At 51.8% G+C, this 57,671-nt stretch carries 52 protein-coding genes (2 of these 52 running past the window's edge); 27 read left to right on the top strand and 25 right to left on the bottom strand.

Annotated elements, in window-relative coordinates:
- Positions 1-1,366: the 3' portion of an EAL domain-containing protein gene (locus tag GW590_RS20560; RefSeq protein WP_235955995.1), read on the top strand. The gene continues 878 nt to the left of window position 1, outside the view; the window shows 1,366 of its 2,244 coding nt (coding positions 879-2,244); its start codon lies beyond the left edge, outside the window; the stop codon is at positions 1,364-1,366.
- Between the two features lie 50 nt (positions 1,367-1,416).
- Here GW590_RS20560 and ppx read toward each other — a convergent pair whose 3' ends face one another.
- The 5 genes from ppx to purM all read right to left on the bottom strand — a co-directional run bounded on the left by ppx (position 1,417) and on the right by purM (position 8,182).
- On the bottom strand, positions 1,417-2,964 hold the full coding sequence (ppx, locus tag GW590_RS20555) for an exopolyphosphatase (RefSeq protein WP_169404940.1): 1,548 nt from the start codon (positions 2,962-2,964) through the stop codon (positions 1,417-1,419).
- A 46-nt stretch (positions 2,965-3,010) separates the two neighbouring features.
- Positions 3,011-5,071 (bottom strand): polyphosphate kinase 1, encoded by a 2,061-nt coding sequence (ppk1, locus tag GW590_RS20550; RefSeq protein WP_169404939.1) that lies wholly within the window; start codon positions 5,069-5,071, stop codon positions 3,011-3,013.
- Between the two features lie 406 nt (positions 5,072-5,477).
- Positions 5,478-6,053: a spermidine N1-acetyltransferase gene (speG, locus tag GW590_RS20545; protein ID WP_169404938.1), complete on the bottom strand. Its 576-nt coding sequence runs from the start codon at positions 6,051-6,053 to the stop codon at positions 5,478-5,480.
- 215 nt (positions 6,054-6,268) lie between these two features.
- Complete coding sequence (gene purN, locus GW590_RS20540) at positions 6,269-6,907, bottom strand: phosphoribosylglycinamide formyltransferase (protein WP_169404937.1); 639 nt, start codon at positions 6,905-6,907, stop codon at positions 6,269-6,271.
- Positions 6,908-7,144: 237 nt separating this feature from the next.
- Positions 7,145-8,182, bottom strand: a complete 1,038-nt coding sequence (purM, locus tag GW590_RS20535) for a phosphoribosylformylglycinamidine cyclo-ligase (protein WP_169404936.1) — start codon at positions 8,180-8,182, stop codon at positions 7,145-7,147.
- Positions 8,183-8,430: 248 nt separating this feature from the next.
- On the opposite strand from purM, the gene upp reads away from it, so the two are divergent.
- From upp to hda, 3 genes are all read left to right on the top strand, one after another.
- Positions 8,431-9,057, top strand: coding sequence for a uracil phosphoribosyltransferase (gene upp / locus GW590_RS20530; protein ID WP_169404935.1), 627 nt, complete (start codon positions 8,431-8,433; stop codon positions 9,055-9,057).
- A 116-nt stretch (positions 9,058-9,173) separates the two neighbouring features.
- The gene (gene uraA, locus GW590_RS20525) at positions 9,174-10,466 is read left to right on the top strand and encodes a uracil permease (protein WP_169404934.1); all 1,293 of its coding nucleotides are present in this window, start codon (positions 9,174-9,176) and stop codon (positions 10,464-10,466) included.
- A gap of 209 nt (positions 10,467-10,675) precedes the next feature.
- On the top strand, positions 10,676-11,383 hold the full coding sequence (gene hda, locus GW590_RS20520; RefSeq protein WP_169404951.1) for a DnaA inactivator Hda: 708 nt from the start codon (positions 10,676-10,678) through the stop codon (positions 11,381-11,383).
- Positions 11,384-11,416: 33 nt separating this feature from the next.
- Here hda and arsC read toward each other — a convergent pair whose 3' ends face one another.
- The gene (gene arsC / locus GW590_RS20515) at positions 11,417-11,773 is read right to left on the bottom strand and encodes an arsenate reductase (glutaredoxin) (protein ID WP_169404933.1); all 357 of its coding nucleotides are present in this window, start codon (positions 11,771-11,773) and stop codon (positions 11,417-11,419) included.
- Positions 11,774-11,830: 57 nt separating this feature from the next.
- Positions 11,831-13,318, bottom strand: a complete 1,488-nt coding sequence (gene bepA / locus GW590_RS20510; protein ID WP_169404950.1) for a beta-barrel assembly-enhancing protease — start codon at positions 13,316-13,318, stop codon at positions 11,831-11,833.
- Positions 13,319-13,662: 344 nt separating this feature from the next.
- On the opposite strand from bepA, the gene GW590_RS20505 reads away from it, so the two are divergent.
- Positions 13,663-14,730: an AI-2E family transporter gene (locus tag GW590_RS20505; protein ID WP_169404932.1), complete on the top strand. Its 1,068-nt coding sequence runs from the start codon at positions 13,663-13,665 to the stop codon at positions 14,728-14,730.
- Positions 14,731-14,824: 94 nt separating this feature from the next.
- On the opposite strand, the gene bcp is transcribed toward GW590_RS20505, so the two are convergent.
- Both bcp and GW590_RS20495 read right to left on the bottom strand, forming a co-directional pair.
- The gene (gene bcp, locus GW590_RS20500) at positions 14,825-15,292 is read right to left on the bottom strand and encodes a thioredoxin-dependent thiol peroxidase (RefSeq protein WP_169404931.1); all 468 of its coding nucleotides are present in this window, start codon (positions 15,290-15,292) and stop codon (positions 14,825-14,827) included.
- Between the two features lie 160 nt (positions 15,293-15,452).
- Entirely contained in the window at positions 15,453-16,019 is a 567-nt protein-coding gene (locus GW590_RS20495) for a glycine cleavage system transcriptional repressor (protein ID WP_211186854.1), read from the bottom strand.
- 238 nt (positions 16,020-16,257) lie between these two features.
- Here GW590_RS20495 and dapA point away from each other — a divergent pair, with 238 nt between their 5' ends.
- From dapA to GW590_RS20470, 5 genes are all read left to right on the top strand, one after another.
- Positions 16,258-17,139 (top strand): 4-hydroxy-tetrahydrodipicolinate synthase, encoded by an 882-nt coding sequence (gene dapA, locus GW590_RS20490; RefSeq protein WP_169404929.1) that lies wholly within the window; start codon positions 16,258-16,260, stop codon positions 17,137-17,139.
- A gap of 61 nt (positions 17,140-17,200) precedes the next feature.
- Positions 17,201-18,271 carry an outer membrane protein assembly factor BamC gene (gene bamC / locus GW590_RS20485; protein ID WP_169404928.1) on the top strand — a complete coding sequence of 357 codons (1,071 nt, stop codon included), beginning with the start codon at positions 17,201-17,203 and terminating at the stop codon, positions 18,269-18,271.
- Between the two features lie 112 nt (positions 18,272-18,383).
- On the top strand, positions 18,384-19,097 hold the full coding sequence (gene purC / locus GW590_RS20480; RefSeq protein ID WP_169404927.1) for a phosphoribosylaminoimidazolesuccinocarboxamide synthase: 714 nt from the start codon (positions 18,384-18,386) through the stop codon (positions 19,095-19,097).
- Positions 19,098-19,430: 333 nt separating this feature from the next.
- Complete coding sequence (locus GW590_RS20475; RefSeq protein WP_169404926.1) at positions 19,431-19,883, top strand: DUF441 domain-containing protein; 453 nt, start codon at positions 19,431-19,433, stop codon at positions 19,881-19,883.
- Positions 19,884-19,887: 4 nt separating this feature from the next.
- Entirely contained in the window at positions 19,888-21,951 is a 2,064-nt protein-coding gene (locus GW590_RS20470; protein ID WP_235955994.1) for a tRNA(Met) cytidine acetyltransferase TmcA, read from the top strand.
- Between the two features lie 76 nt (positions 21,952-22,027).
- Here GW590_RS20470 and GW590_RS20465 read toward each other — a convergent pair whose 3' ends face one another.
- Genes GW590_RS20465 through GW590_RS20450 form a run of 4 tightly spaced genes read right to left on the bottom strand, consistent with a single transcriptional unit; the run spans position 22,028 to position 24,452 of the window.
- Positions 22,028-22,219 carry a YpfN family protein gene (locus tag GW590_RS20465; RefSeq protein ID WP_169404925.1) on the bottom strand — a complete coding sequence of 64 codons (192 nt, stop codon included), beginning with the start codon at positions 22,217-22,219 and terminating at the stop codon, positions 22,028-22,030.
- A gap of 42 nt (positions 22,220-22,261) precedes the next feature.
- Positions 22,262-22,942: a M15 family metallopeptidase gene (locus GW590_RS20460; RefSeq protein WP_169404924.1), complete on the bottom strand. Its 681-nt coding sequence runs from the start codon at positions 22,940-22,942 to the stop codon at positions 22,262-22,264.
- Entirely contained in the window at positions 22,939-24,066 is a 1,128-nt protein-coding gene (dapE, locus tag GW590_RS20455) for a succinyl-diaminopimelate desuccinylase (protein ID WP_169404923.1), read from the bottom strand. The genes GW590_RS20460 and dapE overlap by 4 nt, the downstream gene beginning before the upstream one ends.
- Positions 24,066-24,452: an ArsC family reductase gene (locus GW590_RS20450; protein WP_169404922.1), complete on the bottom strand. Its 387-nt coding sequence runs from the start codon at positions 24,450-24,452 to the stop codon at positions 24,066-24,068. Before GW590_RS20450 ends, dapE begins: the two co-directional genes overlap by 1 nt.
- 279 nt (positions 24,453-24,731) lie before the next feature.
- Between GW590_RS20450 and GW590_RS20445 the strand changes: the two genes are divergently transcribed.
- Together GW590_RS20445 and GW590_RS20440 are read left to right on the top strand one after the other, a co-directional pair.
- Complete coding sequence (locus tag GW590_RS20445) at positions 24,732-24,974, top strand: hypothetical protein (protein WP_169404921.1); 243 nt, start codon at positions 24,732-24,734, stop codon at positions 24,972-24,974.
- Positions 24,974-25,441, top strand: coding sequence for a DUF6392 family protein (locus GW590_RS20440; protein ID WP_169404920.1), 468 nt, complete (start codon positions 24,974-24,976; stop codon positions 25,439-25,441). Before GW590_RS20445 ends, GW590_RS20440 begins: the two co-directional genes overlap by 1 nt.
- Positions 25,442-26,394: 953 nt before the next feature.
- On the opposite strand, the gene GW590_RS20435 is transcribed toward GW590_RS20440, so the two are convergent.
- The 4 genes from GW590_RS20435 to acrD form a co-directional block, all read right to left on the bottom strand.
- Positions 26,395-26,847 (bottom strand): GNAT family N-acetyltransferase, encoded by a 453-nt coding sequence (locus GW590_RS20435; protein ID WP_169404919.1) that lies wholly within the window; start codon positions 26,845-26,847, stop codon positions 26,395-26,397.
- On the bottom strand, positions 26,840-27,310 hold the full coding sequence (locus GW590_RS20430) for a GNAT family N-acetyltransferase (RefSeq protein ID WP_169404918.1): 471 nt from the start codon (positions 27,308-27,310) through the stop codon (positions 26,840-26,842). The genes GW590_RS20435 and GW590_RS20430 overlap by 8 nt, the downstream gene beginning before the upstream one ends.
- A gap of 88 nt (positions 27,311-27,398) precedes the next feature.
- Complete coding sequence (locus tag GW590_RS20425; protein WP_169404917.1) at positions 27,399-27,872, bottom strand: tetratricopeptide repeat protein; 474 nt, start codon at positions 27,870-27,872, stop codon at positions 27,399-27,401.
- Between the two features lie 628 nt (positions 27,873-28,500).
- Positions 28,501-31,656, bottom strand: a complete 3,156-nt coding sequence (acrD, locus tag GW590_RS20420) for a multidrug efflux RND transporter permease AcrD (RefSeq protein WP_169404916.1) — start codon at positions 31,654-31,656, stop codon at positions 28,501-28,503.
- 323 nt (positions 31,657-31,979) lie between these two features.
- Between acrD and GW590_RS20415 the strand changes: the two genes are divergently transcribed.
- Entirely contained in the window at positions 31,980-32,264 is a 285-nt protein-coding gene (locus GW590_RS20415) for a winged helix-turn-helix domain-containing protein (protein WP_169404915.1), read from the top strand.
- A 34-nt stretch (positions 32,265-32,298) separates the two neighbouring features.
- Here the strand turns inward: GW590_RS20415 and GW590_RS20410 are convergent, their stop codons facing one another.
- Positions 32,299-32,928, bottom strand: coding sequence for a response regulator (locus tag GW590_RS20410; RefSeq protein ID WP_169404914.1), 630 nt, complete (start codon positions 32,926-32,928; stop codon positions 32,299-32,301).
- A 197-nt stretch (positions 32,929-33,125) separates the two neighbouring features.
- Here GW590_RS20410 and nudK point away from each other — a divergent pair, with 197 nt between their 5' ends.
- On the top strand, positions 33,126-33,701 hold the full coding sequence (nudK, locus tag GW590_RS20405) for a GDP-mannose pyrophosphatase NudK (protein WP_169404913.1): 576 nt from the start codon (positions 33,126-33,128) through the stop codon (positions 33,699-33,701).
- 51 nt (positions 33,702-33,752) lie between these two features.
- On the opposite strand, the gene GW590_RS20400 is transcribed toward nudK, so the two are convergent.
- Positions 33,753-34,955 carry a hypothetical protein gene (locus GW590_RS20400; RefSeq protein WP_169404912.1) on the bottom strand — a complete coding sequence of 401 codons (1,203 nt, stop codon included), beginning with the start codon at positions 34,953-34,955 and terminating at the stop codon, positions 33,753-33,755.
- Between the two features lie 353 nt (positions 34,956-35,308).
- On the opposite strand from GW590_RS20400, the gene GW590_RS20395 reads away from it, so the two are divergent.
- Positions 35,309-36,382, top strand: coding sequence for a DUF1176 domain-containing protein (locus tag GW590_RS20395; RefSeq protein WP_211186861.1), 1,074 nt, complete (start codon positions 35,309-35,311; stop codon positions 36,380-36,382).
- Positions 36,383-37,565: 1,183 nt separating this feature from the next.
- Here the strand turns inward: GW590_RS20395 and tkt are convergent.
- Both tkt and tal read right to left on the bottom strand, forming a co-directional pair.
- Positions 37,566-39,557, bottom strand: a complete 1,992-nt coding sequence (gene tkt, locus GW590_RS20390) for a transketolase (protein WP_169404911.1) — start codon at positions 39,555-39,557, stop codon at positions 37,566-37,568.
- 16 nt (positions 39,558-39,573) lie between these two features.
- Complete coding sequence (gene tal / locus GW590_RS20385) at positions 39,574-40,524, bottom strand: transaldolase (RefSeq protein ID WP_169404910.1); 951 nt, start codon at positions 40,522-40,524, stop codon at positions 39,574-39,576.
- A gap of 386 nt (positions 40,525-40,910) precedes the next feature.
- On the opposite strand from tal, the gene maeB reads away from it, so the two are divergent.
- Positions 40,911-43,190 carry an NADP-dependent oxaloacetate-decarboxylating malate dehydrogenase gene (gene maeB, locus GW590_RS20380; protein WP_169404909.1) on the top strand — a complete coding sequence of 760 codons (2,280 nt, stop codon included), beginning with the start codon at positions 40,911-40,913 and terminating at the stop codon, positions 43,188-43,190.
- On the opposite strand, the gene GW590_RS20375 is transcribed toward maeB, so the two are convergent.
- From GW590_RS20375 to amiA, 4 genes are all read right to left on the bottom strand, one after another.
- Positions 43,110-44,780: a glycosyltransferase family protein gene (locus GW590_RS20375; protein WP_169404908.1), complete on the bottom strand. Its 1,671-nt coding sequence runs from the start codon at positions 44,778-44,780 to the stop codon at positions 43,110-43,112. The genes maeB and GW590_RS20375 overlap by 81 nt on opposite strands.
- Positions 44,781-45,065: 285 nt before the next feature.
- On the bottom strand, positions 45,066-45,518 hold the full coding sequence (locus tag GW590_RS20370; protein WP_169404907.1) for a YaiI/YqxD family protein: 453 nt from the start codon (positions 45,516-45,518) through the stop codon (positions 45,066-45,068).
- Positions 45,518-46,453 carry an oxygen-dependent coproporphyrinogen oxidase gene (gene hemF / locus GW590_RS20365; protein ID WP_169404906.1) on the bottom strand — a complete coding sequence of 312 codons (936 nt, stop codon included), beginning with the start codon at positions 46,451-46,453 and terminating at the stop codon, positions 45,518-45,520. Before hemF ends, GW590_RS20370 begins: the two co-directional genes overlap by 1 nt.
- A gap of 57 nt (positions 46,454-46,510) precedes the next feature.
- Positions 46,511-47,395 carry an N-acetylmuramoyl-L-alanine amidase AmiA gene (amiA, locus tag GW590_RS20360; RefSeq protein WP_169404905.1) on the bottom strand — a complete coding sequence of 295 codons (885 nt, stop codon included), beginning with the start codon at positions 47,393-47,395 and terminating at the stop codon, positions 46,511-46,513.
- 354 nt (positions 47,396-47,749) lie between these two features.
- Between amiA and GW590_RS20355 the strand changes: the two genes are divergently transcribed.
- From GW590_RS20355 to GW590_RS20305, 11 genes are all read left to right on the top strand, one after another.
- Positions 47,750-48,175, top strand: a complete 426-nt coding sequence (locus tag GW590_RS20355) for a GNAT family acetyltransferase (protein WP_169404904.1) — start codon at positions 47,750-47,752, stop codon at positions 48,173-48,175.
- Positions 48,176-48,601: 426 nt separating this feature from the next.
- The gene (locus GW590_RS20350; RefSeq protein WP_169404903.1) at positions 48,602-49,045 is read left to right on the top strand and encodes a DUF2919 domain-containing protein; all 444 of its coding nucleotides are present in this window, start codon (positions 48,602-48,604) and stop codon (positions 49,043-49,045) included.
- A 153-nt stretch (positions 49,046-49,198) separates the two neighbouring features.
- Positions 49,199-49,798 (top strand): RpoE-regulated lipoprotein, encoded by a 600-nt coding sequence (locus tag GW590_RS20345; protein WP_169404902.1) that lies wholly within the window; start codon positions 49,199-49,201, stop codon positions 49,796-49,798.
- Between the two features lie 184 nt (positions 49,799-49,982).
- Positions 49,983-50,882 (top strand): Dyp-type peroxidase, encoded by a 900-nt coding sequence (locus GW590_RS20340; RefSeq protein WP_169404901.1) that lies wholly within the window; start codon positions 49,983-49,985, stop codon positions 50,880-50,882.
- Positions 50,883-51,136: 254 nt separating this feature from the next.
- Positions 51,137-52,165 carry a sulfate ABC transporter substrate-binding protein gene (locus GW590_RS20335; protein ID WP_169404900.1) on the top strand — a complete coding sequence of 343 codons (1,029 nt, stop codon included), beginning with the start codon at positions 51,137-51,139 and terminating at the stop codon, positions 52,163-52,165.
- Positions 52,165-52,995 carry a sulfate/thiosulfate ABC transporter permease CysT gene (cysT, locus tag GW590_RS20330; RefSeq protein WP_169404899.1) on the top strand — a complete coding sequence of 277 codons (831 nt, stop codon included), beginning with the start codon at positions 52,165-52,167 and terminating at the stop codon, positions 52,993-52,995. The genes GW590_RS20335 and cysT overlap by 1 nt, the downstream gene beginning before the upstream one ends.
- Positions 52,995-53,870, top strand: coding sequence for a sulfate/thiosulfate ABC transporter permease CysW (cysW, locus tag GW590_RS20325; RefSeq protein ID WP_169404898.1), 876 nt, complete (start codon positions 52,995-52,997; stop codon positions 53,868-53,870). The genes cysT and cysW overlap by 1 nt, the downstream gene beginning before the upstream one ends.
- Positions 53,860-54,954 (top strand): sulfate/thiosulfate ABC transporter ATP-binding protein CysA, encoded by a 1,095-nt coding sequence (cysA, locus tag GW590_RS20320; RefSeq protein ID WP_169404897.1) that lies wholly within the window; start codon positions 53,860-53,862, stop codon positions 54,952-54,954. The genes cysW and cysA overlap by 11 nt, the downstream gene beginning before the upstream one ends.
- 117 nt (positions 54,955-55,071) lie before the next feature.
- Complete coding sequence (gene cysM, locus GW590_RS20315; RefSeq protein WP_169404896.1) at positions 55,072-55,953, top strand: cysteine synthase CysM; 882 nt, start codon at positions 55,072-55,074, stop codon at positions 55,951-55,953.
- 237 nt (positions 55,954-56,190) lie between these two features.
- Complete coding sequence (locus GW590_RS20310; RefSeq protein WP_169404895.1) at positions 56,191-56,874, top strand: response regulator transcription factor; 684 nt, start codon at positions 56,191-56,193, stop codon at positions 56,872-56,874.
- Positions 56,855-57,671, top strand: the 5' portion of a protein-coding gene (locus GW590_RS20305; RefSeq protein WP_169404894.1) for a HAMP domain-containing sensor histidine kinase. It continues 551 nt past the right edge of the window; only the first 817 of its 1,368 coding nucleotides appear in the window; it begins with the start codon at positions 56,855-56,857; its stop codon lies off the right edge, out of view. Before GW590_RS20310 ends, GW590_RS20305 begins: the two co-directional genes overlap by 20 nt.

Genomic DNA, 57,671 nt, shown 5'->3' with positions numbered 1-57,671 from the left:
GAATAATTTCTTTCATAACCTTATCTTTATCTCGGCGCTGATGTTGGTATTTAGCCTCTGCCTGCTGCTGATGTCGGCGATTTCCTCGCGCGAACGTATTTTAATGCACAAAGTCAGCATTGCTTCACTGCTGGATCCGGTATTCCGACTGGCAAACTTGCGGGCATTCAATCGTGATGTCGAAAAATATCCGCGTTCGGTACTGTGCTTTGTTCGCGTTGCTGAAATGGATATTCTCAGTAAAAACTATGGCATGCGTTTGCGTATCCAGTTTAAACAGCAGTTGGTGATGGGCCTGCAACCCCATCTGCAGTCAGAAGAGGGGATTTACCATTTACCCGGTTATGATTTAGTGCTGCGGATGAATCATGAAAATATCGAGGAACGTCTCGATAAGCTGCAAGAATATGTCGATAACTTTCGTTTGATCTGGAATGGTTTACCGGTTCATCCCAATATCGGACTGGCCTGGTGCGTGGTCTATCCTCCCGTCGTCCATATGCCTATTTTATTGGGGGAGCTCAGTGGCATTGCCGAAGTTTCGCTGACCACCGGCAAGCCGGAGTCCAATAAAGTCGACCATAGCCAGGTGCAAGGGGTGATCAAGCAAAAAGTCGAGTTGTTGCATCGCGTGCAACGCTCGCTGGACGATGATCTGTTCGTTTTGCTGGCGCAACCTATCGCCGGGATCCGCGGCGATCGCTACCATGAAATCTTGCTGCGCATGCCGGATGAGCAAGGTCAGATGATTTCGCCGGACCAGTTTTTGCCGATAGTGCATGAATTTGGCCTGGCCTACCAACTGGATATGTGGGTATTAAAACATACGCTGGTGTTTATTAACCAATACCGTCAGCCGTTGCCTAGCGCCCGTTTTGCGGTGAATTTTTCGCCATCAACCCTGTGCCGACCGTCATTTAGCCAGGAGTTTCAGCAACTGATGAAGATGTACCAGGTCGAGCCTTATCAGATTGTGCTTGAGGTGACCGAGTCGCATCTGCTGCAGGACTTCGATTACGCCATGCAGACCATGCGTGAGTTGCGGCATTTTGGTTGCCGTATTGCCATTGATGATTTCGGTACTGGCTACGCCACGTACGATCGGCTGAAAAGTCTTGATGCCGATATTCTCAAAATAGACGGTAGCTTTGTGACCAATATGCTTAATGATCCGCTGGATGAGTTTATTGTCTCGTCTATTTGTCAGGTCGCCAGAATGAAGCGTCTCACTGTGGTTGCCGAGTATGTGGAAACTGAAGAGCAGCAGACGGCATTGCGGGCATTGGGCGTGGATTATATGCAGGGATATCTGATCGGCAAACCGCAACCGCTGTCATCCTTGCTGCCGGGTACGGCGGGGCAATAAAGCACTATAGGCTAGCGGGTAGGTCATTGGCTGACGTACCCGTTACCCTTTTACTCATCTTTTGTGTCGGTCTCGCTATCTTCATCCAGCATCAGTTTCCAGCCGGTAACACCACTCCAGTAGTCTTGCTCACGTTCAAAATCCAGTTGCACCAGGTTGTTTTGCGCCAGAAAACCGGCGGGAAAATACAGGGTCCAATGATTATCATCGGTATGCAGACGCAAGGACTCCGGCGGCGTAGTGGACTGTCGCTGGTTATTTAACAGCGCACCCAGACGCAGCAGTTGGATCAAGGGGAGATAATGTTTTTTCTTGAACAGATTGAGACGCGGTAATTCATCGAGACGTACGGCTTTACGGTGAAAACGCACCAGCGTGGCCAGCAGCGTTTGTTGTTCCTGGGTAAAACCGGGCAGATTGGAGTTTTGCAGAATATAAGCGGAATGACGGTGCATACCGCTATGGTTGATACTGAGCCCAACCTCATGCAGCATGGAAGCCCATTTTAACAGTGACTCCAACTGTGGCTGCACCAGGTGGTTATTTTGCGCCAGCCATTGTGCATAGAGCATTTCCGTGGTTTCCAACACCCGACGGGCCTGCTCGCGGTCAATATTATAATGTTCTGCCAGGCTTTTGGCGGTGCGGCTGCGAATATCCTGATGACGGAAACGTCCCTCCATCTCATACAGCACACCTTCCCGCAGCGCGCCGTCAGACAAACGTAGCTCTTTAATGGCCAGGGCATCAAAAACGCCGCAGAGGATCGCCAATCCGGGAACAAACACCGACTGTCGATCTTCTGACAGGCCGGGCAGACTGAGGGCGCTGAAGTTTTTGTATTTCATTACTTCATCGCTGAGTTGCTCCAGTCGTTCAGGAGTGATCAGGCCATCTTTTTCCCCCATGGCGATCAGCACCTCGTGGGCGGCTTTGATGGTGCCCGAGGCGCCAAGAGCATACTGCCAGCCCTGCAGGCGGTATTGCCAGGTGAGAGTTTCCAGCTTTTGCGCCGCGGCCAGCCGAGCGCGCTTAAAGTTATTGCGGCTAATCTCGCCACCCTGGAAAAACTGCTGGGCGAAACTGACACAGCCCATACGGCGGCTTTCGGCCAGCAGCGGTTCAAAGTCTTCGCCAATCACCAGTTCTGTGGAACCGCCGCCGATATCAATCACCAGCTTGCGGCCTTTTTCTGGCTGCGTATGTTCCACTCCCATAAAGATTAGGCGGGCTTCTTCCTGGCCAGAGATAATCTCAATCGGATAAGGGATCACCTTGGCAGCACGTTTTAAAAAGGCTTCGGCGTTAACCGCCTGGCGCAGTGAGTGCGTGCCGACAATGGTGACATTATCTTCAGAAAACCCCTGCAGACGCTCGGCAAAGAGCGCCAGGCAGTCGAGACCGCGCTGCATGGCTTCTTCGCTGAGGTTATTCTGGCTGTCTAATCCGTCGGCCAGATGTACGCGTTGCTTGAGTCGACCTAACACCTGGAGGGCACCGTTAACGACACGGGCGATCACCATATGAAAACTGTTCGATCCGAGATCGATTGCGGCAATTTCCTGTGGTTTAGCAGTCATCGGGCTATTTAACGGCATGTGTCTCTTTACTCCAAAGTGTCAGGCTGGGTCTTTTGGTGATGATCTAAGATCGCAGTTCAAGGGCTTTCAAATAGTCATAAATTGCCGCCTGTGCACGTACCTTGCGACGATTTCCGCGTGGAACATAACGGTTACTGAGATCTTTATCAATATATCTGGCTTTTACCGTGTCACTGAACTGGATGGCCAACAGATCCAATATACGCTGTTTAAGACGCGGATCGAGCAGGGCGACGGCCACTTCAATACGATAATCGATGTTGCGCGTCATCCAGTCTGCCGAGGAGAGAAATACCTTGGGATCGCCACTATTTTCAAAGACATAAACCCGATCGTGCTCAAGATAACGATCGACAATACTGGTGACCTGGATATTTTCGCTGACGCCGGGAAGGTTAGGGACCAGCGAACACATACCGCGGATCAGCAACCGTATTTTTACCCCAAAACTGGATGCGGCATACAGTCTGTCAATCAGGCCTTTATCAACCAGATTATTTATTTTCAGGGTGATCCCGGCTTTCTCTCCAGCCTGCGCGTTGGCGATCTCTTTATCAATCAGCCCATACAGCATGCTGCGTGAGTTTTGCGGAGAGACCATCAGATGCTCAAAGGTAACAGGGCGGTAAGGGTTCTCGATAAAGTTGAACACCCGTCGTACCTCATTGGTGATCCTGGCATCGGCAGTCAGTAAAGAATAGTCGGTATATAAGCGCGCGGTTTTTTCGTTGAAGTTGCCGGTACCAATATGCGCATAACGCACAATTTCATCACCTTCCTTACGTGAGATAAGGAACAGTTTGGCATGAATTTTCAGTCCCGGTGCAGAGAATATAACGTGCACACCGGCTTCTGTCAGGCGCTTGGCCCAATGGATATTGGCTTCTTCGTCAAATCGGGCCTGGAGCTCAACCACTACGGTGACTTTTTTACCGTTGTGCGCAGCGTGGATCATCGATTCAATAATCCGTGAGTCTTTGGCGACGCGGTAAATATTGATTTTTATCGATATCACGTTAGGGTCAAAGGCCGCCTGACGCAGTAATTCCAGCACATGCTCAAAGGTGTAGTAAGGATAATAAAGTAATACGTCCTGCTCGCGGATGGCCGCAAAGCCATTGCGGAACTTATCAAACCATAAATGCCGCAGACGCGGTAAGGGCTGGTAGACCATATTGGCTTTGCCAACATTGGGGAAGTTAATAAAATCTTTAAAATTATGGTAACGACCGCCGGGGATCACCGAGTCATAATTGGAAATGCCCAGTTTTTCGCGCAGCAGTTCCACCATTTCATCGGGCATATCCCGTTGGTAAACAAAGCGCACCGGCTCGGCGGTTAAACGCTGTTTCAGGCTTGATGACATCAGTTCCAGCAGGCTGGATTCCATTTCCGTGACCAGATCGTACTCGGCATCGCGGGTCATTTTCATCGAATAGGCATTGAGCGCGTCATAATCGAAAAAGCCCTTGAAGATTTCATCAAGGCAATAGCGCAAAATGTTATCGAGCAGGATCATTGGCTTGCGTCTGCGCGGCGCTTCCGGCGGCAGGTTGACAAAACGCGGGACTTTATCGGATGGAATTTCCAGCAGTGCATAGTCGATCTGTGCACCGCGAATAATCTCTACCGCCAGATAGGTGTAGTCATCTTTAAGAAACTGCACCAGATTGGTGTCATGGTTTACCAGAATCGGGGTAATAAACTGACGTAGATGTTGTTTAAAATATTGGCGCAGCCAGTTTTGCTGGTTCTCTGACACCTGGCGTTCGTTGATCAGAAAGATTTGATTGCGGGCCATTTCCAGCAGCAGGTCATTGTACAGAGTGTCAAACTCCTGATCGATGCGCATGACTTTTGCCTGAATTTTCTTCAGCAAATGCCGTGATGCCCCGATAAACCCCTGTTCTTCGCTGATCAGGATGCGACGTTTCAGGTCGGCGAAACGGACCTTATAGAACTCGTCAAGATTGTTGGAGTAAATCCCGAGAAAACGCATCCGTTCAATCAGCGGATTGGTTTTGTCTGCTGCCTCTTGCAACACGCGTTCGTTGAAGGACAACCAGCTCAGTTCTTTATCAATATACAGTTTTTCCTGACCCATTTTCACTCCGTTCATTTAGCCTGAAACCCGGCCCCCCAGGGCACAATGACCCGTCGTGGTTACGCAACAACAGCGAGCATCTGGCCGAATGACTTACTTATCCAAGTGCACCGGTTTTCTCGCTGTGGCAACGCCAATAACGGGATATTGCCCAGCCCGGAGGGTTGCGACCCATTGTCGGGTGCAGCCTAGTATCTACCTGCATTATTGCGAGAGATTGACAGTAAAGTCCAATAGATCCAATGATTTTCCCGCCAGCGACCTAGCGCCACCGCCTTGGCTTCTGTGGGGCGCTGACCAGGGGACAATAATCTCGGACTTTTAAAAATTTAATCCATCGTGGTTATGTTTTATTCGTCGGTATTGGATGGTCATTATGTTGGCAACAGCGAGCAAGGCAATGACATTACAGCACGCCTGCGCCAAGCGCTTCTATTGCCGGGTTGCGGCCTTGAGGGGATTTAAAGGCCTTAAGGTACTCAGGCTGGAAAATGCACATGCGGATGACGCTACGGTATTCCCCATTAACAAAAAACTCCTCTTTGAGCTCGGCTTCTACTGCGAACCCCAGTTTGCTGTAAATATGAATGGCTTTATCATTCTCTTTATCAACAATCAGATAGAGTTTATACAGATTGAGCACCGAAAAGGCGTAATCCATGGCCAGCTGTGCCGCTTCGCTGGCAAAGCCCTGTCCCTGATGGTGCGGATCAATGATGATCTGAAATTCTGCCCGGCGGTGAATATGGTTGATTTCAACTAACTCCACCAAACCGACATGAGTATCTTGAAACTCAGTAATGAAGCGGCGTTCGCTCTGATCGTGGATATGTTTGGCATACAAATCTTCCAGCTCGACATAGGCCTCGTAAGGCTCTTCGAACCAGTAGCGCATCACATTGGCATTGTTATTCAGGCGGTGAACAAAGGGTAAGTCGTCCTTTTCCAACGGGCGCAGTTTTATGCGGTAGGTGCTGGACATAATATTCCTTAATATCTATTCGCCGGGTGTGGCTGCCCCTGATGACGGTCTTGCGCTGATGGAAAGTCGGTTGAGACAGAGAAGTAGCCAGCCACGGACCAGGCGTTAACCGGTTATTCAGCGTTACCCTTCATTGTAGCGGGGATTAAGTAGGGGGAGTAGCCATAAAACCGGCTGCAGGCCGGCTTTCGGATAATAGGCAGCAAAGCACGTACTTAGTCGGCGGCGTAACCCTGAGCGGGCAACACTTTCCCATCGAGCACCGCGCAGTCATCACGCAAGATCAAACGTCCGTCGACAAACCAACTGACGACCAGTGGATAAATATTGTGTTCCTGGGTCTGTACGCGTTCACTGAGATCCTCAGCGCTATCCTCGTCGAAAACCGGCACCTTGGCTTGTAATATCACCGGCCCGCCGTCCAGCTCCTGGGTAACAAAATGCACCGAGGTACCGTGTTCGCTGTCCTGGTTGTCGATAGCCTTTTGATGGGTGTTCAAGCCCGGGTATTTCGGCAACAGGGAAGGGTGGATATTAAGCATGCGGCCAGCGTAACGTTTCACAAACGCCGGGCTGAGAATGCGCATATAACCGGCAAGCACCAGTAAATCCGGTTGATAGGCGTCGATATCTGCCGCCAATGCCAAATCAAAGGCCTCACGATCGGCAAAAGCGCTGGGCGATAACGACTGAGCGGGAATACCTGCGGTTTGCGCACGTTCCAGAGCATAAGCAGAGGCTTTATTACTAAAAACAGCACTGAGCCTGGCGTTGATCCGTCCCTGCTGGCAGGCATCGATGAGTGCCTGAAGGTTGCTGCCGTCGCCGGATACCAATACGACAATCCGTTTCATATTTTTCCCCTTCGCCCTTGACGCCATAGCTGCGTTGGCTGCTCGCTCTCACCCGAATCACTTACTGGTGTAAGCTCATCGGGGTTCGTTTATTTGCCGCCTTGCTACAACGCCAATGGCTTTGGGGAACCCTTCGCCCTTGACGCTATAGCTGCGTTGGCTGCTCGCTCTCACCCGAATCACTTACTGGTGCAAGTGATCCGGGATCGGTTTATTAGCCGCCGTAGCCGGTAATCTTTACTTGATAATCACGCGCTCTGCAGAATCGGACGCTTTAATGCTGCCGATCACCCAGGCTTTTTCGCCATTATCATTGAGCAGGCTAATCGCCTGATCGACCAGATTTGCCGGTAACGCAATCAACATACCCACGCCGCAGTTGAATGTGCGGTACATTTCGTGGCTGCTGACATTGCCATTTTGCTGTAACCAGTTAAACACTTCCGGCCATACCCAGCTTGCTTCATTGATAATCGCCTGCGTATTGTCAGGCAATACGCGCGGGATATTTTCCCAGAAGCCACCACCGGTCAGGTGACAAATAGCGTGAACCTCTACGGTTTCAATCAGTTTAAGGATTGATTTTACATAGATTTTAGTCGGTTCCAGCAAATGGTCGGCCAGCGTTTTACCCGCCAGATCGGTGGTCAATGGATCGGCCTTGCTGACTTCGAGAATTTTGCGAACCAGAGAGTAGCCATTGGAGTGCGGGCCACTTGAAGCCAGCGCTAGCAGAACGTCGCCGTCCTGAACTTTGCTGCCGTCAATGATTTCTGATTTCTCAACCACGCCGACGCAGAAGCCTGCGACGTCGTAATCATCGCCGTGATACATCCCCGGCATTTCGGCGGTTTCGCCACCCACCAGTGCACAGCCAGACTGCTTGCAGCCTTCGGCGATACCGGTAATGACGCTGGCTGCGGTATCCACATCCAGTTTGCCCGTGGCGTAATAGTCAAGGAAGAACAGCGGTTCTGCCCCTTGTACCACCAGGTCGTTGACACACATGGCAACCAAATCGATACCGATGGTATCGTGGCGTTTTAAATCCATTGCCAGACGCAGCTTGGTGCCAACGCCGTCGGTTCCCGAAACCAGCACGGGTTCACGATATTTTTGCGGCAGCGCGCACAGGGCACCAAAACCACCCAGTCCGCCCATGACTTCAGGACGACGAGTCTGTTTTACTACACCTTTAATGCGGTCTACCAATGCGTTACCTGCATCGATATCCACACCTGCGTCTTTATAGCTGAGAGAGGTTTTTTCGGTCACTGCGGGATCCCCACGACGTTTGCGTTTTGTGGTTGAAAAATCAAGCGCGCCAATTCTAACAGTGCAGGCAAACGTTTGCGAGTAGCTTATGCGCTGTGATGACGTTTCTCTACCTATACTCATCGAGCCGCTGATAAAGTTTTCTACAAATCCATTGATCCTTATCAGTCTATTGGCGCTGGCGTTGAAAATAAAAGGGGTTATAATCACGCGATTTTTTTGGCCAACCGCTTTAGGAGAGAGAGAAAATGAAGATCGTTGAAGTGAAACACCCGCTGGTAAAACACAAGCTGGGACTGATGCGTGAGAATGACATCAGCACGAAACGCTTTCGCGAACTGGCTTCTGAGGTGGGGAGTCTGCTGACCTATGAAGCCACCGCCGATCTGGCTACCGAGACGGTGACCATTGAAGGTTGGTGTGGTCCGGTCGAGATTGAGCAGATTAAAGGCAAGAAGATTACCGTGGTACCCATTCTGCGTGCCGGTCTGGGCATGATGGAAGGCGTGCTGGAACATATCCCCAGCGCGCGCATCAGCGTCGTCGGTGTTTACCGCGACGAAGAGACCCTGGAGCCGGTACCTTATTTCCAGAAACTGGCCTCCAACATTGACGAGCGTCTGGCGCTGGTGGTTGACCCGATGCTGGCGACCGGTGGCTCAATGATCGCCACCGTCGATTTGCTGAAAAAAGCCGGTTGTAAAAATATCAAGGTACTGGTGTTGGTTGCCGCGCCGGAAGGTATTGCCGCGCTTGAGAAAGCCCACCCGGATCTCGAACTCTATACCGCCTCTATTGACCGGGGGCTGAATGAAAAGGGATACATCATTCCTGGCCTTGGCGATGCGGGCGATAAGATATTTGGTACCAAGTAAGCATTAGCCGACTGAAAAGTCGGCTTTTTTTTGATTTTTTAGCCGTACTTTTTTACAACACAACAACACTCGCATCCGTAAGGATGACGGGAAAATAATTGACAGAGGGTGAGTTTATGACACGTCGGGTTATTGGGGTTAGCGAGCGTCCGCCATTATTGCAGACCATTCCGCTAAGCTTTCAACATCTTTTTGCCATGTTTGGTGCCACCGTTCTGGTGCCGATCCTTTTTAAAATCAACCCGGCGACAGTACTGCTGTTTAACGGTATTGGTACCTTGCTTTATCTTTTTATCTGTAAAGGAAAAATACCGGCGTATCTCGGATCGAGTTTTGCCTTTATTTCACCAGTATTGCTGCTATTGCCCCTGGGCTATGAGGTGGCGTTAGGCGGTTTTATTGCCTGTGGCCTGCTGTTTTGCCTGGTGGCGCTGATTGTTAAAAAGGCTGGTATTGGCTGGATTAACGTGATGTTTCCGCCAGCGGCGATGGGGGCGATCGTTGCCGTTATCGGCCTGGAGCTGGCGGGCGTTGCCGCCAATATGGCCGGACTGCTGCCCGCTGAAGGCGTGGCCGCCGACAGCACCACGGTAACCATTTCTGTGGTTACCCTGGCGGTGACGGTACTGGGCTCGGTGTTATTTCGCGGTTTCCTGGCCATTATCCCGATCCTGATCGGTGTGCTGGTGGGTTATGCGCTGGCCTACTTTATGGGTGTCGTCAATGTGACGCCTATTCTTGAAGCGCACTGGTTTGCCTTGCCAACCTTCTATACCCCGCGTTTTGAGTGGGTGGCAGTATTGACCATTCTGCCTGCTGCGCTGGTGGTGATTGCCGAACACGTCGGCCACCTGGTGGTAACAGCCAATATCGTCAAAAAGGATTTACTGCGCGATCCTGGGCTGCATCGTTCAATGTTGGCCAATGGCCTGTCTACCGTGCTTTCCGGTTTCTTTGGCTCCACACCAAACACCACTTACGGTGAAAATATTGGCGTGATGGCGATCACCAAGGTGTACAGCACCTGGGTAATCGGCGGAGCGGCAATCCTGGCGATCCTGCTTTCCTGCGTCGGTAAACTGGCTGCGGCAATTCAGGCCGTGCCGGTGCCGGTAATGGGCGGTGTTTCACTGCTGCTTTACGGGGTGATTGGCGCGTCCGGTATCCGTGTGCTGATCGAGTCCAAGGTTGACTACAATAAACCAAAAAATCTGATCCTGACCTCGGTGATCCTGATTATCGGCGTCAGCGGCGCCAAAGTTCACATCGGTGCAGCCGAACTGAAAGGCATGGCGCTGGCTACCGTGGTCGGTGTCTTCCTCAGCCTGCTGTTTAAAGTGATCGATATGTACCGCGGCGAAGAAGAGATTATTGACGTTGTAGACGAACGCGAACCGCCTGCTGTCTGAGATTGACCTTTTGCCTGGCGCTGGCCGTCTGACGATAGCCAGCGCCGCTTTGGCAAAATGTTCTGCGCTTGCCTGATTTTGCTTATTGGCAAGCGAAAGTACAACTCTCGTCGGATCCTATGCTAGAATTCTGCGATTAATAATTTGTGTTAATTTTTTATACGCTTTTTATATAAACAGGTCTGGTCTATGCGCCAGTTTTGGTTGAGGTGCTTCTGAATACGCCGGCACAGCTTTCCCTGCCACTCTATCTTCCCGATGACGAAACCTTTGCCAGTTTTTATCCGGGTGAGAACCCTTCGCTGCTTTCTGCCATGCAAACCGCGTTGCAGCAAGAGCATGGCACTTATATCTATTTTTGGTCGCGTGAAGGCGGCGGGCGTAGCCATTTGCTGCATGCCGCCTGCGCCGAGCTTTCTCAACGTGGCGAAGCCGTCGGTTATGTTCCGCTCGATAAACGCGCCTATTTTGTGCCTGAAGTTTTGGATGGCATGGAGCAGTTGGCGCTGGTGTGTATCGATAATATCGAGGGTATTGCCGGTGATGAAGCCTGGGAAGCCGCAGTGTTTCACCTGTATAACCGCATTTTGGAAACCGGGCGTACCCGGCTGTTTATCACCGGCGATCGTCCGCCGCGCCAGTTAAACCTTGGCTTGCCCGATTTGGCCTCGCGTCTGGACTGGGGACAAATCTACCGCCTGCAGCCGCTGTCTGACGAAGAAAAATTGCAGGCATTACAGCTGCGATCCAAACTGCGCGGTTTTGAGCTGCCGGAAGATGTCGGCCGTTTTTTACTTAAACGTCTCGATCGTGAAATGCGCACGCTGTTTATGACCCTCGATCAACTCGACAGAGCGTCAATTACTGCCCAACGCAAACTGACCATCCCCTTTGTTAAAGAGATCCTCTCACTGTAACGTTCAGGCTGACTGCAACCAAGCCTGAATCCTTTACAGGATAGTCAGCACTTGCTCTGGTGGACGGCCCAGGCGCGCTTTGCCTTGGCAAACCACAATAGGGCGCTCCAGTAGCCGCGGGTGATCGGCAATGGCCTGTAACAGCTGCTGTTCGTTTAACGCGCTATCCCCCAGTTTCAATTCCTTATAAATATCTTCTTTAGTGCGCATCATCTCTCTGGCTGAGGCAAAGCCCAGCTGCTGCTGCAATTTCTTTAGCGTATCCACCGACGGCGGCGTTTCCAGATATAAAATCACATCCGGCTTGATGCCCTTACTCTCCAGCAGTGCCAGCGTTTCGCGGCTCTTGCTGCAGCGCGGATTGTGATAAATGGCGACATCATGTTGCATAACGGTTCCCTATCTTAAATTGAACGTGGCGGACAAAAAGGCCGGATGATAACCGGACTAGCCTTTTTGATACTGCTCGAAGCGTTTTTGTAGCTGACGCAACTGATCGATACGCGCATCGTAGCGGGCCTGATCGAGACTGCCGAGCTTGGATACGGCGCTGGCATTGCTAAGCATACTGATGGCCTGATCGAGGCGACCAATTAACGCCATACTTTCTGCGCGTGCCGCCAGTTCCTGCGCTCGCAACCCCTGCTGTGCGGTGGCCTTGGTCAGCAGCTCCCAGCCGTTGGCATCCTCGGGATGAGCATAAGTATAGCGATAAAGCAGTTGGCTGGCTTTGGCGAACTGATTGCCCTCTACATAGGCATTGGCCAGATTCAGTTGCAGTACCGGGCTTTTACTGCCAGCGGCATTGACTTTCTCCAGCCGGGCAATAGCCTGCGGCGCATGGCCCTGGTCGATATCGATATCGGTCAGCAAATCGATATACCACAGGTTAGCGGGATCTTTATTGAGCATTGGCTCAAGGATATTTCTCGCCTGATTGAAATTTTTGGCTTTGTAAAACAGCAGCGCCTGACCATATTTCGCTGCCAGTTGCTCACGGCTATTCCCCTCGCTTAATTGCTTGATATAGTCGTCGGTCAGCGGATGGTCCTCGCTGCCATACATGCCAAAAATGCGCACTTTCGCAAAGAGGAAATCCTGCGAGGATTGCACGATATGTCGCGCCATCTGGTTGGCGCGGTTGCGGGCGTCGGACAGGCGGCTATCGGGCAGCGGGTGGGTAAGCAGCATTTCCGGTGGCTTGCTGGAGTAGCGGGACTGGTCGGCGAGTTTTTGCATAAAGTCCGGCATGGCTTCAGGATCAAAGCCGCTACGTTGCAATACCTGCAAGCCAATGCGGTCAGCTTCCTCTTCGTTGGAACGGGTAAAGCTGATCATATTCTGTTGCGTCCCGGCCAGCGTGCCGGTGAGCGCCGCCATGCCCACTTGCGGACTGGCAATGGCCAGCAGAATAGAACCGAGTGCTCCCACCCAGGTCAAAGGGGCTTTGCGTTGCTGATCTTCCATGGCGCGTGCCAGATGGCGCTGGGTCACGTGGGAAATTTCGTGGGCCATCACCGAAGCGAGCTGGCTTTCATTTTCGGTATAGCGAAACAGCGCAGCATGCAGCACCACGTTGCCGCCAAAAAAGGCAAAGGCGTTAAGCTCGTCATTGTTGATCAGAAAAAAATGAAACGGAAAGCGTACCGAATAGGCATTCGCCACCAGACGCTGTCCCAGTTGATTAATATAGTCATTAAGCAGCGGATCGTTAATTAACGGCGCGCTGCCGCGCAACTGGCGAACGTAAAAGTCACCAATTTGCAACTCCTGGTCGATAGTCAGCGTTCCCGCTGCCGTGGTGCCCATATCCGGCAGCAAATCGCTATTGTCTGCTCGCGCATAAAATGAGCTCGCGCCGCTGAGGGTTGATACCAGCAGGCCGGTGGTGACTGTAGACCTGACAAACTTTCTCAACTTCAGTTTTAACTGCATTGCCATCAATACCTTTACTTAACGGGGGGAGTTTGACTTGCCAAAGATCCGCACTGCTTGCCGCCATTTTGCCTGCACAGGGCATAAAGCGGGAGGATCTCAATAAGCCTGCCTAAGCCGTTTATCCATGATAAGGTTTCAGTTCACAGCATAACTTGATTCACAACAGCATGTTTTTTTCTGAGGTGTTCTATTTTATCCAAGCGATACAACATTGGAACCACCGTGACTGAGATATCTGTGACAAAAATATACCGAAAAAGAGTGCAGTATTTCGCGTTATATTGTCGTTTTACGGACAAATGCGTCAGCAGTCTGATAATGGAATACAGGAGTTTATTCTGATGCTCGACATGTTATTACAGTGGTACCGCCGTCGTTTTACCGACCCACAGGCTATTGCCTTGCTGGCGATCCTGGTCGCCGGTTTTTGTATCCTCTATTTTCTCAACGGCATTCTTGCCCCGTTGCTGGTGGCGATTGTTCTGGCCTACCTGCTGGAGTGGCCCACGGTGCGTTTGCAGCGTTTGGGTTGCACGCGTACGCTCTCGGTCTGCGTGGTGCTGACCCTGTTTACCGGCATCGTTATGCTGTTGCTGTTTGTTATTGCCCCGCTTAGCTGGCAGCAGGCACTGAATTTTATGGCCGATCTGCCGAGTATGCTCAATCGATTTTACGACCTGGCGGCCACCTTGCCAAAACGTTATCCGGCGCTGGTGGATGCCGGTATTATCGATATGATGATGGACAACCTGCGCGCCCGACTTTCCGGGGTGGGCGAGTCAGTGGTCAAATATTCGCTGGCGTCGCTGGTCGGCCTGCTGACGCTGGCAATTTACCTGATTATTGTGCCGCTGATGGTGTTTTTTCTGCTGAAAGACAAAGAGCAGATGCTCAATGCAGTACGCCGGGTGTTGCCCCGAGAACATGGCCTGGCCGGATTGGTGTGGACCGAAATGAACCAACAGATCACCAACTATATTCGCGGCAAGGTGCTAGAGATGGTGATTGTTGGAGTGGCCACCTATCTGGTGTTCTTTTTTATGGATCTGCGCTATTCACTGCTGTTGGCGGTGTTGGTCGGGCTGTCGGTGCTGATCCCCTATATCGGCGCGATGCTGGTAACCATTCCGGTGATCGTGGTGGCACTCTTCCAGTGGGGCGTGGGGGCCGATTTCTGGACGCTGATCGTCGCCTATCTGGTGGTGCAGGGACTGGATGGCAACCTGTTGGTGCCATTGCTGTTTTCCGAGGCGGTCAATCTGCATCCGTTGGTGATTATTCTGGCAGTGGTTATTTTTGGCGGACTATGGGGGTTTTGGGGGGTGTTTTTTGCCATCCCGCTGGCTACGCTGATCAAGGCGGTGATCCACGTATGGCCTGATGAGCTGCTTAACCAGGAGCCGCAATAATCTGAGGCTGGCAGCCTGAGGATGATAACTGCGAATAGTTGTTAATTAGCCCTGATTAACAGGGCTATTGGTGCTATCAGGCTGTTGCCGAGGCTTATTTGGCGTTGAGATAAGCCATCACGATATCGTGATGATTGCTGGTCTTGAAGTCATCAAACACTTTCTCGACCTTGCCAGTTCCATCAAGCAGGAAGCTGATGCGGTGTATACCGTCATAGGTTTTCCCCATAAAGGTTTTCTCGCCCCAGACGCCAAAAGCTTCGCAAACCTGGTGATCCTCATCAGACAGCAGCGTGAAGTTCAACAGCTCTTTTTCAACAAATTTAGAGAGTTTTTCCGGCTTGTCGGTGCTGATCCCCAGCACTTCTACGCCAGCTTCTTTCAGTTGGTCCATATTGTCGCGCAGGCCACAGGCTTGTACGGTACAACCTGGCGTCATGGCCTTCGGGTAGAAATAGACCAGGACTTTCTGTCCCTGGAAGTCGGCCAGATTAATTTGTTCGCCGTCCTGATCGGGCAAACTAAATTGCGGCGCAGTATCTCCGGCTTTCAGTGGGCTCATTATGTTTCTCCATCTTTATCTTAATGCTGCGGTTTATCTTTATGCTGGAATATCCCTTTATCTTTCAAGGCCGCGATCGGTTGGCGGGGACTTCCTGCCTTGGCTTACAGTGTAAGTTTTTGCCGTTCAGTTCCGTTGCCTGCTTCTCGTATCCTGAAATCTATTGGGTATAGCTGATGACGCTAATACTGCCTTGTGCATTCAATTCTGTACATAGCTGATGGAAGGCTTGCTCAATAATTGCTGCATCGGCATTGGCCGGGCTGTGCGCCGTGATCTGGATGGACAATTGTGCATCAGTGCTGTCTTCGGCGGGCGTAGTCTTGGACGCCAGTTCGGCAATGTTCATCTGGTGAGTGTCAAAAAGATCGGTAAAACGCTCAATCAGATGCGGTGAATCTTTTACTTCAACCTTTACCCACACCGTGGCGGGCATCGGTGGACGCTCATGGGCGCTGGTCCGTTTCATCACGATGAGCAACTCCAGCTCCGCGCCTTTTTGCGGCAGCGTAGACTCAATCAGCGTAATGGCATTCCAGCTTCCGGAGAGGAGCATAATAAACGTAAATTCCTCACCGAGCATGGCAAGACGGCTGTCCTCGATATTACAACCGCAGCTGCTCACCTGACGAGTGATAGTGTTGACAATCCCCGGACGATCGGCACCCAGCGCGGTGATAACCAAATAATGTTGTTGTGGTTGTAGCAAAATTGCCCTTCCTGTCATGCCCTATCGTAAGACTTACTATCGCAGACATGAAAACTATCGCAAACAGAAAAACCATTTCAACTGTAAAAACACATAACATGTTAAAAATCGCTGCCCGGCAAAAATCCGCCGGGCGACAAAAAAACGGCCTGACAGAAAAAAAAACCGGTCGGCGGACGCTTAGCACACGTTGTTTGCTTGCTTTGCCCAAGGGTCAAAAGTACCATGAGTCACCTGTTTGTGGAGGGGAAGGTCAATGTTTACGGGAAGTATTGTTGCACTGGTTACGCCGATGGACGCCAAAGGCGCTGTCGATCGCGAAAGTCTGAAAAAACTGATTGATTATCATGTGGCCAGTGGTACTGCGGCGATTGTTTCCGTAGGCACGACCGGCGAGTCTGCAACCTTGAACCATGACGAGCATGCCGATGTCGTGATGCAGACGTTGGAGCTGGCCGATGGCCGCATTCCGGTGATTGCCGGAACAGGCGCCAACGCCACCGCAGAAGCCATCGCTTTGACCGAACGCTTTGAAAATACTGGCGTTGTGGGCTGTCTGACGGTAACGCCTTACTACAATCGTCCAACGCAGGAAGGCCTTTACCAACATTTTAAAGCCATTGCTGAAAGCACCGCGCTGCCGCAAATCTTGTATAACGTACCCTCTCGTACCGGCTGCGATATGTTGCCGGCAACGGTCGCACGTTTGGCAAAAATACAAAATATTGTCGCCTGTAAAGAGGCAACAGGGAACTTAAGTCGCGTCAGTCAGATCCAAGTGCTGGTTGATGATGAAGCTTTCACTCTGCTTAGTGGCGATGACGCCAGCGGACTGGACTTTATGCAACTCGGTGGTAAAGGGGTGATCTCCGTTACTGCCAACGTCGCGGCACGTGAGATGGCTCAGCTTTGCCAACTGGCAGCGGAAGGCAAATTTGCCGAAGCGCGCCGTTTAAATCAGCGCTTGATGCCGTTGCATCAGCATTTGTTTGTAGAAGCAAACCCGATCCCTGTGAAATGGGCCTGTAAGGCGCTGGGATTGATAGCAACCGATACGCTGCGTTTACCGATGACGCCGTTGACCGATGCTGCTCGTCCAATAGTGGAACAAGCACTACTGAAAGCCGGTTTGCTCTGACCTTCGAAAATCAACGCTGCAGCGTTGAAGGCGAAGGGGATATAACTTTTAGGGATATTTGATGACCTTTTCATTAACAAAACCAAGTTTTCAAAAGTCGACGGTAGCAAAAGTTGTGGGTTTGTCCCTGATCATGCTGCTTGCGGCCTGCTCTAACGATTCACGCTACAAGCGTCAGGTCAGCGGCGATGAGGCCTATTTGCAGGCTGCCCCGCTGCAAGAGCTTAAAACGCCTGGCGGCATGATCCTGCCGTTGCAGAACGGTACTTATGATGTCCCTGCCGGTAGTGTCAAAGGTGCCGTCGGCAAGTCACTGGATATTCGTCCGCCACTGCAGCCGCTGGCGCTGCTGACCGGTTCGCGTGGGCAATACACCGGCGATACGGGTACGGTAATGCTGGAAAACAGTGCGCAAAATAGCGGCCTGTGGGCGCGCGTGGTGAGCATTGTTGAGCAGAAAGGCTTCAAAATTGCCAGCCGAGATGATGCCAACCAGACCTTGACCACCGATATGGTGCAGTGGAACCGTGCTGATGAAGACTTCCAGTATCAGGGCCGCTATCAGATCAGTGTCAAACAGCAGGGTTATCAACTTGCACTGACGGTGAAAACCTTAGAGCTTAAGCAACAAGACAAGACCATCACCACCGCTACCGAAGTCCAGCGTTATACCAGTCAGATGATGAACGCCATCACCTCGGGTCTGGACAAGGTTCAGCAGGATGAGCAAAGCCGTTTTGACAACCGCAAAGTCGGCGAAATCGACGTACAGAGTGGCGCGGATGAAACCGGTCTGCCAGTGCTGATTGTTCGCACCACCTATGGCGCGGTGTGGGAGCGTCTGCCAAATGCTCTGGCCAAAGCGGGGATGAAAGTCACCGACAGCAGCCGTCCGCAGGGTACGCTCACGGTGAAATACTCACCGTTAAGCAACGATGCCTGGGATACGCTGGGTGCAAGAGATCCGGGTCTGACCTCTGGCGAATATAAAATTCAGGTCGGCGATCTGAATAACCGCAGTAGTCTCCAGTTCCTTGATCCTAAAGGCCACGCGCTGACCCAGTCGCAGAACGACGCGATGGTCACCGTGATGCAGGCAGCCTTTAATCAAACCAGTACAGTTTCCAAGTAATATCTGAAGGGGCTACGGCCCCTTTTTGCATTTGCCGTTGTCGGCAAATGTCGACGTTTTACCAACAGTTTCTCGTACCACCAAATGAGTCCTATCACTGGAGTAAGTTAAGATGCAAAAGTTAGCTGAGTTGTATCGCGGAAAGGCGAAAACCGTCTACACCACCGAAAACCCAGACCTGCTGGTTTTGGAGTTCCGTAATGATACGTCAGCACTGGATGGCGAACGTATTGAGCAGTTCGACCGTAAAGGCATGATCAACAATAAATTCAACCATTTCATCATGACCAAGTTAGAAGAAGCCGGCATTCCAACACAGATGGAACGTTTGCTGTCAGATAACGAAGTATTGGTGAAAAAGCTGGATATGGTGCCGGTTGAGTGCGTGATCCGTAACCGTGCTGCAGGTTCACTGGTTAAGCGTTTAGGCGTAGAAGAAGGTCTGGTGTTAAATCCACCGTTGTTTGACTTGTTCCTGAAAGACGATGCCAAGCATGACCCAATGGTCAACGAATCCTACTGCAAGACTTTCGGCTGGGTTAGCGAAGAAAATCTTGCACGTATGAAAACGCTGAGCTACAAGGCAAACGACGTCCTGAGCAAGATTTTTGGTGATGCCGGTCTGATCCTGGTGGATTTCAAACTGGAATTTGGTTTGTACAAAGGCGAAGTGGTGTTGGGTGATGAGTTCTCTCCCGATGGCAGCCGTTTGTGGGATCAAAAATCACTGGAAAAAATGGATAAAGACCGTTTCCGCCAAAGCCTGGGTGGCCTGATCGAAGCCTATGAAGAAGTGGCAAAACGCATCGGCGTTAAATTAGACTAAGTTTCTTTTTTTTAGTCTGACTGCGCAATCGATTACGCGGCGGATGCCGGGGTAGTCAGGCCAGCTTATGGCTGAAGCATGCCGGTTTGCCTGCGTTTCAGGGCGACATACTCTGTCGCCCATTGTTTTCTCTCCCTTCCGCCAAGTGACCTTCCCGTAAGACCTGTTGCCCTTTGCCCCGGTTTTCTGCGCATTGCCCATAGACCTTTGCCCGTCACTAAATAAGCGGCTGGTTTGTTTGATTAATATGATAAATAATCAGAGTTCATTTGATAACCCTGTCCTGACGTGAGCAGCCTCGCCGGGGATATCCTTTCATACTCTGGGAACGTTATGGCTTTTCTCGATCCAACCCTGCTTATTTTGCTGGTTTTTGCTGGCTTAGGCATTATCAGTCACAACTCTGCCGTCACCATTGCCATGTTTTTTTTGCTGACGGTGCGTATTACGCCGCTTAACAGTTTTTTCCCGTGGATTGAAAAATACGGGCTAACGGTCGGCATTATTATCCTCACCATTGGTGTGATGGTGCCTATTGCCAATGGTCGCCTGAGCGCCGGTACCCTGCTGCACTCCTTTCTGCACTGGAAATCAGTGGTCGCTATTCTGGTTGGCGTCGGTGTTTCCTGGTTGGGTGGCCGAGGGCTGACGCTGATGGGGACGCAGCCGCAGCTGGTGGCCGGATTACTGGTGGGCACCGTACTGGGGGTGGCGTTCTTCAAGGGCGTACCTGTCGGGCCGTTGATTGCTGCCGGTATTCTTTCGCTGCTGGTCGGCAAAGGTTGACCTGATGAACGGGCAGCGCCTTACTGCGCAATTACTACCCTGTCAGCAGCAGATGCTACGTCAGGGGATGCGCCGTCTGCTGATCCTCAGCGGCGAGGCGTGTTGGTGCGAGCTGCAGGCATTGCAGATTATCGGCTATTTTAGCGGTGACTGGTGGTGGGTCAGCGATCGGCCTCAGCCAGGGTTTCGTACCGAGGCCGCGACGGCGGTCAGACAGTTGCTGGGCCAGGAGTGCCTGCACGGCGTGTTTGATGCCCGTGAAGGCCTGAATGTGGAGGCGCTGGCGGCCTTTAGCGGGCTGTTGTGTGCCGGGAGCTGGTTGATCATGCTCGTGCCGCCTTGGTCACAGTGGGCCACTCGACCCGATGTGGACAGCCTGCGCTGGAGCGAGCAGCCCACCGCCATTGCCACCCCGCGGTTTATCAACCGTTTTTGCCAGGGCATCGAGGCCGATAATCGGGTGCTACTCTGGCGTCAGCACCCACCTTGCCAGGTGAATATGTTAGCCCCTGCCGTCGATTGGTGTCTGCCCCGCGGCGAGCCCACCCCCGACCAGCAGAGGATCCTTACGCAGCTATTGCAGGCAGAGCAGGGTATTTGGGTACTGACCGCTGCGCGCGGTCGCGGTAAATCGACCTTGGCCGGTATGCTGGTACAACAGTGGCCGGGAAACTGTTGGCTCTGTGCCCCGAGCCGGGCGGCTGGCCAGCGGCTGAGCGAGCAAAGCGGGCAAGCAGCCCGTTTCTGGGCGCCTGATGCGCTGTTGGCTTACTGTGAAAGTGGTGCCCCTGTTGATGCCGACTGGCTGCTGATTGACGAGGCGGCCGCTATTCCCACGCCACTGCTGACCAGATTACTGGTTTTTTTCCCGCGAGTATTATTAACCACCACGGTGCAGGGCTACGAGGGTACCGGGCGAGGTTTTTTGCTGAAGTTCTGTGCTTCATTAGCGCAGTGGCACGATTTACGGCTTGAGGAACCGGTGCGTTGGGCCAGCGATGACCCGCTGGAGACGCTACTGGACGATATTTTATTGTTCCGCGAGCCGCCGGTTTTACCCGCGAGTTCGTCTGATCCTGCGCCGATGACATTTTCACAGTTTGATGCCTCTGCCTGGGATGAACATCCAGACCGCTTGTCGGCGTTTTACAGTTTATTGGCCAGCGCCCACTATCGCACTACCCCCCTCGACTTGCGCCGTTTGCTCGATGCGCCCGGTATGTCCTTCTCCATTGCCAGCCAGGAACAACAGCTGATCGCTGCGCTATGGCTGGTGGACGAGGGTGGGCTTGCACCGTCGCTGGCCCATGAGATCTGGGCGGGGCGTCGCCGACCGCGCGGCAATCTGGTGGCACAATCGTTGGCGGCCCATGGTGGATTTCCCGCTGCCGCCGTAATGCGTTCACGACGTATCAGCCGTATTGCGGTGGTCGCCAATTATCGCCGCCAAGGGGTTGCCCGACAACTGATCGCTGCCCAGCGCGAGTTTGCTGCCGCTCAGGGGCTGGATTATCTGTCGGTCAGCTTTGGTTTTACCGAGGCTCTGGGACAATTTTGGCAGGCCTGCGGTTTTCAACTGGTGCGCGTCGGCAGCCAGCGTGAAGCCAGCAGCGGATGCTACGCGGCAATGGCGATACTGCCGCTGAGTGCCGAGGGTAGTCGGCTTTGTCGGCTGGCAGCAGAGCAGCTTTGTCGCGATCGCGCACAGTTACCCCATGAGGTTGCCGCAATCCTCCCATCGTCAGTCGATTCGGATAATGCGAGATTAAATGAGGCCGACTGGCGTGAACTGGCCGGTTTTGCCTATGCCCATCGTTCGCTGGATAGCAGCCGCAGCGCCTTGCGGCGTTTGTTGGCGTTATCTGACCTTGCCTTGCCAACGTTGCGTGCCAGTGTCGAGTTGCAACAGAGTTTGGCCGCCACGGTAGCGCAGTTTGCGCTTGGCGGCAAAAAAGCCCTGCTTCAGCGTTGGCGTGAAGAGACACAGCAGGCGTTACAACAGCTCGATGCCGGGCTGGCAACGCAATGGCGAGACTATGCCGGTGTATACGCTGACGGTGTGGATTGAAGGCGAGGAGAGCGTCGTTAGGTGGGACAATAGCAGGTGGCGGGGAACGCCACCTGCTAAAACGATTGGCAGAAGTTTACTTCTTTTTATTCTTCGGTAAATCATCGTCGTCATCCCATTGCGCATTATTATCTTTATGCGGCGGGATCTTCGGTTTGTCATTGAGATAGCGTTTGACATCGACACGGTTCAGCTCTTTGATGCCGCTGATAAACATGCCGGCCAGTACAATAAGAACTATCCACCAGTAATCTTTAATCCATTCCATCTCGTCATATCCTTAAAGGGTTATGCCCCGAGCATTGACAGGCTACGGGGTCGATGTCCTGCCATTCACAATAAATTGCAGGAAAATCCTCTCCAGCTGGCTGACTATCCAGTCATAGCCTGCGAGATCCTGACCTTGCCAGGCGGCCAACAGCACCGCCGGGGTCAGCTGTTGTTCACAACATTCCGCCAGCGGACGATAGCTCAAATGCCAGGGTTCAATGGCCACGCCGCCGCGATCCTGATCAAAAGGACGATAAAAGCCAAACTCGGCCATATGTGCGCTTAACCATTGGGTCAACGGGTAAAAATAGCCGCTTTGCTGATATTCCCAGGGTTCCAGCTGGAGATGTTTTCCCGCAGGAAGCAGACTGGGATCATAAATATCCAAATCACTCCCCCAGTGGTGACGGCTGGCTCCGGGCAGCGCCGACCAGCGCAGGATCAGCTCGCCGCGCTGACCATCGTTGAGTTGACTGATATCGACCGGCTGACTGTGACTATCTAATACTGGTCGCTCACCGCGAAATTTGCCATTCCAGATAGCCAGTTGCCGATCAAAGTCACGAAATGTACTGGCCGGTTGCAGATCAAACCCGGCCTTGGCCGCTGCGGACTGTAATGCCGTAAAGGCGCTGACTGCTGCGGCCTGCAGACGGTGGTGATCGTTGAGCCTGACCAGGTGTTCCGTAGTGCGACCGGTCAGCAGCGCCTGGTTTATCATCCGACTAACTGCTCCATAATACGCTGATACATGCGGCTGAGCAGTTGCAGATCGGCGGCATGAACGCATTCGTTTATTTTATGAATTGAGGCATTTACCGGCCCCAGTTCCACCACCTGTGCGCCCATCAAGGCAATAAAACGCCCGTCAGATGTGCCACCGGTAGTTTGCAGATCCGGGGTGATTTCGCAGTAATGTCGTACCGAATTAATCACGGCATCCACCAGCTCACCGCGTGGTGTCAGGAACGGCTGGCCGGAAACTACCCAGTTAAGAGTGTAATGCAGGCGATGTTTATCCAGCAAGGCGGCCACGCGCTCTTTGATTAGCGCATCGGTTAATTCGGTGCTAAAGCGGAAGTTGAACTGGACGTACAATTCTCCCGGGATCACGTTATTGCTGCCGGTACCGGCCTGAATATTGGCGATCTGCATACTGGTTGGCGGGAAGAATTCGTTGCCGCGATCCCACTCGGTGGCTACCAGTTCGTTTAAAGCCGGCATGGCACGATGTACCGGGTTATCAGCCAGATGAGGGTAGGCCACGTGACCCTGAACGCCATGAATTTGCAGATTGGCGGTCATTGAACCACGGCGGCCGTTTTTGACAATATCACCGACGCGGGTGGTGCTGGAAGGCTCGCCCACCAGACAAAAATCCAGACGCTCGCGGCGCTCCATCAGAGCGTTGACCACTTTTACCGTACCGTTGACCGCGCTGGCTTCTTCATCGGAAGTGATCAGAAAAGCCAAACGACCTTGATGATGGGGATTGGCGGCGACAAAACGCTCGGCGGCGACCACCATCGCCGCCAGCGATCCTTTCATATCGGCGGCACCGCGACCAAATAGCATGCCGTCGCGCAGCGCGGGCTCAAAGGGCGGAGTGATCCATAAAGCCGCATCGCCCGTCGGTACCACATCGGTATGACCGGCAAAGGCCAGGGTTTTTCCCTCACCGCGCGTTGCCCAGAAATTAAGGGTATCGCCAAAGTTCATGGTTTCAATATGAAAACCAATCGCCTGCAGTCGGGCGATCATAATGGCCTGACAGCCTGCATCATCAGGGCTAAGGGAAGGGCGGCGGATCAGCTGTTGCGCAAGATCTAAGACCGGACAAATCATTATTTTACCTCCGCAACAAATTGCGCATAGCTTTCAGGTTTAAAACCGAGCAGCGACTGACCGCTGGCGGCAAGCAGAAAAGGACGTTTAATTACCGCAGGGTGTTCCAGCATCAGCGCTTTAGCCGTTTGTTCATTATTGCAAGCGGTACGCAGTGACTCGTCAAGTTTGCGCCAGGTGGTCCCACGCGTGTTGAGCAGCGCTTCCCAGCCCTGTTTATCGATCAACTGTTGCAGCAGGGTGGCATCCAGGCCATCAACGCGGTAATCATGAAAGCGCGCATCAATGCCATTTTCTTCCAGCCAACGGCGGGCTTTTTTAACGGTATCGCATACTTTAGGAGAAAGGCCGTACATGATTAATGTTGGTTCAGAGTGGTTCGTCATGGCGGTTTACCTGTGGAATTTTATCAGGCTGTAGCATACAGATGATCACAAACCATGAAAACCTCAAGAATTTTCAATGATAATCAATTTTTTATCGCGATTTTATTTTTTGTGGCAAAAAACAATGATTCTGTATGTCGTTAAAAATACCGTTAATCGATAATGTAACCAGGTCGAGCACGAAACGGTAGTCATGCTGATCACATGCCCTCAGCCGCAGCAGTACGGGCCTACTTACGACGCGAATTCCCAGACGCAAAACCGGCCGAAATTGATCGTATGGCGAAAGACGTTGCGTCCATCATCATTCCTGCTGATATTCACCAAAAACTCAGTGCCACTTATGGCGGCAGAAATAGTCCTATGCAAATACAGCAAGACTCCAGAGATTTGAGAGCAGCTGTAGAACGAGACATTGAGACCATACGCCCCGAGCTTAAACAGCGTGGCGTAACAGATAGTCAAATCGATGAAGCCAAAGCTAAGATGCATCAATTTAATCAGGAACAGGGATTATACTAATGACCGTTAATGTCGAAGCATTGATTCGCTGCTTAGGTAAGCCGTATCAGGAAATTTTTGATGCCGGATTGATCCCCTACAAGACCAAGCCGACAGGCTATCCGGGAGATCCTGATCTAACATTAAGCATGATGAATGAAGGAATTTACTTAGCTTTTAAGCGAGACGGTACAACGCTTTATTCTATCGAGCTTTTTTTACAGAATCAGAAGAAAACGAACTATAAATTTCCTAATGAGCTGCCATCACCACTACAACCTGAAATGGTGCGGTCTTGGGTGCATTCACAATTCGGGCCTCCTGACAGATTCTTGCCTCCTCGGAAGCGGTTACGCCAAGAGATTGGCTACACAGATTTGTTCACCGTAACGGATTTTCATATTCCTATCAGTATGCAAGTCGATTACGATTTACAGGAGCGAGTCAAAGAGGTGGCATTCTTGCCAACATCAGAACTCCGCTGGTAACAGCCACAACGGCTCCTTTCGGGGCCGTTTTCAGTCCCAATATGCATGTCTCAAACGTTCGGAAATTTTACCCATAAGAAACCTCGAAATAGCTATCTCGACTGATTCTCTCGCAAATGGATAACGTATGCATTTCAACCTTCATCTCTTTTACAGTCTTCGCGTTTAAGAATGTGTCGAAGGTACTCGTCTTTAGTGCAAGAAATGATCGAAATCCTGGCATCTAACCCTAATTGTGAACTCACCCAATGCAAAACTAAATCAGGCAAAAAAATAGCCAATGCTGAGCCGCAAGCCACGGGTTGGCTTGTCAGGCTCAGAGAAATGATGGCACACATAATGCGGTAAAATGGCGACAGGATCCATCCCCGCCTTCGCCCTTGACGCCGTAGCGGTGTTGGCTGCGCTTACTCACCCGAATCACTTAGCGATCTAAGCTCATCGGGATTCATTCGCTTGCCGCCTTGCTACAACGCCAATGGCTTTGGCGGCACCGTTCGCCCTTGACGCCGTAGCTGTGTTGGCTGCGCTCACTCACCCGAATCACTTAGCGATCTAAGCTCATCGGGATTCATTCGCTTGCCGCCTTGCTACAACGCCAATGGCTTTGGCGGCACCGTTCGCCCTTGACGCCGTAGCGGTGTTGGCTGCGCTCACTCACCCAAATCACTTAGCGATCTAAGCTCATCGGGATTCATTCGCTTGCCGCCTTGCTACAACGCCAATGGCTTTGGCGGCACCGTTCGCCCTTGACGCCGTAGCGGTGTTGGCTGCGCTCGCTCACCCGAATCACTTAGCGATCTAAGCTCATCGGGATTCATTCACTTGCCGCCTTGCTACAACGCCAATGGCTTTGGCGGCACCGTTCGCCCTTGACGCCGTAGCGGTGTTGGCTGCGCTCACTCACCCGAATCACTTAGCGATCTAAGCTTATCACCAGGCAGTCGGGAGATCTAAAGCTGCAGTTTTTTACTCATATTATATCCGCTGACGTTAAAGCCCAGATGTTCATAAAGTTTTAACGCCCGTGGATTATTTGCTGCGACACGCAGTCTTATTTCATCGACATTAATGGCAACCAGCTTCTGTTCCATGGCGTTGATCGCCAATTTTCCATAACCCAGACTACGATATTGCGGTAACACATAGAAATCATTAATAAATGCCCAGTTTTTATCATCACTAAGGCGATACCATAAATAACCGACGCGGGTGTGTTGCTGCATGATGCAAAATAGCGACTCTCGCTCATTTTCAACCCCGGCAGGTAAACATAAGGTGGCGATGGCAATCGCAGTCTCGCGGTCATGACCACTGTTATCCTGCAAGTCGCGGGCATAGTCTTCAATAAAATAAGCCTGATAATCGGCAAACTCTTCACTGCGCATTTTACGTAGTTTAATCACGACGGGATGTCTCTTGTGGCGGCAAGGGCGGGATATAGCCCAGTTGGCTCATGCGTGTCAGACCCTCGCCTTCGACAAAGGTCATGGCGGTTAGCAGGGGATAGAAGTGGAAGCGTTGATAAAATTCGATTTTATCCGGCACGGCGTAAAGGATGATTTTTCCCAGCGGAGTGAGATCTTGCATGATGTATTGCATCAGCTGTTTGCCATAGCCGCGTCCCTGAAACTCGGGATGAATGGCAACGTCACAGAGATAGGAGACTGTGGTTAAATCGCTGATGGCTCGTGCGGTAGCCATCAGTATGCCGTTATAAAAACCGAGATAGCGAAACTGGCTGTGTTCAAAGGCGCGCTGTAATTTAGGCAATTCGCGTTTGTTCAGGCCGCTCAGTTCCAGCATGTCGGCCAGACGCAGCCAGTCAACGCTGACAATACTGTCATTGCTGATTATCTTAAAGCTCATTGGGGGGCGATCTCCGCTGTGCAGATGTCTGGCATATGATAATGGCACAGCGGAAAGGGCAGATCACCTTGAATATCAAGGTGATGTTTTACTCTATGCGATCGAGGTCGTCACAGTAATGAATGATGGCGCGCCGGTAGCGGCTGATATCTTCGGCGCAGCTCTCTTCAGTGAGCATAATCAGCAGTTGTGAAACCGCTTGTTTGCAGTGGCCGAGATTATACAGCGTCATGGCACGAAACATTTTAAGATCTTTGGCTTCGGGAAATAGGGCCAGTGCGGCATCAAAAGTCGCCAGCGATTCCTGATAGCGTCCGAGAGCACGATAGGTGCTACCCAGCCCCAGATAAGCATCTTGCAGATCCTGGCCACTCAGTTTGTGTTGGATTGCGGCCTGATAAAAAGGAATTGCCTGTTGCTCCTGACCAAGAACGTCATAGAGTGAAGCAACTTTATAAAGTAATTGAGGATGTTGTGTTTTCTTCGACAGCATGCCCAGTGCGTTTTGTAACGCATCTTCATAACGGCCAAGCCGTTTGAGTTTATCTATTGTTTGTAGCATGGTTCGGTTACCTTGGATCTGACCTACCCAAAACAGGGTACCCTTTATGACGATCTCAGGCAACGTTAACCCAAATTTATCGGATTAGTGCCACTTTTTTTCTAATAATGATTATCGATTTTAAATCCGTGATCGCCGTTTTATTATCGGAATAAAATGTTTGTTTGTTCAAAAAATGCTCGTATAATGCAGCCCTCAATTCAGAGGGGAGTATCATGGTAGAGTACGAGTTAGATATCTGGAAAGACTTTATTGATGCAATGCTGCGTGGCTAATCACCACCGTTTGACAAGATAATAACACGATCTTGTCGTTAGATCCTTTAAACACCCGTGGGACCGAATATAAATATCATTATTTTGCCAGACCGGTTTTAAAATAAAATAGGCGAATGATGAGGGCAATACTTGTTACGCTTTATTTGCAAGTGAAATATGTAAATAAAAACGAGTTAATGCTTAATAGTAAAAGGCGCTAATTATTAGCGCCTTTTTTAATTTCCGCTATTTAGATCTGACTTGTCAGAATTTGCTTCACACTTTCTGGCCCCATCCCGGCCTGCAGCGCAGGCCGGGATGGTTTTTAGGCAACCCGTCAACAGAGTAACCCGACGCCGATTAAGCTGCTTTTAAGGCTCTGGCCGGGTTTCCACGATATCGCCGATCAAGGTTTCCTTCTGTTTGCCAGGAAAACGGCGACGCACCAGAACAAAGAACAGCGGAACAAAGAATATCGCCAACAGCGTGGCCGAGATCATACCGCCGATAACCCCGGTCCCGACAGCATGTTGGCTACCTGAGCCGGCACCCATACTGGTCGCCATTGGCAGTACGCCAAAGATAAAGGCCAGTGAGGTCATCAGGATGGGGCGCAAACGCATTCTTGATGCTTCCAGCGTCGCTTCCAGCAGCACTTTGCCTCGCACGTTAAGGTCGTTGGCAAACTCGACGATAAGAATGGCGTTTTTGGCTGACAGGCCAATAATCGTCAGCATACCCACCTGGAAGTAAACGTCGTTTTCAAGTCCGCGTAACCAGGTAGCCACCACCGCACCAATCACCCCTAACGGCACCACCAGCATGACCGAGAAAGGAATCGACCAGCTTTCATAAAGCGCTGCCAGACACAGGAACACCACCAATAAGGAGATGGCATACAGGGCCGGGGCCTGCGAGCCCGACAGCCGTTCCTGATAGGACATCCCGGTCCATTCCAGACCGATACCGGCAGGCAGTTTGGCCACCAGTTTTTCCATTTCACTCATCGAGGTGCCGCTACTGACCCCCTGGGCGGCTTCACCGACAATCTCCAGCGCGGAATAGCCATTATAACGTTCCAGACGCGGCGAGCCGGTTTGCCAGTGCGAGGTGGCAAAGGCAGAGAAGGGCACCATGGTTCCGCTGGTGGTACGCACATACCAGCGACTGATATCGTCAGGCAACATGCGGAAAGGAGCATCAGCCTGTACATAGACTTTTTTAACGCGGCCGCGATCGACAAAGTCATTCACATAAGTTGACCCCCAGGCGGTACTGAGGGTGCTGTTGATATCGGCAATCGTCAGCCCCAGTGCCTGTGCCTTATGTTGATCGATATCGATCTGTAATTGCGGGCTGTCATCCAGGCCGTTGTGACGCACACGCGACAGCGCCGGATCGCTGGCCGCCATGGCCAGCAGTGAATCACGCGCGGCCATTAGCTTATCGTGGCCGAGGCCGCCGTGGTCTTGCAGCTCCAGGTCAAAGCCGGAAGAGTTACCCAGACCGTTAATGGCAGGCGGGCTGCTGGCAATAATGCGTGCATCGTTATATTTGTTTTTACTGAATTCTTTGGTAGCTCGACTGATAATGTCGAAAGAGGTATTGGCCCCCGAGGTGCGTTGTTCCCAGTCGGCCAGTCGCACAAACATACGGGCGACGTTTTGCCCGTTACCGCCAGGTCCCGAACCAATAGTAGAGAACACCGACAGCACGTCGTTTTTCTCTTTGGTCAGAAAATATTGTTCAACCCGGGAGACAACGTTGGTGGTTTGCTCCATGGTTGCACCAGGTGGCAACTGAATTTGCACGGTGAATACGCCACGGTCTTCCTGCGGCAGGAAGGAGGTGGGTAATTTGACGAACATCACCCCCAGCACCACCACTAACAGCAGATAAACCAGCATATAGCGGAAACCCTGCTGCAAAATCCGGCCAACGCCGCGTTCATAGCGACGGGCGTTTTTATCGAACATCCGGTTAAACCAGCCAAAGAAGCCGCGTTTGCCGTGATGATGGCCCTGGGCAATGGGTTTTAAAATGGTGGCGCAGAGTGCCGGAGTGAGGGTTAGCGCGACAAATACCGACAGCACCATGGCCGCCACGATAGTGACCGAAAACTGACGGTAGATTGCGCCGGTGGTGCCACCAAAAAAGGCCATTGGCACGAAAACCGCCGACAGCACCATGGTGATGCCTACCAGAGCACTTTGTATTTGCCCCATGGATTTTCGCGTCGCCTCGCGAGGGGGCAGGCCTTCTTCGCTCATTACCCTTTCGACGTTTTCCACCACCACGATGGCATCATCTACCAATAATCCAATGGCCAGCACCATGGCGAACATGGTTAGCGTATTGATACTGTAGCCGAACTGATGCAGCACCATAAAGGTCCCCATCAATACCACCGGAACGGCAATGGTCGGGATCAGCGTGGCACGGAAATTTTGCAAAAAGAGATACATCACCATAAAAACCAGCACTATCGCTTCCAGCAACGTTTTAACCACGTCGCTGATCGCCGCTTTGACAAATGGCGTTGTTTCATAGGCGACTTCCGCCTTGAGACCGTGCGGGAAATATTGCGCCAGCTCGGTCAGTTTGGCGTGTACTGCAGCATCGGTTTGCAGTTCATTGGCCCCGGAGGCCAGCTGGACGCTCATCCCGGAGGCGGGTTGTCCATTATAGCGGCTGTCAAAGTTGTAGTTTTCTGCCCCCAGACCAATGGTCGCAACCTGACCCAATTTGACTTCCGAACCATCGGGATTCACCACCAGCGTGATATCACGAAATTGCTGTGGCGTTTGCAACTGCGATTGCGCATTGATGGTGGCATTTAACGCCTGTTTATCAACCGCCGGGGTGCCGCCCAACTGTCCTACGGCAACCTGACTGTTCTGGTTTTGGATTGCCGTCACCACATCAGCGGTAGTGAGCTTGTAGTTATTAAGCTTGTTGGGGTCGAGCCAGATACGCATGGCATATTGGGTACCGAAGGAGTTGATGGTACCAACACCGGTGACGCGACTGATGGGATCCTGGATATTCGACGCGACATAGTCGGAAATATCCTGCTTGGTCATACTGCCGTCGGTGGAGACAAAGGCCACCATCATCAGGATGGTATCACCGGTTTTGGAGACGGTTACCCCCTGAGTCTGTACCGTTTGCGGCAGACGTTTTGTTGCCTGCTGCAGCTGGTTTTGCACCTGTTGCAGTGCTTCATTGGGATCGGTTCCGGCAACAAAACTCAAAGTTATCTGCGCTTTGCCATCGTTACTGCTTTGCGATGACATATACATCAGATTATCGAGGCCCGTCATATTCTGTTCAATAATCTGGGTAACGGTGTTTTCAACTATGGTGGCAGAAGCCCCTGGGTACTGAGCGGTGATACGAACATTGGGTGGAGCCAGGGCCGGATATTGCTCTATTGGCAAATCACTGATTGCCAGAGCACCTGCCAAAGTAATAATGATCGCCAACACCCAGGCAAAAATCGGGCGATCGATAAAAAAGTTAGCCATGCGTCAAAAACCTCGTTGTCATGCCGTCAGGCATGACTAACATCAGGAAATAATAAGAACGTGTGTTTCTGATAAATTAGCCTACTGTTATGCCTTTCAATCCGCCGATATAACAGCATAAATTGATGGACTGCAAACAGGGAAAACCCCTGATAAGCCTCAGCACTTTACCTTTAATCGGCAGATAAAACGTGGAGAAAAAAAGGAGATAATGTAAAAAACAGATTGTGGGTGTGTGCTGCCGGCTTTCATTCCATCATTGGCCTGAGTTATGGTAGCCAAGTACCCTTACTCAACCTCCCAGATAAGCAGAGATCTTCCTTATGCTCAATTCGGTTTTCGCGCGTCGCCTCTATCTTTGTTGGCTGATCAATCATAACGAGCGGCCTAATGTGCCCAAATTAATGGCATTAACCGGTTGGCCACGGCGTACCTTGCAGGATGTGCTGAAAGCGTTACCGGGAATGGGCGTTGAACTCTCTTTTATTCAGCAGGGCGTGCGTAATAACGACGGCTATTATCACATCACTCATTGGGGGCCGTTGGACCCGCAGTGGATCGCCAGCCATTGCCCGCAGTTGCTACTGGCTATTGATCAATCAAACTGAGATCAACCGTCGTGCCGTCAATGCCTGCGGCTGCTCAGGATTTATATTCTAGAAACAACAAGGTGGCCGCCACTCGGGAATGAACCCCCAGCTTGCGTAAGAAATTACGGATATGTACCTTGACGGTCTCTTCTGAAATAAGTAATTCCTGGGCTATCTGCTTATTGGAGAGACCTTTGGCCACCTCGCGCAATACCACAAATTCGCGTTCGGTCAGTTTTTGCAGCGGATTGATTTTGTTTTTTTCGGCATCGAGAGAGTTTTGGATGTTTTCACTAAGGGTGTGTTGACCCTGGGCGGTTTGCAGGATTTGCTCAAGCAGGTATTCCGGTTCACAGTCTTTCAGCAGATAAGCATCGGCACCGGCGTGGATCAGATTGGCAATATCAGCAGGAGAATCCGATACAGTCAGAACGACAATTTTTGCCTGGCAGCCTTCTGCCCGCAGCGAGATCAGCGTTTCCAGTCCTGACAAACCCGGCATATTTAAATCGAGGACAATCAGATCGACAGCGGTGACGCGTGCGGCCATCAGCGCTTCGCTGCCATTGTTGGCGCGGGCAACAACCTGCAGGAGTGGCGAAAGCCGCAGCAATTGCTCAACCGCGCGGATCATCAGCGGATGATCGTCAACAATCATCACCTTATAGCTTGTTGCTGCCATCACTCTTACTCCCTTTCACTGCCCGCTGTCGTCCACAAATATGAGCATACTGGCAATACAATTTTTAGCAATACCGGCGGGCGGCAGAGGGCGGATTATTGTATGTGCCAAGGGAGGCTATTACTGAATAATTGATTTTCATTCCTCCGGTGTCGTTCTACTATGGCAGGCCTGTGTCATTAACTCTCTGAGATGCTATGTCTGCCAAAATTGAAATCCTCAAGAACGAGTTGCTGTCTGACAACTGGTTTACCTTGCGTAATTATACCTATACCTTGGCCAAAAAAGACGGTGGTTCCGTTCGGCATAAACGCGAAGTTTATGACCGCGGCAACGGTGCTACCATTCTGCTATATAACCGTAAGAAAAAAACCGTTCTGCTGGTCAATCAGTTTCGTATTCCAACCTATGTCAATGGCAACAGTAGCGGCATGCTGCTGGAAACCTGCGCCGGTTTGCTCGATGCAGATTCACCTGAAGATTGCATTCGCAAAGAGGCAATAGAAGAGACCGGCTATCAGATTGGCAATGTCGACAAACTGTTCGAGCTTTATATGTCGCCCGGTGGCGTGACCGAGCTTATCCATTTTTTTGCCGCAGAATACGAAGAGGGGATCCGCGCCAATGAGGGCGGTGGCGTTGAGGACGAGGATATCGAAGTGCTTGAGCTGCCTTTTACCCAGGCACTGGCCATGATCAAAACGGGTGAAATCAAGGACGGCAAGGCGGTTATTCTGCTGCAATATGCGCAGATTAATGGCTTGTTCGAATAGGCACCGCGCCGAGCGAAGCCGTGGCTTCGCTCTGGCCCGGGGCAAGTTTGACTATGGCAACGCGAGAGCTACGCCACCTTGATTTTTTTCCCTGACGGACCAGGGCAACACTGACCAGCTGGTGCCTTCACAGGCGCGCATGGCTCGCGCAAATGAGGGGCCAAAATGGATGCCGGCTGGCGTCAGATACCACGATGGGAAATACCAAATTTCGGCATCGGCATAGTCGCACTCATTTTCGCCTTTCGGTTTCTGCATCTCGTTGGCATACAGCTGTTTGAATTGACTAATCAGCCAGGGGGCAAAATTCTTTTCACGGTAGGCGGAATAATCGTCAAAGCTGACGGTATTGGTATTCAGATCGGCATGATCGTCGGCGTACATATAGTGAAACGGTTTATCTTTGCCGACCCACAGAATATCTTCCAGCGAAAGCGGGATACCGGTTTGGGCATTAAGGTTAAGGGGCGAATCGCCAAAGTCGGGATGGGCGCCGCCGCAGTCATAGCTGGTGGAAATCTTGACGCTGACCACCGACGGTGACAGCAGTTCCGGCGTGACCGTCTGTTCGAAATCACCTTTGCCAAACTGGCTGGCACCCAGCATGCAGCTATGATAATCGATCACCTCTTGCCACAATCTGGCCATCATACGCTGGTTAATATTGCTGAGCTGGGCATCGGTATACCCGGAATCGAGAGTAAATAACGACACATTCGACTGCGGCTCATGCCACCATTGCAACGGGTAACCCATAAAGGTTTGTTGTTTGCCTTTCTTGAGCGTCAGTGTGCTTAAGCGCAGGTATTCATAGGGATCGTTATGGATCAGTCGGGTCAAAAAGGCGTCGCTATTGCTTTCTGGCAACTGTACCGGGGTCAAGGCGATCGGCATGATTTTTCCCTGAGGATTTGACCAGGTTCCTTCCCAACCCGCTTGACCGTCAGACTGCAATCGCAGTACCGGACGTGGTGAGTCGTTGAAATCGTCAGTGCCTTCTTGCAGGCTTAATTCACCATCCTGTTCGCTACCGTTTAACGGCAAATCCAAGTGATACTTCTGATAGAAGTAGCGCCCGGTAATGGCTTCAGGCTTATTTAAATCCAGCTCAACAACCACGTCCAACTTGCCGATTGTCCCGGTCAGCACCACGGGAGGATCTTCTGCCATTGCTGCAAAAGACAGCACCGACAGTATCAACAGCATTATTTTGGTTTTTATTATCAGTAAACTAAAGCCGCTACCTTTTGCCATCCCTATAACCCTTTTAAATATACGACTGGTGTGAGGCTATGTCCCTTCATGGGTCGTGACACCGTCGCAGAAAACACGGTGCCATAACAATATGGTCGCCGCTGCACTTATGATGTGCAAAGCCTGATGCCTGGAATACCAGCTCAGGGTATATGATTAAGGGTATAACACGGCAACAAAACCGCTGTCTTCCCCATTTTGCCAATCTCTTGTTTTATGATTTTACTGTAACGCTTTTTGTTGTCTGCGCATCCATTTCATTTACTGGTAAAAAAATGATGCTTTTCGAGCAGAGTCTTTGCACAGCTTAGGTTAATATCTAACTGTTTACTTCGTAAAAGAGCTTAAATGTGATGATACCCAATTGGATAGCCACACCGCTGCTAGTCATGGCAAGCCTGCTGACCGGTTATGTGCACGCCGATCCTCTACAACGAATTTACAACGATTGGCAGGTAAGTTGCGACAATTTAAACCACTGCGCAACGAGAAGCTCTCAAGACAGCCAGGGACTGGTGCTGCAGATTTCCCGTGATGCCGGACCTGAAGGCAAGGGCAGTGTAAGCATTGACTATCAGCGCAACATCGATGAGCAGGCGACGGATATGGCCATTGCCAATCGTCTGCTGCTTAATGGCAAGCCGCTGAATTTTAATCATCGCGAATGGGAGATTGGTAAAAAGCATATTGCCAGTAGCAATCGGCTGGTGGTGAATGATTTTGTCAATTCAATTCGTGATGGCAGCAGTATTCAGCTTGGTGGCAAACTCGATCCGCAGCAAACGTTGCATCCCACCATTTCGTTGAGTGGTCTTAAAGCTGCATTAATGGCCATGGATCAGCAACAATCCCGGGAAGGCACCAAAAGTGCCTGGGGAAGCCGTGGCAACAAGCCATCTTCATCGGTGCCTGCTGCTCCCGTTGCGCCACTGTTACCGCATTTTAATGAACCTCATCCGCTCACGGAAAGCGAAATCTCGGCCATTACCCAGAGTACGGCGAGCAACATCGAAAACAATGATTGCAGTCTCGATCCTGCCGAACGCGAGGTTCATCTTTATGCGCTGAGTAACGAGAAGGCGCTGATGACCGTCAATTGTGATATGGGTGCCTATAACCAGTATGTGCTGGGTTTTATGGTCTCCCGGCAAGCGCCGTACAAGGCCGAAAATTTGGTCTTGGCGATGCCGTTTAAGTCCGGCGAAGACGATCAGCCGCCGGAGTTGATCAACGCCGACTTTGATACCAAAACCGGTATTCTCTCCACTTTTGATAAAGGCAGAGGCTTGGGGGACTGCGGCATTTCTTCCCGCTGGCTCTTTGATGGCAAGGCTTTTCGTTTGGCGTCCTATGCGTCGGAACCCAGTTGTGATGGCTATAGTCGACGCGGGCAGTGGCCGGTGTTATGGATAACGAGGGGGGCTTAAAAGTCAATTTACTCAGAGCAAAGGGTTTCGGTTTTAATTGCAAATTTGCTTTTAACTTCAAGGTCAACGTCAACTGCATTCGCTGCGCTCACTGGGCGGCGGCCCAGACCGCCCAAAGGAGGCGAAGGCGCGCCTCCTTTGGAATCCTGCGCCTTGTCCAAATTGAACAGTGTCGTGCCCTCGGTTGTAGTTCTTTCCAGTGACATCGGTGTGTGGCCTAAACCACGCCGCTTCGCGGTCCTCTCGCTTGGTTTCGTGCCAACGGTAAGGCTGTTGTCACTCAACGCTGCGCTCGACGTAGGTTTTGAATCGGTCATGAAACATTTACGGCAAAACCGGCAACATTAAAGGTCAACGGCGAAAGACAAAAAGATAAAAAGACAATTTTTCCGCTGAAACGGCACGGTGTGCATAGTTGGTTGGCACATTCAGAGACGGCGCCGCGCGAAGCGGAGGGAGACGTTTTTGGCTCCCGACCGAGCAAGGGGACTGCGCAGCAGCGCGGCTCGTGCCACACTGGGAGTGACTGAAACATAGCCGGTAATAGGCAGCAGACAAATCAACAACACCAAAAGGCCCAGGATTGTTAAGGAGCGGGCCAGCGCTCCTTAACTCGGTTCGGCACAGCGGGTTAAGTAGCCACCGCTATTATAAAACCGAAACAGCTCCTCATAGCCAATTGACTTTAAAACCAAAAATTGCCATTTAAGTCCAACCCGAAACAGCTCCTCTAAAGCCAATTGGTTTTAAATAACAATTGCCATTTAAGCTGGAACGGCACGACGTACATAGCTAGTTGGCACATTCAGAGACGGCGCCGCGCGAAGCGGAGGGAGACGTTTTTGGCTCCCGACCGAGCAAGGGGACTGCGCAGCAGCGCGGCTCGTGCCACGCTCGGAGTGACTGAAACATAGTCGGTAATAGGCAGCAGACGCATCAACAACACCAAAAGGCCCAGGATTGTTAAGGAGCGGGCCAGCGCTCCTTAACTCGGTTCGGCACAGCAGGTCAAGTGGCCACCGCTATTATAAAACCGAAACAGCCCCTCATAGCCAATTGACTTTAAAACCAAAAATTGCCATTTAAGCCAAAAAAACGACTCCGATTTTCACCAGAGTCGCTTGCTTGCCATACGCCCCAGCCAGCAGTCTTTAAAAGCACCCGGCTGTTGCTTTAACAGCTATTACAACAGTGATTGCGCCTTCGCCACCACATTCTCTACCGTAAACCCGAACTCTTTAAACAGCAGCTCTGCCGGTGCCGACTCACCAAAGGTGGTCATCCCGACAATCGCGCCGTTCAGGCCAACGTATTTGTACCAGTAATCCGCGATACCCGCTTCCACGGCCACACGCGCGCTGACCGCTTTTGGCAACACAGATTCACGGTAAGCCGCATCCTGCTTGTCAAAGGCGTCGGTACAAGGCATAGAAACTACGCGCACTTTGGTGCCCGCAGCGCTCAGCTTGTCTGCCGCTTCCACAGTGATACCCACTTCGGAACCGGTGGCAATCAGGATAACCTCTGGTGTGCCGTCACAGTCCTTCAGCACATAACCCCCGCGCGCCACGTTGGCCAACTGCTCGGCGCTACGCGGTTGCTGGGTCAGGTTCTGACGAGAGAAAATCAGCGTTACCGGGCCATCGTTACGCTCGATGGCATATTTCCAGGCTATCGCAGACTCAACCTGGTCTGCCGGACGCCAGGTGCTCATATTTGGCGTTACGCGCAGGCTGGCAATCTGTTCTACCGGCTGGTGCGTCGGGCCGTCTTCTCCCAGACCGATAGAATCATGGGTGTAGACAAATACGTTGCGGATTTTCATCAGCGCCGCCATACGTACCGCGTTACGGGCATATTCCACAAACATCAGGAAGGTCGCAGAGTACGGCAGGAAGCCACCGTGCAGCGCAATACCGTTGGTGATGGCGGTCATGCCGAATTCGCGCACGCCGTAGTGAATATAGTTGCCTGCCGCATCGTCGCCGAGAGATTTTGAGCCAGACCACATGGTCAGGTTGCTCGGTGCCAGGTCAGCAGAGCCGCCCAGGAATTCCGGCAACAGTTTACCAAAGGCTTCCAGCGCATTTTGTGATGCTTTACGGCTGGCGATATTGGCCGGTTTGGCCTGCAGCTCTTCAATGATTTTCTGTGACTGTGCCTGCCAGTCAGCGGGCAGTTCACCGTTAATGCGACGGCTAAATTCTGCCGCCAGCTCAGGATGAGCTTTGGCATAGGCAGCAAACTTGTCGTTCCACGCCTGCTCTTTCGCCTTACCGGCTTCTTTGGCATCCCACTGCGCATAAATGTCCTGCGGGATCTCAAAGGCGGCATATTTCCAGCCAAGGGCTTCGCGGGTGGCGGCCACTTCGGCAGCACCCAGTGCGGCACCGTGCGCTTCGTGAGAACCGGCTTTGTTCGGTGAACCGAAACCAATCACGGTTTTGCACATCAGCAGTGACGGTTTGTCAGTAACGCTGCGCGCTTCTTCAATAGCCGCTTTGATGGCATCCGGGTTGTGACCGTCGACGCCGCGCACCACGTGCCAGCCGTAGGCTTCAAAACGTGAAGCGGTATCGTCGGTAAACCAGCCTTCGACATGACCGTCGATAGAAATACCGTTGTCGTCATAAAACGCGGTCAGTTTGCCCAGCTTCATGGTGCCTGCCAGTGAGCAGACCTCATGGGAAATGCCTTCCATCATGCAACCGTCACCCATAAAGGCGTAGGTGTGATGGTCAACCACATCATGGCCCGGGCGGTTAAACTGCGCGGCCAGCGTGCGTTCGGCAATGGCCATACCCACGGCATTGGCGATACCCTGACCCAGCGGGCCGGTGGTGGTTTCCACACCTGGGGTATAACCATATTCCGGGTGACCCGGAGTCTTGGAGTGCAACTGACGGAAATTTGCCAGCTCGCCAATCGGCAGATCGTAGCCTGTGAGATGCAACAGGCTATAAATCAGCATGGAACCGTGGCCATTTGACAGCACAAAGCGGTCACGATCGGCCCACTGCGGGTTGGTCGGATTATGGTTAAGGTAATCACGCCACAGGACTTCGGCAATATCAGCCATGCCCATAGGGGCACCAGGGTGGCCGGAATTCGCTTTCTGCACGGCATCCATGCTGAGGGCGCGGATCGCGTTCGCAAGCTCTTTACGAGAGGACATGTTCTACTCCAGGTGATTACAGTTGCGCGGACAACATATCTTCCAGTTTTTGCTGGTCGACTGCGAACAAACGAATACCTTCAGACAGTTTTTCCACCGCCATCGGGTCTTGGTTATGCAACCAGCGGAATTCTGCTTCGGCCAGCGGAGCCGGTTGATGGAAGGCCTCGGTGGACGGCGTCAATTTGCGTTCTACCGGCGCATTGCTGTTTTTCAACTCTTCCAGCAGATTAGGGGAAATTGTCAGACGATCGCAGCCCGCCAGCGCCAGGATCTGTTCAACCTTACGGAAGCTGGCACCCATAATCACTGTCTGATAGCGGTGTTCTTTATAATATTTGTAGATCTCGCTCACTGACTTGACGCCGGGATCTTTTGCCACGTCATAAGTAGCATTGGGCTCTTTGGCTTTGTACCAGTCATAAATGCGGCCAACGAAAGGTGAAATCAAATAGACGCCGGCTTCGGCACAGGCGCGGGCCTGGGCAAAAGAGAACAGCAGGGTCAGGTTACAGTTGATGCCTTCTTTTTCCAGCTGTTCCGCCGCCTTGATCCCTTCCCAGGTCGAGGCCAGCTTGATCAGAATGCGTGATTTCTCAATGCCATGTTCCTGGTACATGCCGATCAGCTTGCGGGCTTTGGCAATGCACATGCCGCTATCAAAAGACAGACGCGCATCAACTTCGGTAGAAATACGGCCCGGCACGCTTTTAAGGATCTCAAGGCCAATATTCACCGCCAGTTTATCCGAGGCATTGATGATCTGCGTTTCCTTGCTGCCGCCCTGTTTGTGCGCATAAGCCAGCGCTTCCTTAATCAAAGGTTTGTAGTGCGGGATATCGGCAGCTTTCAGGATTAACGAAGGGTTGGTCGTGGCATCTTGCGGTTCGAAATGACGGATGGTTTCAATATCGCCACTGTCTGCGACTACGGTGGTGAATTGTTTCAGTGCATCTAGCTGGTTCATCTCTGGCTCCTTATGAAGAATCGATACAGCATCGTGTTATGACTGTTTAAGTAGGGTACCTAGCCTGCATCATTTAACTAACACTTTGAATGCGCTTTTTCTTATTGTTCTAATGGGTCAGAACGATGGCTTTTAAAATCATCAAGTTAGGCTAAGGTATCGACGTATCCTGCCGTTGTACCTGCTAACTGTAGCAACGCTCAGCGCTATTCAATCTCTTATCATAGTCAATATTTTCGGCTTTGCAGAGCGTCTGGCAACCTGGAAACAGCGTTTACGGGTAAAAATTGCATTTAAATCGAGAGTTTCGAGCCGCTTCAAGGTTTACCATTTTTTGCTCTTTATACTCTAGGGTGTCTCCCCGCCTAAATAAAAAGGAATCGCTAATGGATGATCAATTGAAGCAGAGTGCGCTCGATTTTCATGAGTTTCCCATTCCCGGTAAAATCCAGGTTTCACCCACCAAACCTCTGGCGACGCAGCGCGATCTGGCCTTGGCCTATTCGCCCGGCGTGGCGGCACCTTGCCTTGAAATAGAAAAGGACCCGCTGGCAGCCTATAAATACACGGCAAAAGGCAATCTGGTCGGGGTGATTTCCAACGGCACGGCGGTGCTCGGGCTTGGCAATATCGGTGCATTGGCAGGGAAACCGGTCATGGAAGGCAAAGGGGTATTGTTTAAGAAATTCGCCGGTATCGATGTGTTTGATATTGAAATTGACCAGCACGATCCCGACAAGCTGATCGAGGCCATCGCCTCACTGGAGCCGACTTTTGGCGGCATCAATCTCGAGGATATCAAAGCCCCGGAATGCTTTTATATTGAAAAGAAACTACGGGAACGGATGAATATCCCGGTTTTCCATGACGATCAGCACGGTACGGCCATTATCTGTACCGCCGCCGTACTTAACGGATTACGCATTGTCGGCAAAAATATTGCCGAAGTACGTCTGGTGGTGTCCGGGGCCGGAGCCTCGGCAATCGCCTGCCTCAATCTGCTGGTGGCATTGGGGCTAAAGCGGGAACATATTACCGCCTGTGATTCGCGCGGGGTGATTTATCAAGGGCGCGAAGCCAATATGGCCGAAACCAAAGCCGCCTATGCCATCGCCGATAACGGCCAACGCCAGCTCAGTGATGCCATTCCCGGTGCCGATATCTTTCTTGGCTGCTCGGGTCCCGGGGTGCTGACTCAGCAGATGGTCAAAACCATGGCTGTCAGTCCATTAATTCTGGCGCTGGCCAATCCCGAGCCTGAAATTTTGCCGCCGCTGGCCAAGGCGGTGCGCCCTGACGCCATCATCTGTACGGGTCGTTCTGATTACCCGAATCAGGTCAATAATGTACTCTGTTTCCCCTTTATCTTTCGCGGTGCGCTGGATGTGGGAGCGACGACCATCAATGAAGAGATGAAACTGGCCTGCGTGCATGCTATAGCCAATCTGGCGCTGGCGGAACAAAGCGATGTGGTGGCCTCGGCCTACGGTGACGAAGAGCTGTCATTTGGCCCCGAGTACCTGATCCCGAAACCTTTTGATCCCCGCCTGATTGTTAATATCGCGCCCGCGGTGGCCAAAGCCGCCATGGACTCCGGCGTCGCCACGCGACCGATCGCCGATTTTGCCGCCTATACCGAAAAACTCAATGAGTTCGTCTATAAAACCAATCTGTTTATGAAACCGATTTTCGCCCAGGCCAAAAAAGAGACCAAACGGGTGGTGATGGCCGAAGGGGAGGAGGCGCGGGTACTGCATGCCACGCAGGAGATGATTTCGCAGGGGCTGGGGCGGCCTATTCTGGTAGGAAGACCTGGTGTCATTGCTATGCGCATTCAAAAACTGGGTTTGCAGATTGCTGCCGGTCGCGATTTTGATGTGGTCAATAACGAATCTGATCCGCGCTTTAACGAATACTGGCAAGAGTATTACCAGTTGATGAAAAGACGTGGTGTATCTCAGGAGCAGGCGCGACGCGCGGTGATCGGCAACCCGACGCTGATTGCTGCCATTATGCTGCTACGCGGTGAAGCTGATGCCATGATCTGCGGCACCATTGGCACTTACCATGAACACTATGACGTGGTGGAGAAAGTGTTTGGTTTCCGCGAAGGTGTGCCGGTGGCGGGGGCGATGAATGCGCTGCTGCTGCCCAGCGGCAATACCTTTATTACCGATACGTACGTTAATGACAATCCCAGTGCCGAACAACTGGCAGAAATCACTCTGCTGGCAGCAGAGACGGTCCGGCGATTTGGCATTGAACCCAAAGTCGCGCTGCTGTCCCACTCCAGCTTTGGTACCTCCGACGGAGAAAGTGCGCAAAAAATGCGTCAAACCCTGGCGCTGGTCCGGCAACGGGCACCCGAGCTGGAGATTGATGGCGAAATGCATGGCGATGCCGCGCTGGTGGAGAGTATTCGTCACGATCTTATGCCTGACAGCCCGTTAAAAGGTTCGGCCAATATTCTGATTATGCCCAATATGGAGTCCGCCCGTATCAGCTACAATCTGTTGCGGGTTACCAGCTCCGAAGGGGTAACAGTGGGCCCGGTATTGATGGGTATCGCCAAACCAGTGCATATTTTAACGCCCATTGCTTCGGTCAGGCGCATCGTCAATATGGTAGCGCTCGCCGTGGTCGAGGCGCAGACGGCGCCGCTGTAAATAGCGGCGAATTTCCAGGCCGATAAGCAATAGCATGAACGTCAGGCTGACAGCAGCGGGTATAAGATAAATACTTGTCTTATACCCCAGTTGCAGATGGTGTGTTCCCGGACTTAGCGGTACACCAATAAAACCATTTTCCAGGGCTATCGGCGGTATTTTGTTACCGTCGATAACCAGATAATAGCCAGAATACATGATATAAGGCAGTAGATAGATGCCTGCTTTATCTGCTTCAACAGTAAAATAGGGGAAGCCATTAATAAAATCACTGGGTTCAGTGAGCAGAGGATAACCGCTGTTATTCAGGCTATCGTTAGTTACTGGTAATTTTATACGATTATTGACGTAGTCGTGAAATAACACCGTTGAACTGTATTCAGGGGGAGCAGAAAATATTGCCCCCTGAATTGGGAAAATAACTTGTAATAGCAGAAGGACAGGGAAAGTAGCCAACCAGGTCTTGCTTTTTTTCATCCATCGTAACAGCGGCAGTACGGCATAAAGAGCCAAAATGGCAGTAATGCAACTTAATAGCCGCCAGGAAAACTGCATTAATTGCAGTAGGGTGAATTTTTCTGGTATCCAGGTCCATGAGAAAGCGGGGGTCAGCAATAACATAAGTATACCGGCAATAAGCAGCATTGGTTTTGAAACCCGTTCTTTATCGGTAAATAATGCCGTTAAGGATAAAACAATAACCAAAATGCCTGGACTTAAGAATAACCTATATCCAACGCTTGTGTCAGTGTTTTTGGTGGCAAACAGCAGGTGCCTAAAGCTTACTCGCGTACCATTTATAAATTCATAGGAGTGTTGCATATTGCTGAATGCATAAATATCGGAGTAATGCATATGATACATCAGCGGCAACCAATAAAAGCAGGTGAGTAATAGTACAATTATTGCTGATTTTATTAAAAAAAGGATATTGTCTTTGCTAAATACTTTCTTTGCATAAATTAAAGAGAATATAAAGAAAAAAATCAGGGTGACAATAACGCTGGGGATATTGGATAACAGGATCAGCGTGCCGGCAAGGGGGATCAGTTTGCGATCACTGTTTCCGCTTAATAATGCATTGCAGCCGCGAATAAGCAAGGGCATCAGCGCCATCGCCAGGCATTCGCCGATGGCAAAACGCTGAAAAAAATTACAGAGAAAATAGCTGGAACTGATAAACAGCGTAGCTCCTAAAAAGCCTGCGCTCGTCGAGCCGAACTCTCTTTTTGTGGCATAGAACGCCGAGGCGGCAGCAATAAAAATAATCAGTGCCAGACTGACTTTCATCTGCAATGCGTTATTTTCGACACCGAGAAGAATTAATCTACTGATAAAGAAAACCAGCGTAGTCAGCGGGGGATAGAATGAGCCCCAGGAAAACCCACGCTGATTGCTAGACCAATAGTCAAAAAGTGGCGGGAATTGTTGGTGATCTAGTTGTTGATTAAGTGCCTGCATACGTAACAAATGGACATCCCAGTCATCGCTGCTCCATAAGTTGTGATGCATCATGGGAATAAAAAGTATGATCAACGTCACGAAAAAAAAGACTATTGGCCAAAATTGAGTCGTTATCTTGCCGCGCATTTAATTCCTTTCGTATTAGTTTTATATAGGATTTAAATTATGCGTTGAAGCATTGAATCCTGAATAATAGATTTAATGATAGACGAGGAGAATAAATTCGCAAAACTCACATGGTGTTTTTTATTTTACCATTGACCATATCTACTTTAATGGCCAGGATCGGGGGCAGGAAGAGGTTCTCTGAGGCAGTTTGGCCAGCGGCAAGCGCTATAACGCAGGGGATAATTTTGCTAAAAGCGGGCTTTGTCAGCCATCGGCATTACCCGCTCTTTGCGTCAGTTGGACTTAGCCGCGTTTGGCCTGTACCAGCCATTTGTCCAGCTCATTGGCAAACTGCTGTCGGTCGCGCTGATTGAGCGTGGATGGTCCACCGGTTTGCACACCACTGGCGCGCATGGTGTCCATAAAATCACGCATATTCAGGCGTTCGCCAATGGTCTCGGTGGTATAGCGCTCACCGCGCGGATTAAGCGCCACGCCGCCTTTGGCAATTACTTCTGCCGCCAGCGGGATATCGGCGGTGATCACCAGATCGCCGGGTTCAACCCGTTTGACAATTTCGTTGTCGGCCACGTCAAAGCCGGCTTCAACCCGCAGAGTACGCAAAAAGCGCGAAGGGGGTGTGCGAATGGTCTGGTTGGCAACCAGCGTAACCATCATCCCGGTGCGCTCGGCGGCACGAAATAATACTTCTTTAATCACGTTTGGACAGGCGTCGGCATCAACCCAAATCTGCATTATTCTGTCTCCTGCAGCCAGTCGCGTACGGGTAAAAAATCGCGGTAAAGCGCGGCTTCCGGGCTGTCGGCTTCTGGCTCAAAGCCATACTCCCAGCGTACCAATGGTGGCATTGACATCAATATGGATTCGGTACGCCCGCCGGTTTGCAGGCCAAACAGGGTGCCGCGATCCCACACCAGATTGAATTCAACGTAGCGACCACGGCGGTAGAGCTGGAACTGACGTTGACGATCGCCCCAGGGGAGGTGTTTGCGTCGTTCAACAATCGGCAGATAGGCCTCGGTAAAGCCGTTGCCCACCGCCTGCATAAAGGCAAAGCTTTGCACAAAATCCGGGGTGTTGAGATCGTCAAAAAACAAGCCACCGATGCCACGGGCTTCGTTACGGTGCTTGAGAAAGAAATAGTCATCGCACCATTTTTTATATTTAGGGTAAACGTCGTCGCCAAAAGGCTGGCACAGTCGGGCAGCGGTTTGATGCCAGTGGCGGGCGTCCTGTTCAAAACCGTAGTAGGGGGTTAAATCAAAGCCGCCGCCGAACCACCACACCGGATCTTCGCCAGGCTTTTCGGCAATAAAAAAGCGTACGTTGGCATGACTGGTAGGGACATAGGGATTTAAAGGATGGATAACCAGCGAGACACCCATCGCCTGAAAACTGCGACCTGCCAGCTCGGGGCGATGTGCGGTGGCTGACGCCGGTAGTGTGGCGCCGGAAACGTGGGAAAAATTAACCCCGGCCTGTTCAAACACCTTACCGCCGGTCAATACCCGGCTTTGCCCGCCGCCACCTTCTTCTCGCAGCCATTGATCCTGTTTAAACTGCGCACCGCCGTCGGCATCAGCCAGTTGCTGGCAGATCCGTGCTTGCAGAGACAGGAGAAAGGTTTTTACTTCGGCTATATCTGGTAATGGATTCACAGGCGCACTCATCGGCTCTCGGGCAAATAAGCGTTAAGTATACCCTTATTTGCCCGTTGTCTGGCAGCCTCAGCGCGGTTTTCGTTCGTGAGCGTCGAAATAGGCAAAGAAGTTGACGATACCTTGCGCAATCGCCTGGGCGATCTCTTGGCGGAAGGCACCGGTATTGAGTAACTGCTCTTCATGATGGTTGGTGATAAACGAGGTTTCCACCAGAATCGACGGAATAGACGGCGATTTCAGTACCGCAAAGGCCGCTTGTTCCGTTTGCTTGCTGTGCAAATGATGCACCGGCCGAATGCGGTCAAGCACATGACGGCCCAGCGTCAGGCTGTTTTTAATGGTATCGGTCTGCACTAAATCAAACAGCACCTGTTGCAGATAATTATTGTCTTCTTCCTGGTATTTCGCCCCGGCGACCCGATCGGCGTCGTTCTCTTTATCCGAGAGATAGCGTGCCATGGTACTGCTGGCTCCGCGATTGGATAAGGCAAACACCGAGGCACCGCTGGCTTCCGGGCTGGTATACCCATCGGCGTGGATGGAGACAAACAGATCTGCCTGGTGCTGATGGGCAATCTCTACACGCTGATACAATGGAATAAAGTGATCCGACTCGCGGGTCAATTTCACTTCTATATTGCTGTGTCCGGCAAGATGTTGACGGACATAGTTGGCGATCTCCAGGACCACATGCTTTTCTTTTGAACCGCCGTGGCCTATTGCGCCGGAGTCAATGCCGCCATGACCGGGATCGATCATCACCAATCTTTTGGACCCGGCCGGTTTGGGGGGCGGTGCCACTCGGGTGACGCGTTCGTTCTGCTGCGCAACGGCAAAACGGCTGCCAAAAGAGCCAAAGGCCAAACCCAAACCGGTGAGTAAAACCTGACGGCGGGTGGCAGAACGAGGGAGCGGCTGGAATTGAAGAAATTTATTGAGTGGGTTTAACATCGGTCCACAGGCCTTTTAAAAAGCAGAATGCGGATGTTATATAGTATCTAACCGGCATAATCGACAGGATTACTATTGCTGTTTATTAACAAAGTGTGCTTTTTTAACATTTTATTCGCGCACTCCTCGCGCAGTAGGGCAACCCCCCGTGGTGCCGCGGCTGTCACAGGGTGAGTAAAAAAATCTGCATTGCACAAAAAAACGTTTTCTAGCCGGATAAAAGTCACTATTTTGGTATGGACTATTAAACAGACCCGCGATATACCCTGAGGAGGCGTGCAGTTGTCGCTTCAATGCAACTCGAATTATTTTGGGTATAATCAATAAATAACTTATCAACAGCGGCGAACAGTGATGGAAATTCGCGTATTTAAACAAGATGATTTTGAAGAAGTGCTGACCCTCTGGGAGCGCTGCGATTTGTTGCGTCCGTGGAACGATCCTGAAATGGATATCGAACGTAAGCTCAATCATGATCCTGAACTCTTCCTGGTGGCCGAGGTGGGCGGCGAAGTGGTGGGTTCGGTCATGGGCGGCTACGATGGCCATCGTGGTTCAGCTTATTATCTTGGCGTGCATCCCGACTATCGCGGTCGTGGCATTGCCAATGCGCTGATTAATCGTCTGGAGAAAAAACTGATTGCTCGCGGATGTCCTAAAATCCAGCTAATGGTCCGCGCCGAAAATGACGCGGTGATCAGCATGTATGAAAAACTGGATTATGAAGTGCAAGATATCATCAGCCTGGGTAAGCGGCTGATTATCGATCAGGAGTATTAATCACCCGCCGTTTTTGTCGCTGTTTCCTTATCACATACCTCTTATTCGGTGATAAATAAGGGGTCTATCTGCGCGATCCTCTTTGACCTCTGTCGACTTTTGCCCCGGCCAATGGGGCTAAAAGCGTAATCTGCTTGCCAGCGCTGTCCTGTTGATCATAATAGTCACTCTTCATTGTGAGTTTTCTGTCAGTATCAGGTAATGTTCGTGCCGCTGTGCTGCCTGTTGCGCTGAACAAGATTAAAGCAGACAGTTCTTAAAGGTATCTTGAGTTGCCTTAATTTATGCTGAGCGGAGCTTTGACTCCGCTTGTGCTGAGGTATAACCAGTGTGTCAATATGCCTTACGGCTATATCGCGCACTCAGCTTGGGTTTTCGACGCAGGGGTTTGCGTCATCACTAATTGAAGGAAGATGTTTCCGGGCTATGAATCCTGATGATTACAACAGCCATGGCATGCTGCGTCTGCCGCTGTGGTTCTGGACAATATTGGTCTTACAGGCACGGACCTGGTTACTTTTTGTGATGGCCGGGGCTTCTCGCGTTCAAGGCAACGGTTTGCTGACCTGGTTTTACCCTGACCGCCACGCCTTTTGGTACGGCATCTTTTTAGGTATCCCTCCCGTGCTGATCTTTTTGCTTAGCGGACGTCGCCACCTGTGGCCAAAAATCTGGCAAATGGGCTATTGGCTGCTGTTGGCCGGGATGTTTGTCACCTTTGCCTTGCAAGGGCTAGGCCTGTGGCAATCAATGGATACGCCAAGCCTGCTTGATATTGTTCTTGCCCTGATGGATGCCGGTGCGCTGGCCTATTGGCTACTAAGTCGACGCTTGCGCGCCTGCTTTGATGAGGCACGACGTCTGGCATAGACCGATGTACAAATATCTGCGGCACTTTTTGTCTTTGCCGTACTCCAATAGCCCGACACTGAAAAGGGTGCCGACCCGGTGCCGTCTTGCCAGGGTCACGTTGGCGTCCCTCATCGCTTTACCCAGAAAAATCGAGAACAAGGAGTGTATTACATGACTATCCGCCCACTGTTGCTGGCGTTGCCCCTGGTACTTAGCGGGTGTTCGACCTTGTCGAATATGTCTATGCCGCACATGTCGTGGTCAAGTCTTAATCCGATGAACTGGTTCACCAGCCACCTTAAGGTGAACGAACAGGGCGTCGGTACGCTCACCGCCGATACCCCAATGACCGAAGCTGCGGTTAATGACGGGCTGAATGGCAATTATCATCTGCGTAGCGGCATGTCGATGAGCGATGGCAAAATGCGGGCGTTTTATCAGGCAATGACTGATAAAACCGTGCAAATCACCGTCTCCGGTGCCCTGAAAGGCAAAGTCGATCGCATCGTGGTGAGCGATCCGACCATTGAAAGTCAATGGGGCGTCAAGATCGGCACGCCGTTTAATACCCTGTACAGCAAGGCCTTTGGCGCCTGTCAGAAAGCGCGCGGACTGGAACCTCGTGACGTGGAATGTAAAGCGCCGGACAGTCAGCACGTTAGCTATATTTTCAGTGGCGACTGGCAGGGGCCGGAAGAGCTGATGCCAGCTGACGATGCGTTAAAAGACTGGAAAGTCAGCAAAATTGTCTGGCATGCTGCTAATCCTTAATCCTCTCTGTGCCTTGCGTTGACGCAAGGCATTTTCCGCTAATCCGCGTATAATGCTGCACGCTATATCCGGCGGAATTGCCTTCTGCTGCCTTGTGATCCCATGACCCCGGATATCCCCCGCCTCGGCTTTATACTGCTGCAAAGCCAGAGACCGCCGTCTTTGAAATAAGGATAGATAAATTATGACCCAGATCCAGAGCGGTATTTTGCTGGAGCATTGCCGTTTTGCTATCTATATAGAAGCCAATGTCCAGGGTGACCTGGATGCTATTCGCCAGGCTTGCCGGACGTTTTGCCACTCATTGGCGCAGGTTCAGGCGAGATTTCCTGATGACAGCGTGGGTGCCGTGCTGGCCTTTGGTGATACGGTTTGGCGCGATTTGTCGGCCGGAGAAGGGGCTAGCGAGCTCAAGCCCTTTGTTCCCCTGGGTAAAGGTCTGGCACCGGCAACCCAGCGCGATCTGCTGATCCATATTCAGTCTTTGCGTCATGACGTTAATTTTTTACTGGCTCAGGCGGCACTGGCAGCCTTTGGTAACAGTATTCAGGTTGTAGAAGAGACCCACGGGTTTCGCGGCATTGAAAATCGCGATCTCAGCGGTTTTGTTGATGGCACGGAAAATCCCAAAGGCGAACAGCGCGCCCTGGTGGCCGCCATTGCCGAAGGGGAGCCGGATGCTGGTGGCAGCTATGTGATGGTTCAGCGCTGGAAGCATAATCTTGACCAGTGGCAGCGCTTTAGCGTGGCGCAGCAGGAAGAGATCATTGGCCGCACCAAGCAGACCGATGAGGAACTGCCCGGCGATCTGCGTAAAGAGACCTCGCATCTGGGACGTGTGGACCTGAAAGAAGAGGGCAAGGGGCTGAAGATCCTGCGCCAGAGTCTGCCTTACGGTACGGCAAGCGGTGAGCATGGGCTCTATTTCATCACCTACTGCGCTCGACTGTATAATATTGAAAAACAGTTACTGAGCATGTTTGGTGATTTGGATGGCAAACGTGACGCCATGTTGCGTTTTACCCGTCCGTTGACCGGCAGTTACTATTTCGCACCGTCGCTGACCCGTCTGCAAGCACTGTAATCCGTGCCTCCGATGCGTGGGCCTCAGCCTGCGCATCGGCATCCCCCGCTGTATTTCCTGCTTTTAATCTTGCTCGGTGACTGCCTTATAGCTTTTCATACTTGTAAATCACGAAATAGTATATAAAACCGTTACTGCTCTACCGTCAGTTATAAATACACTGTCACTCTCCGCCATGGTGTTTTCGTTATATGGCAAGGCATCAGGTGGCGAACGCGCGCCGCGTCGACAGTGATTTCAGACTAGGGTAGAGAATGAAAAATATGTGGGTAAAGAATATCACCCTGAAAGGTTCGTTAGCGTTGCTGCTGCTTGGCAGTGCGGCAACCTGTGCCTCTGCCACGGAATTGCTTAACAGCTCTTATGACGTGTCTCGCGAGCTGTTTGCCGCTCTCAACCCGCCGTTTCAACAGCAGTGGGCCGAGCAAAATGGTGGCGACAAGCTGGAGATCAAGCAATCGCATGCCGGTTCATCAAAACAGGCGCTGGCGATTTTGCAAGGACTGAGGGCCGATGTGGTGACCTATAATCAGGTAACCGATGTCCAGGTGCTGCATGACCGCGGCGATCTGATCCCTGCCAACTGGCAAAGCCGTCTGCCGAATAACAGTTCCCCTTTCTATTCCACCATGGCCTTTCTGGTGCGCAAGGGTAACCCTAAACATATTCATACCTGGCAAGACCTGACCCGTGATGACGTCAAACTGGTATTCCCTAATCCAAAAACCTCAGGCAATGGCCGCTATACCTACTTGGGTGCCTGGGGAGCCTTTAATATTGCCGACGGTAATGACACGGCAAAAACGCGCGAGCTGATGTCACGCTTTATCAAAAACGTTGAAGTATTTGATACCGGCGGCCGTGGCGCGACCACCACCTTTGTTGAGCGCGGTCTGGGTGATGTGCTGATCAGTTTCGAATCGGAAGTCAACAATATTCGTCAGCAGTACGGTGCCGACAAATATGAAGTCATTGTTCCGCCAGTGGATATTTTGGCTGAGTTCCCGGTGGCCTGGGTAGATAAAAACGTTGAAAAAAATGGCAGCGAAAAAGCTGCCAAGGCTTACCTGAACTATCTGTGGAGCCCGCAAGCGCAGAAAATTATTACCAGTTTCAGTTATCGCGTTTATGACCAAAAGATCATGGATGCCGAGAAAGCGAATTTCCCTGCCACCCAACTGTTTAAGGTTGAAGAGCAATTTGGTGGCTGGCCGCAAGTAATGAAGACTCATTTTGATACCGGCGGTGAGCTGGACAAATTGATTGCCCAGGGACATCAGTAATGTTGTTGTCGACAAAACGTGTATTGCCCGGCTTTACCCTTAGCCTGGGTAGCAGCCTGTTATTTGTTTGCCTGGTACTGTTGCTGCCGCTTAGTGCGTTAGTTATCCAGCTGTCGCATATGACGCTGGCGCAGTACTGGGATGTGGTCAGCAATCCGCAGGTGATCGCCGCCTATAAGGTCACGCTGCTGTCGGCGGCGGTGGCCAGTATCTTCAACGCCTTTTTTGGCATGCTGATGGCCTGGATCCTGACGCGCTATGAGTTTCCGGGCAAGACTATCCTCGACGGGTTAATGGATTTGCCTTTTGCCCTGCCGACGGCGGTGGCCGGGCTGACCCTGGCCGGTCTGTTCTCGGTCAATGGATTCTACGGTCATTGGCTGGCGCAGTTTGATATTAAAGTGGCCTACACCTGGTTGGGGATTGCCGTCGCCATGGCGTTCACCAGCATTCCTTTTGTGGTGCGTACCGTGCAACCGGTGCTTGAAGAACTGGGGCCAGAGTACGAAGAGGCGGCAGAGACGCTGGGGGCCTCGCGCTGGCAGAGTTTTCGCCGCGTGGTATTGCCCGAGCTGATGCCGTCGCTGTTGGCCGGTACCGCGCTGTCATTTACTCGCAGTCTCGGCGAGTTTGGGGCGGTTATTTTTATCGCCGGCAATATCGCCTGGAAAACCGAAGTGACCTCGTTGATGATCTTTATCCGTTTGCAGGAGTTTGATTATCCGGCGGCCAGCGCCATTGCGTCGGTGATTTTAGCCGCATCGCTGATCCTGCTGTTTGCCATTAACACTCTGCAAAGCCGCTATGGCCGTCGCCTGGGAGGTCACTAATGTCACAGTTGCTCCAGGTCCAGGAAACCGCGCCGCGTCGTATCGACTGGTTAAAGTGGTCGCTGATCGCCGTCGGTATGATTATCTGTGCGTTGCTGCTGTTGGTACCGCTGATTAGCATTTTTGTACTGGCGCTTTCTGACGGTATTGCCGCCGTGGGCAAGAATCTTGCCGATGGCGATATGCTGCACTCTATCTGGCTGACGGTGCTGATGGCGCTGATCACCGTGCCGGTTAACCTGATCTTTGGCACGCTGCTGGCCTGGCTGGTGGCGCGCTTTAACTTTCCGGGACGTCAGCTACTGTTGACGCTGATTGATATTCCCTTTGCCGTCTCGCCGGTGGTGGCGGGGTTGCTGTATCTGCTGTTTTACGGTACTAACGGCCCGCTTGGCGGCTGGCTGGATGCGCACAATATCCAGTTGATGTTTGCCTGGCCGGGGATGGTGATGGTGACGATTTTTGTTACCTGCCCGTTTGTTATTCGCGAGCTGGTGCCGGTGATGTTAAGTCAGGGTAGCCAGGAAGATGAAGCGGCGGTGCTGCTCGGCGCTTCCGGCTGGCAGATGTTTCGTCGCGTCACCTTGCCAAATATTCGTTGGGCGCTGTTGTACGGCGTGGTGTTAACCAACGCGCGGGCCATTGGCGAGTTTGGGGCAGTGTCGGTGGTTTCCGGGTCAATTCGCGGCGAAACCTACACGCTGCCATTACAAGTTGAATTATTGAATCAGGACTACAACACCGCTGGCGCGTTCACTGCCGCCGCGCTGCTGACCCTGATGGCAATCGTCACCCTATTTCTGAAAAGCGGCTTACAGTGGCGCCTGGCGCGCCACAACAACCGTCTTGAGCGGGAGGAAAGCAATGAGCATTGAAATTACAGGTATCAACAAATTTTTTGACCGCACCAAGGTGCTTAATGATATCTCGCTCGATATTCCCTCCGGCCAGATGGTGGCGCTGTTGGGACCCTCTGGTTCTGGGAAAACTACGTTGCTGCGCATTATTGCCGGCCTGGAAAATCAGAGCAGTGGACTGTTGAGCTTTCATGGCAAAGATGTGACTCGCCTGCACGCGCGCGATCGTCAGGTTGGTTTTGTCTTCCAGCACTACGCACTGTTTCGCCATATGACGGTATTCGACAATATCGCCTTTGGTCTTACCGTGTTGCCACGCCGTGAACGGCCGAATGCCGAAGCCATTAAACAGAAAGTCAGCAAACTGCTGGAGATGGTGCAGTTAAGCCATCTGGGCAATCGTTTTCCGGCCCAACTGTCGGGCGGGCAAAAGCAGCGCGTGGCGCTGGCCCGTGCGCTGGCGGTGGAGCCGCAGATCTTATTGCTGGATGAACCCTTTGGCGCGCTGGATGCACAGGTTCGCAAAGAGTTGCGCCGTTGGTTGCGTCAACTGCATGAAGAGCTGAAATTCACCAGCGTATTTGTCACCCACGACCAGGAAGAAGCCATGGAAGTGGCGGATCGCGTGGTGGTGATGAGTCAGGGAAATATTGAGCAGGTGGGCACGCCCATTGAAATCTGGCGTGAACCGGCCACCCGCTTTGTGCTGGAATTTATGGGCGAAGTTAACCGGATTGGCGGCGAGATCCGTGGTTCGCAGTTGTATGTCGGTCAACACCATTGGCCGCTGGCCATTGCGCCATTGCATCAAGGGGCGGTTGATCTGTTTTTGCGACCATGGGAAATGGAAATCACGCCGCACAGCACCCCCCGTTGTCCACTGCCGGTCCAAATTCTGGAAGTCAGCCCGCGCGGTCACTTTTGGCAATTAACCGTCCAGCCGCAGGGATGGCATACTGAGCCGATGGCCGTCGTGCTGTCCGAAACCCCGGACAATCGTGCCCCGCAGCGCGGCGACCGCTACTTTGTCGGCGGCCTGAACGGACGCTTGTATGCCGGTGATCGTCAGCTACAATCGGTTGCGCTCGCCAAGTCGGCCTGATATTTTTAAAATTATTAACAATTCGAGTAGGGCGGTTCTTCCGCCCTTTTTAATGGCTGATACCCATTTATTCATTTTAGAATGGTGTTAATAGCTAATTGATATAAGGCAACCACAGTGAGCACGCTTGAACAATTTATCGGCAATACGCCTTTAGTGCGATTACAACGGCTGTCAAAAGATCTTGATAGCGAAATCTGGGTCAAACTGGAAGGCAATAACCCGGCAGGTTCAGTTAAAGATCGCGCGGCTTTCTTTATGATCGATCAGGCGGAAAAACGCGGTGAAATCACCCCCGGCGATACGCTGATTGAAGCCACCAGTGGTAATACCGGTATTGCGCTGGCAATGATTGCGGCACTCAAAGGCTATAAGCTCAAACTGCTGATGCCAGAGAATATGAGTCTCGAACGCCAGGCATCAATGCGTGCCTATGGGGCGGAACTGCTGCTGGTCAGTCGCGCCAAGGGGATGGAAGGCGCCCGTGATTTGGCCAAAGATATGGAAAAACGCGGGCAGGGCAAAGTCCTCGATCAGTTTAATAACCCCGATAATCCGCTGGCACATTTTACCACCACCGGGCCGGAAATCTGGCAGCAGACGGCGGGGCGGATCACCCATTTTGTTTCCAGCATGGGCACCACGGGCACCATTACCGGCGTTAGCCGTTATCTGAAAAGCCAACGACCTGATATTCAGATCGTCGGCCTGCAACCGCAAGAAGGCAGTAGCATTCCCGGCATTCGCCGCTGGCCGCTGGAATATCTGCCGGGTATTTTCCAACCCGAACTGGTAGATGAAGTCATCGATATGGGGCAAGGCGAAGCGGAAACGACCATGCGTTTGCTGGCGCAGCAGGAGGGGATTTTCTGTGGTGTCAGTTCCGGCGGGGCGGTGGCGGGCGCACTGCGCGTGGCGAGAGATAACCCTGGTGCGGTGATTGTGGCGATAATTTGCGATCGCGGCGATCGATATCTCTCCACCGGCGTGTTTGAATAACCCGAGCAGGCTGAATTTCTTTTCCCCGACGAGAAACTGCTGTCAGCATTTGTTCCCCGGTAAGGCCGGGTAACATGGTCCCCGTTGCGTTGTGCGGCCAAAAGCAGTGATTTGCTATACAAACTGCGCCTTTTTCTGTGACTAAAGCCGGTAAAAGGTAAAAATAGAGTAAATGCTACTGCGGCGTACCGGGATAGAGGTAAAAATGAGCGGAAATCAGTTAGGTGGAAATAAATAATGAAAATTTTGTTAGTCGATGACGATCTTGAACTGGGCACCATGCTTTGTGAATACCTCATTGCCGAAGGATTTGATGCATCACTGGTGTTAAGCGGCAAGGCGGGTGTCGAGGGGGCCATGTCCGGTGAATACAGTGCCATGATCCTCGACATTATGCTGCCTGATATGAGCGGAATTGATGTGCTGCGCCAGGTGCGCAAAAACAGCCGTCTGCCGATCATTATGCTGACGGCCAAAGGTGACAACATCGACCGGGTTATCGGACTGGAAATGGGTGCCGATGACTATATGCCGAAACCCTGCTATCCGCGTGAGCTGGTGGCGCGTTTGCGTGCGGTTCTGCGCCGGGTCGAGGAGCAGCAAGATACCCATTCTGACTCCTCAAGCATTCACTACGGTGACCTGACCTTGAATCCGGCTACGCGTAGCAGCGAGTGGCAAGGGGTCGTGTTCGATTTGACGGCCTCGGAGTTTAATCTGCTGGAGCTTTTGCTGCGTTCTCCGGAACGTGTGGTATCAAAAGATGAGCTGTCTGAAAAAGGGCTGGGTCGTCCGCGCGAAGCCTACGATCGCAGCATCGACGTGCATATCAGTAATATCCGCCAGAAACTGGCGTCGCTGAGTGGCGGTGAAGCAATGACAATCGAGACGGTGCGCAGCATTGGCTACAGAATCAGGTAAGCGCCTGCGCGGCAGGCTATTTTGGAAAATACTGCTGGGCTATTGGCTGACTTTTATTGCCATCACTCAGGTTCTCTGGCTGGTATTTACTTTTTACTACCATCACGAGCCGCCAGAAAGCGGGATCGCCCGACGTTTTGTCAAACTGCAAATCACTTCGGCGGTTTCCACCTTGCATAGCGGCGGCATACCGGCGCTGAATGCGATGATTGCCGACTGGCCGGACAGCGATCGCCGTCTGTTTTCCGTTGAGCCTTCGATGATCCCCGCCCAGGGGCAGAATCTGGATGCGCTTGAGCCGGGCAAAGTGCCGCATGAAGTGGTCGAGTTTGTGCAGGCACCGAATGGGCAGGGTTACCGGCTCCGTTATAATGTTGAGGGGTTGATGGATGAGTATCGACCTCCGCGAGAAAAGCACTTATTTAATATGCCACCTCCATTTCTGTGGATAGGCGGTCTGGGAGGGCTGTTGTTCAGCGCCATTTTGGCCTGGAACCTGACCCGCCCCATGCTGCAAATGCGCAAGGCCTTTGGGCGAGTTTCGCAAGGGGATTTATCAGTGCGTTTGTTTTCAACCATGGGCAAACGCCACGATGAGCTTTCTGATGTGGCACGTGATTTTGACTCGATGGCAGAACGTTTGCAGGTGCTGGTCAAGGCTCGTGAGGAGTTACTGCATGATGTCTCCCATGAGTTGCGTTCCCCTCTGGCACGACTGCAGTTGGCTATTGGTCTGGCACGGCAAAATCCGCAGAATGTCGAAACATCGTTAACACGTATCGAGCATGAAGCAGGGC

Origin of the sequence: Rouxiella aceris (genome assembly GCF_012933545.1) — a bacterium.
GTDB classification, from domain to species: Bacteria; Pseudomonadota; Gammaproteobacteria; order Enterobacterales; family Enterobacteriaceae; genus Rouxiella; species Rouxiella aceris.
The sequence above is the reverse complement of the archived record's forward strand: the minus strand, read 5'-3'. Positions and strand labels throughout refer to the sequence as shown.

Excerpts from the sequence above, each read along its gene's own strand:
- bcp (WP_169404931.1), bottom strand. The coding sequence starts at position 15,292 with ATGAGCCCACTGAAAGCCGGAGATACTGCGCCGCAATTTAGTTTGCCC.
- GW590_RS20350 (WP_169404903.1), top strand. The coding sequence starts at position 48,602 with ATGAATCCTGATGATTACAACAGCCATGGCATGCTGCGTCTGCCGCTG.
- GW590_RS20335 (WP_169404900.1), top strand. The coding sequence starts at position 51,137 with ATGAAAAATATGTGGGTAAAGAATATCACCCTGAAAGGTTCGTTAGCG.
- GW590_RS20375 (WP_169404908.1), bottom strand. The coding sequence starts at position 44,780 with ATGCGCGGCAAGATAACGACTCAATTTTGGCCAATAGTCTTTTTTTTC.
- maeB (WP_169404909.1), top strand. The coding sequence starts at position 40,911 with ATGGATGATCAATTGAAGCAGAGTGCGCTCGATTTTCATGAGTTTCCC.
- GW590_RS20430 (WP_169404918.1), bottom strand. The coding sequence starts at position 27,310 with ATGAGCTTTAAGATAATCAGCAATGACAGTATTGTCAGCGTTGACTGG.
- upp (WP_169404935.1), top strand. The coding sequence starts at position 8,431 with ATGAAGATCGTTGAAGTGAAACACCCGCTGGTAAAACACAAGCTGGGA.
- hemF (WP_169404906.1), bottom strand. The coding sequence starts at position 46,453 with ATGAGTGCGCCTGTGAATCCATTACCAGATATAGCCGAAGTAAAAACC.
- tal (WP_169404910.1), bottom strand. The coding sequence starts at position 40,524 with ATGAACCAGCTAGATGCACTGAAACAATTCACCACCGTAGTCGCAGAC.
- GW590_RS20425 (WP_169404917.1), bottom strand. The coding sequence starts at position 27,872 with ATGCTACAAACAATAGATAAACTCAAACGGCTTGGCCGTTATGAAGAT.
- cysW (WP_169404898.1), top strand. The coding sequence starts at position 52,995 with ATGTCACAGTTGCTCCAGGTCCAGGAAACCGCGCCGCGTCGTATCGAC.
- GW590_RS20410 (WP_169404914.1), bottom strand. The coding sequence starts at position 32,928 with ATGGCAGCAACAAGCTATAAGGTGATGATTGTTGACGATCATCCGCTG.
- GW590_RS20475 (WP_169404926.1), top strand. The coding sequence starts at position 19,431 with ATGGCTTTTCTCGATCCAACCCTGCTTATTTTGCTGGTTTTTGCTGGC.
- GW590_RS20415 (WP_169404915.1), top strand. The coding sequence starts at position 31,980 with ATGCTCAATTCGGTTTTCGCGCGTCGCCTCTATCTTTGTTGGCTGATC.
- purN (WP_169404937.1), bottom strand. The coding sequence starts at position 6,907 with ATGAAACGGATTGTCGTATTGGTATCCGGCGACGGCAGCAACCTTCAG.
- bamC (WP_169404928.1), top strand. The coding sequence starts at position 17,201 with ATGACCTTTTCATTAACAAAACCAAGTTTTCAAAAGTCGACGGTAGCA.
- uraA (WP_169404934.1), top strand. The coding sequence starts at position 9,174 with ATGACACGTCGGGTTATTGGGGTTAGCGAGCGTCCGCCATTATTGCAG.
- arsC (WP_169404933.1), bottom strand. The coding sequence starts at position 11,773 with ATGCAACATGATGTCGCCATTTATCACAATCCGCGCTGCAGCAAGAGC.
- amiA (WP_169404905.1), bottom strand. The coding sequence starts at position 47,395 with ATGTTAAACCCACTCAATAAATTTCTTCAATTCCAGCCGCTCCCTCGT.
- GW590_RS20445 (WP_169404921.1), top strand. The coding sequence starts at position 24,732 with ATGGCGAAAGACGTTGCGTCCATCATCATTCCTGCTGATATTCACCAA.
- GW590_RS20395 (WP_211186861.1), top strand. The coding sequence starts at position 35,309 with ATGATACCCAATTGGATAGCCACACCGCTGCTAGTCATGGCAAGCCTG.
- bepA (WP_169404950.1), bottom strand. The coding sequence starts at position 13,318 with ATGCAGTTAAAACTGAAGTTGAGAAAGTTTGTCAGGTCTACAGTCACC.
- GW590_RS20440 (WP_169404920.1), top strand. The coding sequence starts at position 24,974 with ATGACCGTTAATGTCGAAGCATTGATTCGCTGCTTAGGTAAGCCGTAT.
- GW590_RS20450 (WP_169404922.1), bottom strand. The coding sequence starts at position 24,452 with ATGACGAACCACTCTGAACCAACATTAATCATGTACGGCCTTTCTCCT.
- cysT (WP_169404899.1), top strand. The coding sequence starts at position 52,165 with ATGTTGTTGTCGACAAAACGTGTATTGCCCGGCTTTACCCTTAGCCTG.
- ppk1 (WP_169404939.1), bottom strand. The coding sequence starts at position 5,071 with ATGGGTCAGGAAAAACTGTATATTGATAAAGAACTGAGCTGGTTGTCC.
- GW590_RS20470 (WP_235955994.1), top strand. The coding sequence starts at position 19,888 with ATGAACGGGCAGCGCCTTACTGCGCAATTACTACCCTGTCAGCAGCAG.
- dapE (WP_169404923.1), bottom strand. The coding sequence starts at position 24,066 with ATGATTTGTCCGGTCTTAGATCTTGCGCAACAGCTGATCCGCCGCCCT.
- GW590_RS20465 (WP_169404925.1), bottom strand. The coding sequence starts at position 22,219 with ATGGAATGGATTAAAGATTACTGGTGGATAGTTCTTATTGTACTGGCC.
- acrD (WP_169404916.1), bottom strand. The coding sequence starts at position 31,656 with ATGGCTAACTTTTTTATCGATCGCCCGATTTTTGCCTGGGTGTTGGCG.
- speG (WP_169404938.1), bottom strand. The coding sequence starts at position 6,053 with ATGTCCAGCACCTACCGCATAAAACTGCGCCCGTTGGAAAAGGACGAC.
- GW590_RS20400 (WP_169404912.1), bottom strand. The coding sequence starts at position 34,955 with ATGGCAAAAGGTAGCGGCTTTAGTTTACTGATAATAAAAACCAAAATA.
- tkt (WP_169404911.1), bottom strand. The coding sequence starts at position 39,557 with ATGTCCTCTCGTAAAGAGCTTGCGAACGCGATCCGCGCCCTCAGCATG.
- nudK (WP_169404913.1), top strand. The coding sequence starts at position 33,126 with ATGTCTGCCAAAATTGAAATCCTCAAGAACGAGTTGCTGTCTGACAAC.
- ppx (WP_169404940.1), bottom strand. The coding sequence starts at position 2,964 with ATGCCGTTAAATAGCCCGATGACTGCTAAACCACAGGAAATTGCCGCA.
- GW590_RS20310 (WP_169404895.1), top strand. The coding sequence starts at position 56,191 with ATGAAAATTTTGTTAGTCGATGACGATCTTGAACTGGGCACCATGCTT.
- GW590_RS20345 (WP_169404902.1), top strand. The coding sequence starts at position 49,199 with ATGACTATCCGCCCACTGTTGCTGGCGTTGCCCCTGGTACTTAGCGGG.
- GW590_RS20460 (WP_169404924.1), bottom strand. The coding sequence starts at position 22,942 with ATGATAAACCAGGCGCTGCTGACCGGTCGCACTACGGAACACCTGGTC.
- GW590_RS20495 (WP_211186854.1), bottom strand. The coding sequence starts at position 16,019 with ATGACAGGAAGGGCAATTTTGCTACAACCACAACAACATTATTTGGTT.
- GW590_RS20505 (WP_169404932.1), top strand. The coding sequence starts at position 13,663 with ATGCTCGACATGTTATTACAGTGGTACCGCCGTCGTTTTACCGACCCA.
- dapA (WP_169404929.1), top strand. The coding sequence starts at position 16,258 with ATGTTTACGGGAAGTATTGTTGCACTGGTTACGCCGATGGACGCCAAA.
- GW590_RS20340 (WP_169404901.1), top strand. The coding sequence starts at position 49,983 with ATGACCCAGATCCAGAGCGGTATTTTGCTGGAGCATTGCCGTTTTGCT.
- GW590_RS20370 (WP_169404907.1), bottom strand. The coding sequence starts at position 45,518 with ATGCAGATTTGGGTTGATGCCGACGCCTGTCCAAACGTGATTAAAGAA.
- cysA (WP_169404897.1), top strand. The coding sequence starts at position 53,860 with ATGAGCATTGAAATTACAGGTATCAACAAATTTTTTGACCGCACCAAG.
- purC (WP_169404927.1), top strand. The coding sequence starts at position 18,384 with ATGCAAAAGTTAGCTGAGTTGTATCGCGGAAAGGCGAAAACCGTCTAC.
- GW590_RS20355 (WP_169404904.1), top strand. The coding sequence starts at position 47,750 with ATGGAAATTCGCGTATTTAAACAAGATGATTTTGAAGAAGTGCTGACC.